Consider the following 57671-nt stretch of genomic DNA (forward strand, 5'->3'; position numbering starts at 1 on the left):
AGGTAGCCGGGGTCACGGGTAGTCACAAGTCGGTGTAGTGCAGATCACGCGAAGGTCACGCGCCTGACTCTCTGTCACTTTTGCCCTTGTTGCTGGTCAGGGCGTTCGGGCGGGAACTCCACCGGCAGCGACCGCAGTCCGCGCATGATGAGCCCGCCACGCCAGCGCAAGGCGTCCGGTTCCACGGCGAGCCGGAGGTCCGGGAGCCGGGTCAGCAGCGTCGTCAGAGCGGCCTGTCCTTCGAGCCGGGCGAGCGGCGCGCCGAGGCAGTAGTGGATGCCGTGCCCGTACCCCAGGTGCTGGTTGTCACGACGGGTCAGATCCAGGACGTCCGGCTCGGCGAAGCGTGCCGGATCGCGGTCGGCGGCGGCCAGCACCACCAGGACCGGGTCGCCCTTCGCGATCCGCTGCCCGCCCAGGGTCAGCTCCTGCGTCGCGAACCGCCAGGTCGCCAGCTCCACGGGGCCGTCGTAACGGAGCAGTTCCTCGATGCCGGTGGTCAGCAGATCGGTGTCGCCCGCCGTGATCGACTTCTGCAGCAGCTCGCGCTGGGCCGGGTGGCGCAGCAGGGCGTAGATCCCGTTGCCGATCAGGTTCACGGTCGTCTCGAAACCGGCGAACAGCAAGATAAAGGCCATCGCGGCGGCCTCGTTCTCGGTGAGGTGTTCGCCGTGGTCGGAGGCCCGGATCAGGCCGGAGATCAGATCCTCGTCCGCCTCCGCGGTGTCCCCCAGCGACTCGCGCTTACGGCGGATCAGCTCGGCGAGATAGCCGCGCATCTTCTTCACGGACCGGGCGACGCCGCCGCGCGGCCCCCCGCCGTGCCGGATCATCATGCCCGCCCAGTCGCGGAAGTCGTCCTGGTCCTCGCGCGGCACCCCCAGCAGATCGCAGATCGCGTAGATGGGCAGCGGGAAGGCGAACTCATGGATGAGGTCGGCCTCGCCCTTCGCCGCGAACCGGTCGATGAGGTGGTCGGTCAGCTCCTGGACGCGCGGGGCGAAGGCGGCCACCCGGCGCGGGGTGAAGGCCTTCGAGACCAGCCGGCGCAGCCGGGTGTGGTCCGGGGGGTCGATGTTGAGCAGATGCGTCATCAGGTTGGCGCTGCGTTCACCGGGGATCCCGACCTTGCCCTTGCCGTGCGCGGCCTCGCTGTGGTGCACCGGGTTCTTCGACAGCCGGCCGTCGGCGAGCGCCTGCCGCGCCTCGGTGTAGCGGGTCACCAGCCAGGCCTCGACGCCACTGGGCAGCTCGGTCCGGTGCACCGGCGCATGCTCCCGCAGCCAGGCGTACGCGGGGTAGGGGTCGGCGGCGAACTCCCAGGTGAACAGGGCGGGGGCGGGCGCGGGGGTGGGGGCGGCGGGGCAGCCTGCAAGGGCGTCGTCGGAGGTGGGAGACGGGCCCGCGGGGGCGTCGGGAGCGGGGCAACCCGCGGAAGCAGGGACATCCGGGGCGGGGTGGCCCGCGGGGTCATCGGAAGCGGGGCAACCCGCGGAAGCAGGGACATCCGGGGCGGGGCGGTCCGCTGGGGCGTCGGGGACGGGCCGGTCCGCGGAGGCGTCGGCATCGGGGGCGTCGGGCTTGTCGTGCACCTTCCGACCGTAACCGTTGGGCACACCGTGGTGCGCCCGCGCGCCGTCCGGCCCCCACCGCACCCCCGCCGCACCCCGCCGCACCCCAGCGCGCTACCCCGGATCCACCCCCAGCCCCGTCAGGAACGCCACGGCCGCCGGCGACGGGCCGAGACCGCTCCACACCACCCGCTCGGTGCGCTCGGGCGCCGGCCGCACCCGCACGATGTGCAGCCCGCCCAGCTCGGCGGCGATGGCCTCCGGCACCATCCCGACGCCCAGGCCCGCCCGCACCAGCTTCGCCAGGAACTCGACGGTGGTCACCTCGAACGCCACCTCCGACGTCAGCCCCGCCGCACGGAACGCCTCATCGCGCTGCCTGCGGGCCGCGGACCCGGCCGTGAAGTCGACGAACGTCTCCCGCGCCATCCGCGACAGCGTGGTCCACTCCCGCTCCGCCAGCGGATGCCCCGGCGGCACCACGGCGACCAGTTCACCGCGCGCCAGCTCCTTCTCCCGTACGCCGACGGTGCGGGCGCCGGGCACCAGCCCGACGAAGGCGACGTCCAGGACGCCCTGCCGCACCTGTTCGAGGAGCCGGTCGCTCATCTCCATCTGCAGACTGATCCGCACCCCGGGACAGCGCGTCCGGAAAGCGCCCAGCTCACGGGCGAGATCCACGGCCGCGACGGTGGAGATCGCACCGACCGCCAGCCGCCCGCGCACCTCCCCGGTCGCCGCCGCCACCTCGGCACGGGCCCGCTCGGCGGCCTCCAGCGCCTGCCGGGCGACCGGCACGAAGGCCTCACCGGCGGCCGTCAGCCGGACCCGGCGGCTGGTCCGGTCGAAGAGCCGGGCCCCGAGCTCCTTCTCCAGCCGGGCGATCTGATGACTGAGCGCGGACTGCACCACATGGCAGCGCTCGGCGGCCCGGGTGAACCCACCGGTCTCGGCCACCGCGACCACATAGCGCATCTGCTGGAGCTCCATGCCACCGATCCTAGGAGCAGCCATCTCCATTCACGATGGATGGGATGACAACAATGCGTTGGACTCATCGATGGGCCGGGCCCAGGCTGGGAGACGCCCGCCGCCACGGTGGCCGTGGGCGCTGCACGGGAGGGCATCTCATGGAGACCGAGCGGATGACCGGGCACATACCGGAGGCGGCCGCCGGGGGCCCGGCGGATCCGCGGCCGGGCCTGGGGCGCGGCACGCTGCTGCTGATGGCGGTCGCCGCCGGACTGTCCGTCGCGGGCAACTACTTCGCCCAGCCGCTGCTGGACGTCGTCGGCCGCGATCTGCAGCTGTCCGCGTCCACCGCCGCGCTGGTCGTCACCGTCGCCCAGGTCGGCTACGGCCTCGGCCTGCTGCTGCTCGTCCCGCTCGGCGATCTGCTGGAGCGGCGCCGGCTCGCCGTCACCCTGACCGCCGCGACCGCGGTCTTCCTCACCGTCACCGCGAGCGCGCCGAACGCCGCCCTTCTGCTGACCGGCACCGCACTGACCGGACTGACCTCGGTCGCCGCCCAGGTCGTGGTGCCGTACGCGGCGACCCTCGCGGCGCCCGCCGAACGCGGCCGGACCGTCGGCACCGTCATGACCGGGCTGCTGCTGGGCATCCTGCTGGCCCGTACGGCCGCCGGTCTCGTGGCCGAGCTGGGCGGCTGGCGCACCGTGTACTGGGTCAACGCGGCGCTGATGCTGCTGATGGCGGTGCTGCTGCGGCTCCGGCTGCCCGCACTGCGCACCCCCGCCGGGCTGCGCTATCCGGCGCTGCTGCGTTCCACGCTGGCGCTGTTCGCCCAGGAGCCGGTGCTGCGGTGGCGCGGCGCGCTGGGCGCGCTGACCTTCGCGGGCTTCAGCGTGCTGTGGACGGCGCTGGCGTTCTTGATGTCCGGCCCGGCCTACGGCTGGCAGGAGTCGGCCATCGGTGCGCTGGGGCTGGTGGGCGCGGCCGGTTCGCTGTCCGCCTCGGTGGCCGGACGGCTGGCGGACCGCGGCCTGGCGCACCGTGTCACCGGCGCCGCGGCCTTCCTGCTCCTGGGGTCCTGGGGCCTGCTCGCGGCCGGCGGGTCGGGCGGCGCCTGGTCGCTGGCGGCACTGCTGGCCGGGGTGATCGTGCTGGACCTGTCCGCACAGGCGGTGCACATCAGCAACCAGAACCTGGTCTACGCGGTCCGCCCCGAGGCCCGCAACCGCCTCAACTCGGCCTATATGACCAGCTACTTCGTCGGCGGGGCGGTCGGTTCGGCGCTGACGTCGGTGGTGTGGGGCATCGGCGGCTGGGGCGGGGTGTGCGCCCTGGGTGCCGCGCTGGCGGTGACGGTCGTGGGGCTCTGGCTGGCCGACCGGCTACGGCGCCGTCGCAGGGCGGCGGGCCGCTCCGCGGAGCGGGAACCGGCGGGCGCCGGAGAAACGGCAGATCCGGTCACGTCGTGACGGGGGCGGCGGCTCCGGCCTGAGACAGTTCCGGCCCGGACGGCCCTGGTCTCAGACGGCCCCAGTCCCAGTCCCGGCCTCGCCCTCGGCAGCCACCACCGCATCCCGGTAGGCCCGTGCCGCCGCGCGCAGTGCCGCCTCCGGGTCGACGCCCTCCGCCTCGGCCCGCATCGCCAGCGCCAGCAGCTCGTACCCGATGCCCTGGCCGGCCGGGGGCGCCACCTCTAGCCCTGCCGTACGGGCGCGCGAGGCGAGCTTCGCCGCCAGCGCCAGACCGGGCTGGGCCAGCGGAACGCCCTCGGTCACCGAGTCGCGCTGCTTCTCCTCCGCCTTCACCCGCAGCCAGTGCGCCCTGACGTCCTCCGGGGTCGCCGCGTCCGCCTCCCCGAAGACATGGGGATGGCGGCGGATCAGCTTCTCGACGATCCCGCCCGCGACATCGTCGAGGGAGAACGGCTCATCGGGGTCGTCCTGGGCGATCCGGGCATGGAAGACGACCTGGAGGAGGACATCGCCCAACTCCTCGCGCAGCGCCTCCCGGTCGTCCTCCTCGATGGCCTCGACCAGCTCGTACGCCTCCTCGATGCCGTACTTGGCGAGGTCGCGGTGCGTACGGATGCTGCTCCAGGGGCAGGCGGCGCGGATCTGGTCCATGACCTGGACGAGGTCGAGCAGCCGGGCGCCGGGCAGGTCGTAGGAGCCGGGCAGCAGCTCCAGGTCCGGCATGGTCTCGCGGCCGGAACCGGCCAGCCGGGCCAGGCCGTCGGTCAGCGCGCTCTCGCCGTCCGCCGAGGTCAGGACGACGGCCGTACGGCCGCCCGGCACGCAGTAGTCGACGAGTTCGCGGGCGGCGGGGGCGGCCGTCTCCACCTCGATGCCGGCTTCCCGCAGATAGGGCAGCTGCGGATGGTCCGGGTCGGCACACAGCACACGGTCCGCCCCGCGCAGGATCTGCCAGGCGGGCCAGGACAGGAGCCCGGGGGCGACCCGGTGGCTGGTGGTGAGCAGGACCAGGCGTCCGGTGCCGGTGCCCTCGGGGTGGGCTCCGGCGCCGGTGTCGGCGGCAGAGGCGTCAGCGTTCACGCCTCGAACGTAACGCACGGCACTGACAACGCCCGGAGCCGGTGGGGCAGCGGTGGGCGGCCGGCGACGGTGCGCGGCGGACGGACCGACCGTCACGGATACGGCCGGCCCCCCTGAGACGGCCGGGCTCAGGCCTGCTGCTTCGCCGGCTCCCTGGTGATCCACGGCTCCTTGGTCTCGCCGAGGATGACCTGCTGGTCGTCCCACTTGCCGAACCGCGGATTGACGTCGATCCCCATGGACCGGGAGGTCTTGGCCAGTGCCTGGGCGAGCTTCTGCTGGCCCTGCGGTTTGCCGCGGTCCGCGCCGAGCCGCTGGGCGACGCCGTCGAGCAGCAGCTGATTGCGGACCATGGCATCGATCTCGTCGGGGGCGATGCCCTGCTGGAGCCACATCTCCTTCAGCCGGCCGGCGCCGCCGGCCTGCTTCTCCGCCGCGGCCCGCCACCGCTGGACGTCGCGCCGGCTGACCGTCACCCCGGCATCGTGCGCGCCGCGGGCCAGCACCTCGTCGAAGATCATGCCGTTGAGGGTGGCCAGGCTCAGCCGGCCGGTGTTCATGACGAGCTGGTCGCCCTGCGGCGACTTGGCCTGCGCGGCACGGACATCCTTCACCTTCGCCTGCAACTGCGAGACGGTGATCCGCTTGCCGTCCACGAGAGCCGCGGCCCCGGGATGGGCACCGCTGCCACAGGCCGCGAGCAACGGGGCCGCGGCCAGCAGGCCGGCGGTGGCGGATACGGAGAGCGCTGTCCTACGGCGGAACACATGGCCTCCCGGCAGATCGTGCGACGGAGTCTCGACCTTGGTGGATCGATGCTATGGAGTCGGCGTGGCCCAGGCCACTGCTTCGGCCAACGATCTGGGGCGGAGACGGTTCCGCTCCCGTGTGCCGGTCCGTTGCCGCCGCCATCAGCGTGCCGTTGGCGGCCCCCGCCGGCTCACCTCGGTGCCTGCTCCGGCCAGGATGCGGCAGGCACGGTGGCCGCGATGGCCGCGGTCTCTGCGGCCTCAGGGGACTTTGCGGTCTCAGGGAGCTTTGCGGTCTCAGGGGACTTCGCGGCCTCAGCGGTCTCAGCAGTGGTGATCGTCTGCCGCAGGATCTTCCGGGCCGTGGCGATCTCGGCCGACCGTTGGTCCAGCGTCCGCAACTGGGTGCGCAGCGCGTCCAAGATCCCGGGGCATGGCAGCACCGTTGCCTCGGGGGTGGTGCAGGGGAGCACCTGACGGATGATCCGGGTCGGCAGTCCCGCCGCGAGCAGGGCCCGGATCCGCTGTACCGCGGCCTCGGTTCCCTCGTCGTAGCTGCGGTATCCGTTGGGCAGGCGCCCGGGTTGCAGCAGGCCTGCCCGCTCGTAATAGCGCAGGAGGCGTTCGCTGGTCCCGGTCCGTTCGGCCAGTTCTCCGATGAGCACCGTCAGCCGCCGACCTCTCCGTAGTTGACCTTCTCACGGTGTCAGGGAGCAACAGTGGGTCGCCCGGTCGCATTCCGGATGACGAACTGCCTCGGAGAAATCGGAGAACCTTGTGATCATCGATGCCCACAGCCATGTCCACGACCCGGTGGAGCAGCACCTCGCCGGCCTTGACGACGCCGGGGTGGATCGCACGGTGCTCTTTGCGACGCGCCCGCACCCGGAACGGGCCGTCGATCTTGCCTCGCTGCGCCGCGAGATGAGCGTCCTCGACAACGCCCTGGCAGGCCGGGGAAACGATGCCGACGGCTACCGCACCGCCTGGCGGGAGCTGGACGAGGCCCTGGCCGCGCACCCGGACCGGTTCATCGGGTTCGGCGCCGTTCCTCTGGATCTGCCCGAGGAGCGCATCGCGGCCGTGGTCGAGCGCGAGGTGGTGGGACGGGGACTGCGCGGGATCGGCGAGCTCACCCCTCCGGCAGGTCAGGCCGCACGGATCGAGCCGGTGCTGCGGGCCGCGCACGACCACGGCGGACTACCGGTCGTGGTGCACGGTTTCGCCCCTACCACCGCCGAGGACCTGCGTACCCTCGCCCGGCTCGCCACCCAATACCGAGCGGTCCCGCTGGTGATCAGTCAACTCGGCGGAGTGCACTGGATGGAGGCCATCGAACTGGTGCGGGACACCCCGAGCATGTACCTGGAACTGTCCACGGCCGGCCTGATCTTCGCGGTGCGAATGGCGGTCCAGGAGATCCCCGAGCGCACGCTGTTCGGCTCGGACGCCCCGTATGGCGATCCCTTGCTCGCCCGTACCACGGTCGAACGGGTCACCTCTCCCGGCGAGGTCCGTGACAGGGTGCTCGGAGGGACCGTGGGACAGCTCCTGGGTATCTGCTGACAGCCGGCCGGCGAAGCGCCCGTGCCCAGGGAGCGGCGGGAGCGACGGGGCACCCCGTCCTGTCCTCCGCTCACCGCCCCGCCCCGCCCCCGGGAACGGACCATCCGGCGCCCGCGTCTGACCCACTGCCACCCTCTTGTCACCCTCTTGTCACCCTCTTGTCGCCCTCTTGCCCATCCCTTGCCGCCCACTGCCACCCCCGCCGTCACGGCCATTACCGTCGCAGCGGTCGCCGGGCCGGCCGGCGCTCCGCTTCGAGTATCTTTTCGACAGTTGAGAGTGAGGATCCGCATGGACACGGCCGCAGTATCGGCTGGGGGCGCCCCCGGACGGATTCTTGGAAAGGACGTCGGCGCGGTGCCGCCGCCCCGGACCGCTGCCCTGGCCGGGTCCGTACCGGCGCCCCGGTCCGCCCCGCAGCCGGCCGGCCACGAGGCCGCGGCCACCGGCGCGCCGCCACCGGACCGGCCCGGCCGGCTGCGGCGCACCGCGCACCGGCTGCGCGCCCGGACCGCCCCCCTGCGCGCCCCTCGCTTCGACCCGTACTGGACGGCGGGGTTCTTCTTCGTCGCCTTCGCGCTGCTGGCCCTCCACCATTTCCGCACCCTGTCCGCGTCCTCCTGGGACCTGGGCATCTTCGAGCAGGCCATACGGGGCTACGCCCACTTCCGGGCGCCGATCGTCGACCTCAAGGGCCCCGGCACCAACATCCTCGGTGACCACTTCAGTCCCGTACTGATCGTGCTCGCCCCGTTCTACCGGCTGTTCCCCTCCCCGCTGACCCTGCTGATCGCACAGGCCGCGCTCTTCGCGCTGTCCGCGATACCGGTCACCCGCGCCGCCGCCCGCACGCTGGGCCGCGTCCCGGGCCTGGCGATCGGCGTCGCCTACGGCACGTCCTGGGGTGTGCAGAAGGCCGTCGACTTCGACTTCCACGAGATCGCCTTCGCGCTGCCGCTGATCGCCTTCGCGCTCGAAGCGGTGCTGCGCGGGCGGTGGACCGCGGTGGTGTGCTGGGCCGCGCCGCTGGTGCTGGTCAAGGAGGACCTGGGGGTGACCGCGGCCGTCATCGGTGCGCTCGCCCTGATCCGTACCCGGCGGGCCAGTCCGCTGGCCATCGGCCTGGTCGCCTTCGGCCTCAGCGCCACCGCCGTGACCCTCGGCGTGCTCATACCGGGGTTCAACGGCTCCGGCTCGTACGACTACTGGAGCAAGTTCGGCGCCGACGGCGGCGGCCTCACCATTCCCCTCGTCACGGCCGTGCGCACCACGCTGTGGGTGCTGCTGCCCACCACCGGCCTGCTCGCGCTGCGTTCGCCGCTGCTGCTGGTCGCGCTGCCCACGCTGGGCTGGCGTTTCCTGTCGCACGAGCCGCATTACTGGGGCATCGACTGGCACTACAACGCCGTCCTGATGCCGGTGGTCTTCCTCGCCCTGATCGACGCCCTGCCCGGGGCCCGGGTCTCCGCCCGGCCCTGGCTGCGCTCGTACGCCCACCATCTGCCGGCCGCCGTGGTGGCCGTGGCCCTCGCGCTGACCACCACGCTTCCGCTGGCCCGCCTCACCGAAGGCGCCACCTACCGCACCCCGCCGGACGTCACCGCCGCCGAGAAGCTGCTCGCGCGGATACCCGACGGTGCGAGCGTGGAGTCCGACATCCGGCCGCTGAGCCGCCTGGCCGGCCGCACCCGGGCCTTCTGGATCGGCGACACCGGCGGTCTGTCACCGGAGTACGTCGCCGTGCAGCTCCGCGACAACCGCACCCCGCGGCAGGCGCTGGCGGATGCCGCCGCCCGCCACCCCAAGTCCACCTACGTCATCCTGGGCGGCGCCGGTGACCTGCTCGTATTTCACCGGACATCCGCCCGCTGAACGCGTACGGTACCGCGATGACCACCGATGTGATCGTCCTGAACGGCGGCTCCAGCGCGGGCACTTCCACCCTCGCCCGGGCCCTGCAGGAGACCCTGCCCCGCCCCTGGCTGACCTTCGGCGTCGACACCTTTATCGCCGCCCTGCCGCCCGCCCTGATGACCTCCCCGGACGGGCTGGTCCTCGCGCCCGACGGCACGGTCTCGGTCGGGCCCGCGTTCCGCGCGCTGCAGACCGGCTGGCTGCACGGCATCGCGGCGATGGCCCGGGCCGGCACCGGCATCATCCTCGACGAGGTCTTCCTCGACGGCGGCGCGGGCCAGGACCGCTGGCACCGCGCGCTGGACGGCCTGTCGGTGCTGTGGGTCGGCGTCCACTGTGATGCCGACACCGCCACCGCCCGCGAACTCGCCCGCGGGGACCGGGTGGTGGGCATGGCCGCCACCCAGGCCGCGCTGGTCCACCGGGGCGTTCGCTACGACGTCGAGGTCGACACCGCCGGCTCGGATGCGGGCGTTTGTGCCAGGGGGATCGCTGCCCACGTTGCCGGGTGATCCGCCGTTTTTCTTTCTGTGGTTCTTTTCCCGCCTTCGGCGGGGGCGGGGTTGGTTGTCGGCTGTGTTTCCGCCTTCGGCGGGGGCGGGGTTGGTTGTGTGGGGTGGGGCCCCGAGGTGAGTGGTGGGTGGCGGGTTCGGGGCCTCCGGGGTGGGTGTTCGGACTGCTTCGCTTTACGTCCGAACACCCACCCCTCCGGCCCCGCCCCCTCCCGTCCGTTGTGGGGCTCCACCCCGGGTGGGGGAGCAGGAGAAAACAAAAGACCAGTAGCTCGGCCCGCATCACGATGCGGGCCGAGCTACTGGTCTTTGAAAACCTTCACCCCACCGGGCGGGGGTCGCCATCCGGGCGGGAGGTGGCGGGCCGGAGGGGCCTGTGTTGTGGACGTAAAGCGAAGCAGTCCACAACACAGGCCCCGGAGGCCCGCCACCCGCACCCACCACGAACAACAAGCGGCCCCCGCCCAACCACCACCCCACCCCGCCGGAGGCGAACGGCGCCGCACCCGACAACGTGGGAAGCAGGGCTACGAGCCCAAACCGGCTACGAGCCCAAACCGCCTACGAGCCCAAAATGGTCGCGAGAAACTCCCCCACCCAAGACAACAGCTCGCGACCGACCAACGGCTTGCCGCCGATCTTGCCGGTGGTCGGGCGTGGCACCAGGATCTGGCGGGTGGCCGGCTTGAGGACCGTACGGGGGTGGAGCCGCTTGAGCCGCAGCTCCTGCGATTCGCGCAACTCCACCGGGCCGAAGCGGATGTTGGAGCCCTGCAGGGTGATGTCCGTGACGCCGCAGGAGCGGGCGAGCATCCGCAGGCCGGCCACCAGCAGCAGGTTCTCGACGGGCTCGGGCAGCTTGCCGTAACGGTCGGTCAGCTCCTCGCGGACGGCCGCGATGTCCTCCTCGGAGGTGGCGGAGGCGATGGCGCGGTAGGCCTGGAGGCGCAGCCGCTCGCCGGGCGCGTAGTCGTGCGGGACGTGCGCGTCGACGGGGAGCTCGATCTTGACTTCGAGCGGGGGCTCCTCCTCCACGCCGCCTTCCAGGGAGGCGCGGTAGTCGGCGACCGCCTCGCCCACCATCCGTACGTAGAGGTCGAAGCCGACGCCGGCGATATGGCCGGACTGCTCGCCGCCCAGGAGGTTGCCCGCGCCACGGATCTCCAGGTCCTTCATGGCGACGTACATGCCCGCGCCCATCTCGGTGTGCTGGGCGATGGTCGCCAGCCGCTCGTGAGCGGTCTCGGTGAGCGGCTTCTCCGGCGGGTAGAGGAAGTAGGAGTAGCCGCGCTCGCGGCCGCGGCCCACCCGGCCGCGCAGCTGGTGGAGCTGGGAGAGGCCGAAGTTGTCGCCGCGCTCGACGATCAGGGTGTTGGCGTTGGAGATGTCGATGCCCGATTCGACGATCGTCGTCGAGACCAGGACATCGAACTTCTTCTCCCAGAAGTCGACGACGACCTGCTCCAGCTGCGTCTCGCCCATCTGCCCGTGGGCGGTCCGGATGCGGGCCTCGGGGACGATCTCGCGGAGCCGGGCGGCGGCGCGGTCGATCGACTCGACGCGGTTGTGGATGTAGAAGACCTGGCCCTCGCGCAGGAGTTCACGGCGGATGGCGGCGCCGATCTGCTTCTGCTCGTAGGGGCCGACGAAGGTGAGGACCGGGTGGCGCTCCTCGGGCGGGGTGGTGATCGTGGACATCTCGCGGATGCCCGTGACCGCCATCTCCAGGGTGCGCGGGATGGGCGTGGCGGACATGGTCAGGACGTCGACGTTGGCGCGGAGCTTCTTCAGCTGCTCCTTGTGCTCGACGCCGAAGCGCTGCTCCTCGTCGACGATGACCAGGCCCAGGTCCTTGAACTTGGTCTCGGAGGAGAACAGCCGGTGGGTGCCGATGACGAGGTCGACGGTGCCGTCGCGCAGCCCTTCGAGGACGGCCTTGGCCTCGCCGTCGGTCTGGAAGCGGGACAGCGCCCGGACGTTGACCGGGAACTGGCCGTAGCGCTCGGTGAAGGTGCCGAGGTGCTGCTGGACGAGGAGGGTGGTCGGGACCAGGACCGCCACCTGCTTGCCGTCCTGGACGGCCTTGAAGGCGGCGCGGACCGCGATCTCGGTCTTGCCGTAGCCGACGTCGCCGCAGATCAGGCGGTCCATGGGGACGGACTTCTCCATGTCCTCCTTGACCTCGGCGATGGTGGAGAGCTGGTCAGGCGTCTCCGCGTACGGGAAGGCGTCCTCCAGCTCGCGCTGCCAGGGGGTGTCCGGGCCGAAGGTGTGGCCGGGCGCCGCCATCCGGGCCGAGTACAGCTTGATCAGGTCGGCGGCGATCTCCTTGACGGCCTTCTTGGCGCGCGCCTTGGTCTTGGTCCAGTCGGCGCCGCCGAGCCGGTGCAGGGTGGGGGCCTCGCCGCCCACGTATTTGGTGACCTGCTCCAGCTGGTCGGTGGGGATGTAGAGGCGGTCGCCGGGCTGGCCGCGCTTGGCGGGCGCGTACTCGACGAGGAGGTATTCGCGGGTGGCGCCCTGGACCGTGCGCTGCACCATCTCGATGTAACGGCCGACACCGTGCTGCTCGTGGACGATGAAGTCGCCGGCTTCCAGGGTCAGCGGGTCGATGGTCTTGCGGCGGCGGGCCGGCATCCGGGCGCCGTCCTTGCCGGCCGCCTTCTGGCCGGAGAGGTCGGTCTCGGTGAGGACCGCGATCCGCAGGTCCGGGTCGATGAAGCCGTTGTCGAGGGTGCTGCAGGAGACATGGACGAGGGAGGGGGAGAGCTCCGCGAGGTCGGCGTCCAGGCGGGCGGGGATGCCCTCGCCGCCCAGGACCTCGACCGTACGGGCCGCCGGGCCGTGTCCCTCGGTGAGGAAGAGTGTGCGCCAGCCGTCGGCCAGCCACTGCTTGGTGTCGGCCAGCGCCCGCTGGGTGTCACCGCGGTAGGTGTCGGGGGCGTGCATGCCCAGCTTGAGGGTGTCGCCGTCGCCCTCCAGCTCCTCGCCGGACGCGAAGGGGCTGACCGACCACCACATCATTCCCAGCTCGCGCGCCCGGTCCCGGACGTCCGCGAGGCCCCACAGGGAGGCCGCGCCCACATCGATCGGCGCCTCTCCGCCGCCGGCGCCGGCCGCCCAGGACGCCTGCAGGAACTCCTGGCTGGTCGCCACCAGGTCGGCGGCCCGGGTACGGACCCGTTCCGGGTCGCACACCAGCGTCATGCTCCCGGCCGGCAGCACGTCCAGCAGCAGCTCCATGTCGTCCACCAAGACCGGGGCCAGCGACTCCATGCCGTCGACGGCGATCCCCTCGGCGATCTTGCCGAGCAGTTCGCCCAGTTCGGGGTGCTTCTCGGCGAGCGCCGCCGCCCGCTCCCTGACCGTGTCGGTCAGCAGCAGCTCACGGCACGGCGGCGCCCACAGCCCGTGCTCGGCGACCTCCAGGGACCGCTGGTCGGCGACCTTGAAGTAGCGGATCTCCTCGACGTCGTCGCCCCAGAACTCCACCCGCAGCGGGTGCTCCTCGGTCGGCGGGAAGACGTCCAGGATCCCGCCGCGGACCGCGAACTCACCGCGCTTCTCGACCAGCTCGACGCGGGCGTACGCGGCCGCCGCCAGGCCGTCGACGATCTCTTCGAGGTCGGCGCTCTGCCCGGTGCGCAGGCTCACGGGCTCCAGGTCGCCCAGGCCCTTGACCTGCGGCTGGAGCACGGAGCGGATGGGCGCGACGACGACGGAGACGGGGCCGGCCGTCGGGTCGTCGGCGCGCGGGTGGGCGAGCCGGCGCAGCACCGCGAGGCGCCGGCCGACGGTGTCGGAGCGCGGCGAGAGCCGTTCGTGCGGCAGCGTCTCCCAGGACGGGAACTCCACGACCGAGTTGTCCTCGCCGGCCGGCATCAGGCTGCGCAGCGTGGCGGCGAGATCCTCCGCCTCCCGGCCGGTGGCGGTCACCGCGAGCACCGGGCGGCCGGCCTGCCGGGCCAGCGCGGCGACCGCGAGCGGGCGGGAGGCGGGCGGCCCCACCAGGTCCAGATGCGGCCGGTTCCCGTCGGCCGCGGCCTGCAGCGCTTCGGCGAGCGCCGGGTCCCGTACGACGGCGTCGAGCAGACCAGTCAGGCTCATCAGAAGATTCCGTCCCAGCGAGGCGAACAACGCAGCAGCCCGACACGTCTCACGGGCCGGGGTTGCCAAGCGTACGCCCGCCCGCGACCCGGGCGGGCCGCAAGCCCGGGAGGGCCCCGGCGCGCCGGACAGCACGCGCCGGGGATGCGCTCCCGGCCGCGGCGCGGGCCGCCGGCCGGGAGCGGCGGAGATCAGCCGGCAACCCTGACCGCGGCGTAGTACTTGTTCGCGGTCTTGAGGCAGGCGGCCTTCATTTTCTTCCGCATCGCCGGGGTGAGCGGGTCGGCCCAGGGCTTGTACTGGCAGGCCTGGCGCATGTCCTGGAGGAATACATCATCGATGCGCTTCTTGTGGTCCCTGCGCCAGGCGGTCTTCCCCACAATTGTTTTGTAGTTGCGGTAACCGAAGTCGTGGCGGTGGCAGGAGTAGGTGAAGTCATAGCCGCCCGGCAGCTTCTCCGGCGAGCTGTTGCAGCCGTTGGTGCTCCAGTTGAACCGGAAGTAGTTCGAGCCCGAGCGGTACAGCCCGAGGTACTTGAACCAGGCGTCCTGGGACGCCTGTCCCTTGCTTGTCAGCGACTTGAGCTTCTTCAGCCGGTACGCCCCGCCGACCGCGGGACCGGCCACGTCCGCCACGGAGACCTGCTGCGCCACCGCGGACGGTCCGGTCGTGACCGCCGCCGTTGCCGGCGCCTCGGCGAGCGCGGGTGCCGCCGTCCCCAGAGCGAGGACACCGGCCAGTACGACACCTCCGAAAGAGGTCCGTATCGTGTTCACTTGTTTCCTTCCCCGTTTTCATGCTGCATGGAAGCCGTATCCGAAATCGGCTTCAGGGAGGAAAATAGCGCGACAGCGGGGCTCTGCAGAGGGAATTAAAGGGAATGCCCGGGCGCTCCCTCAAGGAACCTTGCATTCCGCAAAGCCTGACATGGCGGATGGCGTGGTCATTTGACCGCTACGCCCGGATGTGCGCAATGGACAAAAGCGGTTCCATGCGCACCAATTTCCCACGCACGCACATCGCTGTGATCTGGGACACCCGTCTGCGCCGAGGACGCCAATGCGCCGCGCCCCGGCCCGGCCGGGCGGGGCGGGGCGGGGCGGGCGGTGAGCAGGGCGGCGGCGGGCGGTGCGGTCAGGCGCCCGGGCCGCCGCGCCGCCGGGGCAGCTGCGTCTCCAGGGTGTCGTCCTCGTCGGAGCCGGGACCGGAGCCGGAACCCGCAGCGACGGTGGCGGTGCCGGTGCCGGCGGCTCCGGGCCCTCCGCCACCCTCCGCGCTCCCCTCGCCCTCGTCGCCGCCCTCCCCCACCGGTGCCTTCCCGGTGAGCACCGCCAGGCTGTTGCGGACATGGGTCATATGGACGCGTACCTCTTCGCGCTCCGCGTCGTGTGCGCGCAGGATCCGCTCGGTGGCGCGCTCGGCGCGTTCCGCCTCCGCCCGAGCCCGGTCCAGGAGTCCGGCGGCGCGGTCCTCGCCGTCCTCCTGGCGGTGCCGGGCGGCTTCCTCCGCCTCCGCGTACAGCCGCCGGGCGTCGGCGCGGAGGGCCTTCCCGCGGGCGTCCAGCTCCGCGACGCGCCGGTCCGTCTCCGCCTCCAGCGCCACGAGTTCCCGCCCGGCCGCTTCCCACTCTTCCGTCTGCCGCTTCTCCTGGTCGCCGAGCAACTGCGCGGTGCGCCGGCGCACCTCCGCCAGCTCCTCGGCCGCCTCGCTCCGCAGCCGTTCGGCGTCCTCGGCCGCCACGGCCGCCAGTTCCGTGGCCTCCCCGCGGGCCGCCCGGTCCGTGCGCCGGGCCCGGGTGTCCGCCTCGGCCCGCAGCGCGTAGGCCGCCCGCTCGGCCGCGTCCCGGACGTCGTCCGCATGGGCGGCGGCCTCGCCGCGCATCTGCTCGGCCGCCTGCTCCGCCTCGGCCCGCAGCCGTGCCGCCTCGGACTCCGCGGTCGTCAGGATCAGCCGGGCGTCGCTGCCGAGCGATTCATAGGTCTGCGGCGGCTGCTGCGCCAGATAGGCGCGCAGCTCCGCGAGTTCGGCCTCCATCTGCTTGGACAGGACGGTGAGCCGTGCGGCGCGCTCCCAGCAGGAGTCGCGGTCCACCGAGAGCCCCGTGACCCGGCGGTCCACATCCTCCGGCCGGTAGCCACGCCCTCGTACGGCCTCGAACCCGTGAGGCGAAACCGATGCACTCATCCCTCAAGCCCCTCTCCGCCGCGCACAGCAGTCGCGCGACCCGCAGCGTTCCGCTTCATCTCGCATGATTCCGTGCAGCACCGTGCAGTGACCCGCACTTCCCGCGGATCGCACCGAAAGCCGCACCCTCGCGGCACTCCGTCCAACCCACCCACCAGGATGCGTTATTTATCGCCAGAAGTCGGAATCCGATCATCTGCGCGCAGCGCCTGGAACAACCGCCTCGCCCCGGCTTCGTCCCACTGCAGCACCGACCCGACGCCGCTCACCATCACCCCGGGCCGTACCACCGGAACCGTCGTCGCCGTCCCGCCGCCCCCGGCGATCTGCTTCATCGACCAGCCCATATCCAGCACCCGCGCCATGTCGGCGCCCCGGTCCACGGTCAGCGCCGCCAGCGAGGTGTGCAGCACCCGCTGCAGCCGGGACGGATCGAGCAGGACGTCCGGGGACGCCATCTCGTCGGCAACCGCACCGAGCAATTGCCGCTGGCGCTTCACCCGTCCGAGGTCACCGTCGGGGTCGGTATACCGGGCCCGTACGTACGCCAGCGCCTGGGCGCCGTTCATCCGCCGGCAGCCCGCCGCGAAGTCCGCGCCCGACTTCTCGTCCCGCAGCGGCTTGTCCAGACACAGCCGCACCCCGTCCAGGGCGTCCACGACCTGCACGAACCCCAGGAAGTTCACCTCGGCATAGCGGTCCATCCGCAGCCCGGTCGCCTGCTCCACCGTTCGGGTGAGCAGCTGCGGCCCGCCGTCCGCGTAGGCCTCGTTGATCTTGCGGCTGCCGTGGCCGGGTATCGGGACATAGCTGTCGCGCGGCAGGCTGACCAGCGACGGTCCGTGATCGCCGTAGTGCAGCACCATGATCGTGTCGGTGTTCCGCACGTCGTTGTTGCCGACGTGCAGGTCCCTGCGCTGCTGCGGGGTCAGCGCGCCGCGGCTGTCCGAGCCGACCAGCAGCCAGTTCGTGCCCTTGCCCGCGGGCGGCCGCCCCGGATAGCCGGCCAGCGCGTCCCGGTGCCGCAGCTGCCGGCCCGCCGAGACGTACAGCCAGGCCCCGATCGCGACTACCACCACGGCCAGCACCAGCAGCGTCACCAGGAGCCACACGAGCCACGCCCACCGGCGCCGGGGCGGGCCAGGACCGCGCAGCGACCCGGCCGTCCGCCGCCGGTGCCACCAGCGCGGGCGCCCCGCCCGGTACAGCGTCGCCGGCGTCGGCGACGACGGCTGCGACAACGGGGGTATCGGACGGCCCATATAGGCATGGTCAGGGCACCCGACCCGTCCCGCTCGTCGAACGCCCTGACCATGCCGCTACCGCGGAGCCCGCCGCCCCCGGTAGAGCGCCGCCACCGCCTCTACAACAGCCCGTCCCACATCTGCTCCAGGAGCACCGACCACCAGTTCTCCGGCGAACCCAGCGCCGGCGGGTCCAGCGCGACCAGCTGCGCCTGGAAGTCGACGGTCCAGCGGCCCGCCTGCTCGGGCGTCAGCCCGTACCGCAGCCGCCACATCCGCCCGAGCATCGCCAGACAGCGCGCGAACTCCGGCAGGCCGGAGTTCACGAACTGCGGCGTCGCGGGCGCACCACCGGGACCGGCCTCCATCGGCACCGCCACGATGTGCGCGGTCCCGTACTGCACACACAGCTGACGGCCGAAGTCATTGCCCATCACCAGATACGACCCGGCGTCCGAGGCCGGCTGCACCATCCGCTCCGCCGCCAGCTCCGCCAGCGTCGGCACCGGCCGGTGCGGCTGCGCCTGCGCCCAGAAGAACGGCCCGAAGTCGACCGGCAGCCCGGAGCACACCAGCGTCTGCGCCACCACCTCGGGCACACCGTGCCGGGAAACCGCCCGCTGATCGAAACGGAAGATCCCCTGCGGCCCGAACGCCTGCTCCAGCTCCTGCCCGACCGCCTGCGGCGGCACCGGGGGCACCGGCTGCACCTGCGACGGATGCGGCAACGGCACCCGCACCGGCGCCGGCCGCGCCGGACCGTCCGCGACCTGGTGCAACTCGCCCTGATGCTCGACGAGATGCCGTACGCCCTGCTGGCGCGAGGCGTGGTCCCTGCCGTACGCGGCGGTATGGCTGATCCGCACCTGCGGCCAGGTGTCCCGGATCATCCGGGCGCAGTAGCCACCCGGCAGATCGCAGCACTCCAGCTCCGTGTGCAGCTCCAGCACCTGCTGCGGGGGAACGTTCATCCCGCGCAGCTCGTGCAGCAGCTGCCACTCCGGATGCGGCGTACCGGGCGCCGAACGACGCACGATCTTCTGCTCGGAGCCGTCCGGCGCGCGGTAGCTGAGCACGGCCATATAGCCCGGGCCGACGGTCGGCTGACCGCTGGGCGCCTGCGGATAGCCGTACGCACCGCTGCCGCCGGGGGCCGGGGCACCGGGGCCCTGCTGCGCTCCGGGCGGTCCCTGCGGAGGTCCGGGCTGTCCCTGCGGAGGCGGGGGCGGGGCGGGCTGACCGGGCGGGGCCTGGGGCGGGGCGACGGGGCCGGCCGGCGGTGGCATACCGGGGCCGCCGGTACCGCCGCCGGGCCCGTGGGCACCCGGACCGCCGGCACCCGCGAGGTTGGCCTGCAGGGACGCACCGTCGGCGAGCATCGTCGCCGCCGCATGCACCCCGCCACCACCGGCGCCACCCGCGGCGGGTGGTGCGGCGGGCGGAGGCGGACCGTCCGGGCTGCCGGCACCCCGGCCGCCCGCGGACGCGGTGGGCCTGCCGGGCGGGCCGGGGGGCTTGGGCGCGCCGGGGGGACCGGGCGGCTTGGGCGCACCGGGCGGGCCGGGAGGCGCGGGCGGCGGCACGCCGGGGCCACCGGTACCGCCGCCGGGACCGTGGGCACCCGGACCGCCGGCACTCGCGAAACCGGCCTGCAGGGAGGCGCCGTCGGCGAGCATCGTCGCCGCCGCATGCACCCCACCGCCACCGGTATCACCCGCGGCGGGGGAACCCGTGCCACCGGGGCCGGATCCGGCAGCGCCGGACCCCTCGGGACCACCGGCCGCACTCGCCCCGCCCGGCCCGTCCGTCCCGCCCGGCCCGTCCACCGCACTGAGATCCAGCTCCGCCGCGTCCAGCTGCGAGACCATACGCGTCGGTACGTAGCCACCGGCCGGGGCTCCGGACGCACGGGACGCGCCGGGGCCGGACGCGCCGGGGCCGGACGCCGCGGGCCCGCCAAACGTGCCCGCACCGGCGGGACCCGGCACACCGGGAGGCGGCGGCGGGCCCGCGGCGGCGTTACCCGGCAGCGACGAACCATCGGCCAGCATCGTCGCCGCGGCATGTACCCCGGCATCCCCACCGGCCGCGGGCGGCGCAGGCGGCGTCCCGGAGCCGGACACAGTGGCACCCGGCGGGGGCGGTACATCGGCGACCGGCGGGCCGGACGGCGGCGGCAGATCCGGCAGCCCCGCGGCGGCGGGCGGCGCGGCAGGCATCGGCGGCGGCACGGGGACGCCACCCGCCCCGCCGGCCGGGCGCGCCTGACCGGCTTCCAGACCGGCACCGGGGCCTGCATCGGGCCCCGCACCGGGACCGGCCCCGTCCGGCAGGTCCACCGCGGGCGCCATCTGCGTACGCGGCAACTGACTGCCGCCGTGCAGCAGTTCGGTCTTCGCCTCCGGCCGGGCGCGGGGCACCTGCGGGGTGTCGTCCTCCTCGCCGAAGCCGGCCAGCGGCGGCGCGAAGACCGTCGCGGGCAGCTCCACCGAGCGGTCGTCGCCCCCCGCGCCGCCGGTCGTGTCCGCCCCGGCCCACGGCGTCGGCGCACCGGCAGCACCAGGGGCCCCGGCCGCCTCCTCACCAGCGTGGGCGGCCGCACCCTCGTCGGTGCCGTTGACGTTCACCCCCGCCCAGGCATCCGAGGCCGGCGGCGCGGCAGCGGGTGCGGGCACAGCGGACGGAGGAGCCGCGGACGAAGCCGCCGGGGAAACCGCCGGCGCCGCACCCGCAGTTCCCGCGGCACCCACGCCCCCGGCACCCGTACCCCCGGCACCCGTACTCCCACCACTCGTACTCCCGGCCCCCCGCCGACCCTGCCCGCCGATCGTGTCCGCCACCTCCTGCAGCCACTCCGGCGGCGTCAGCAGAAACGACGTGGCCTCCAGGTCGATCCGCTGCGGCGGCACCTCGGGCGCGCCGTACCCGCCGTCCGCGGGAGCGCCGTACGCCTCCTCGTAACGCCGGATCACCTCACCCACCGGCAGCCCCGGCCACAGCGTCGTCTCCCCGCTGTCCCGCGCGATCACCATCCGGGCCCGGCCGCCGTCCGTCGACGGACCACCCTCCCGGTCCTCGGCCCAGGCCACGAAGCCCAGATCGAACTCCCGCACCCGCACCTCACGGTGCAGCGGCCCCGGGACGTCGCCGTTCACCCACAGCTCGGCGCGCTCCTGCGCCTGCGCGAACGTCACCACCGTGCTCAGCCCCCCACCGCAACCGCGTACGCAAAACCGCCGTCGACCATCAGGTTCGCCACGGTGTCCAGCTCCGGCGGATTGCCCACCAGCCGCTGCAGGAACTCATCGAAATCCGCGCCGCACGGCAACAGCAGCCGCTCCACCCGCTCCTGCACCGTCCAGCCGTCCTGGTCCCGCGCATCGTCGTACGGGCAGAACCACACCGAACCGAGCGCCTCGCCGCGCACCTTCACCGCGACCACACCGCCCTGGACGAACGCCACGCCCAGGTAGTCCTTGGTGAAGTGGTCCCGCAGGCACTTGTTCACATAGATCAGGTCATTGACTGCCGCGTCGTCGCGCACCGTGAAGAACGGCTGGTCGAGCAGCAGCCCCAACTCCGCATCCAGCGCCGCGCCCACCGGAGCGCAGCCGCCCGCGGCCTTCAGGAACGACCGGTAGGCACCCGGCAGCCGATAGCCCAGCGCCTCCTCGGCCTGTGCCACCTGCTCCTCACCCACCGACAGATCACGGTGCGGCAGCCCGAAATGGACCGGCCGGGTCTCCTGCAGCGGCCGGGTACCACGCCGGTCGTGCGCCACCGCGGCCGTCGCCAGCCCGCCGTGATGGCGCAACAGCGCCTTCACCTCGACCGGGATCAGCTCCATCCGCCGGGTACCGGCCACGTGATGCCAGGTCCAGCCGTGCGGCGTCGCCACGGCCGGCACATCTATCCACAGCTCGTGCCCCTGCGCGTGCAGGGCCGCGTTCGCCGACACATAGTCCGTCAGCCGCAGCTCGTCGACGCCGAAACCCTCCGGCGGCTCGGCGATCTCCGCCGCGGCGCGCGCATACGGCGAGAACTCCGGGAAACCGCGGGCGTCCATCCGCACCCCGGCGGGGTACCGCGTGGCGCGGACCGGGTCCGGAAAATGCACGACCTGTCCGGCATAGGCCGCATTCGGTGGGGCGGTACCTCCCACCACCTGGGGGCCGGGGTGTGCCCCCAGCCCTTGCCGACCTGTCGTCATCGCGGTTGCCCCCTGGCTGAAGCTGGCTTTGGGGCACAGCCTATGCCGTACCGCAACACCCGCCCCCGCCCGCCTGCCCCCACACGTCAGCCCCGCGACACACCCGCGTCACCCACCGGCACACCACCCCCGAGCCCCCCGCGCACCACCCCGCCCACCAGCCGCGTTCCACCGCGCCCGACGCCCCGTCAGCTCACCGTGACATCGCCGACAGGCCGCCCGACTACCGCAACGCCCAGCACATTTGGCAGGCTGACCCTCCCCCACCATTGACGGGGAGACCCCCAGCACCACGGGGATTCGGGGAGGGAAAGCACCACCATGAGCACCACTGCACGCCACCACAACTCAGCCGCCGGCGATCCCCGCACCGCCGCCGGCGACCCACGCATCGGCTGGAGCGGCACCACCGACGCCCATCGCGCGCCCGCCCTCCACCACCGCCGCGACGGCATCCTCCCCACCATCGGCGCCGCCTTGTCCGTACGCGGACAAACCCTCACCTGCACCGCGAGCAAGGCCGAACAGCCCCCCGCCCTCCACCCGCTGGTGCAGGACTTCCTCGACACCCTCGCCACCGCACAGCGCGAACGTTTCACCGGACGCTGCCCCGAAGCCGTCCTGCTCTCCCGCCACCTCACGGCCGTCGAGGGCAACCGCGGCAAACGCGCCTCCCGCAAACCCCTCACCAACGGCGAAGCCCGCCGCTCCCTGAAACACTCCAAGATCACCGCACGCCACATCCGCGAGGACGGCGACCCCCAGCACGGCAGCTACGCCCCGCCCTGCCGCTCCTGCGACGCACTCCTCGCCCACTTCGGCGTCATGCCCATCAGCGGCACCACGCCCACAGGAAGCTGACCGCCACCATGCCGCCCACCACCCCCGGCCCCCGCACCCCGGCCCACGACCGCGCCGACTCGACCCGCTTCCCCGCCGCCGTCGACGTCGCCCTCCAGGAAGCCGGCTGGCAACCCGGCCGCTGGGACATACAGCAGGCCGAACACTGGGCCGACACCCTCCGCGGCCACACCTCCCCCGCCGGCCACCGCCACACCGTCTTCCCCGCCGCCGTCGAGGCCTGGGCCGAATTCGGCGACCTGCACATCACCGGCCCCGGCCCGGGGCGCCACATCGCCCCCACCCCGTTCGCCATCAACCCCCTGCACGGGCTCCACCTCGCCCGCACCCTCGGCGACCTCGGCCGCGCACTGGAAACCGACGTGGCCCCCCTCGGCCGCGAAGAACTCACCACCGACGGCACCACGTACGGCCAGGCCACTCTCGCCATCGACACCGAAGGCCGCGTCTACAGCCTCGACCACACCGGCGACTGGTACCTGGGCCCCGACCTCGACAGCGCCCTCGGCACGCTGGTACTGGGCACGAGGCCGAGCCGGCTCGGCTTCACGAGTTACGGCTGACGCCGTAGGTGTCGCCGGTTCTTTTCCCGCCTCCGGCGGGGGTGGGTGGGGTTTGGGCGGGGGCCGCGGGTCGCCTCCGGCGGGGGTGGGGTTTGGGCGGGGGCCGCTTGCGCTGTGTGGTGGGTGCCGGTGGCGGGCCTCCGGGGGTGGGGGTGAAAGTTCTTAAAAACCAGTGGCTCGGCCCGCATCGTGGTGCGGGCCGAGCCACTGGTCTTTTGCTTTCTTCACCCCCACCGGGGTGGGGCCTCAACGGACAGGAGGTGGCGGGGGCGGAGGGGTGTGTTGTCGGACGTAAAGCGAAGCAGTCCGACAACACACCCCGGAGCCCCCGTCACCGGCACCCACCACAAACCCGGGCCCCACCCCAACACACCCCACCCCGCCGAAGGCGGAAACACAGACGACAACCAACCCCGCCCCCGCCGAAGGCGGGAAAGAACAACAGCAACAAAAACGGTGGGTCACCCGGCCACGTGGGAAGTCACCGCTGTGGCGGCACGGCAACGTGGGCGGCAGGAACAATCGCTGACACCCGGAACCCACCCGCCTCCGTCGGCCCCGAGACGAACACGCCGCCGAGTGCCGTCACCCGCTCCCGCATCCCCACCAGGCCGTTGCCGCCGCTCGGCAACCCCGCATCGGCCGCGCCGCCCTCGCAGGGCCCGTTCTCCACCTGGACGGCGAGCTCGCCGTCCCGGTGCGCCAGCCGCACCCGCGCCCGCGCACCCGGCGCATGCTTGTGCACATTCGTGAGCGCTTCCTGCACCACGCGGTACACGGTCCGCTCCACCCCCGCCGCATACCGGCGCCCGGCCACGGCAGACGTCCCCTCCCCCGCAGATCCGTCCTCCGCAAACCCGTCTTCCGCAGTCCCGTCCACCATCAGCTCGACCGCCATCCCGGCCGCCCGGGACTGGCCCACCAGATCCGCCAGCTCCGTCAGACACGGCCCCTCGGAATCCGCGTCCCCCGTGCCGGACACCGGCGACGCCGCCGCCCCGGGACCGGAGTCACCGGCCACCGCGGACGACGCCGGCGCCCCGTCCTCGGACGCCTCGGACATCTGCGCCTGCACCGTCGCCTTCGCCCCCGCCTGCGACGCCACCGCCGCCAGCCGCTCCGGCGCGCCCGACGCCGCAGCGCCACGCCCCGCCGCCCCCTCGGCCGTACGCAACACCCCCAGCATCTCCCGCAGCTCCGTCAGCGCCTGGCGCCCCATGTCGCCGACCAGCGCCGCGTTCTTCGAGGCCTTCTCCGGGTCCTTCAGCGCCACGGCCTGGAGCGCGGCCGCGTGCACCACCATCAGACTCACCCGGTGCGCGACCACGTCGTGCATCTCCCGCGCGATCCGGGTCCGCTCCTCGTTACGGGCCCACTCGGCCCGCTCCTCGGCCCGGTCCGCCAGCAGCGACAGCTCGCGCTCCAGACCGTCCGCCCGCTCCCGCAGGCTCTCCACCAGCCGGCGCCGGGCCGCGATATACATCCCCCACAGCACCGGCGGCGCCGTCAGCACCAGCCCCACCGCCAGCGCTATCAACGGCACGAACCACATCGGCGGATGGAAGTCCTGCTGCGCCGCGACGTCCTCGCGCAGGCTGAGGAACGTCGTCACCAACGTCCCCGTCACCGTCATGCCCGCCAGCAGGGCCGTGATCCGGCGCGGCACATCCGACGCGGCCAGCGTGTACAGCCCCACCACGCTCAGCAGCCCGCCCATCTCCGCGGGCATCACCGCGATCGAGACCAGCACCACCACCACGGGCCAGCGCCGGCGCACCAGCAGCACCGGCCCCGCCAGCAGGCCGAGCACGATCCCCAGCAGCTCGGGCACCTGCGCCTCGTGCGCGAAATCGATGCCCTCCACCGCACACTCCACTGCGGAAGCCACCGCCAAAAACACATCCAGCGCCGCACTCCGCCGCCGGGCCCACCACCACGGCCCCGTTACCGGCGCACCCCGCGCGCCCACACCTTCACTTGCCCCCGTCGCGGTCATACCGCCCAGCCTACGGGCGCCCGCACCCGATTCCCCGCCCCGTTACCGGTCATAGACCAGGCCCATTACCAGCCCTTACCAGTGGTTATCGCTCGAACTGTTGAATCGCCCACATTTTCGCCCCTTATGCCCGCCTGGTCACGGCACCCTGTTCCCATGCCGAACACCCATCGCAGTCACTCCGACTACGAGGCGTTACGCCCCCAGGTCGTCGCCCTGCGCCGCGCCGGCCTCAGCCGCCGCCAGATCCGCGACCGCCTCCACGTCCACAACAACGACATCCTCAACCGCCTCCTCGAAGGCGTCCCCGCCCCCGACTGGACCCGCCGCCCGAACGCCAAGGACGACCTGCGCGCCCGCGCCCGCGAGCTGCGGAAGCAGGGCCGGACCTACGACGAGATCCAGGTCGAACTGGGCTGCTCGAAGAGTTCGATCTCGCTGTGGGTACGGGACCTGCCGAAACCGCCGCCCCGCACCCCCGAAGAGGCCTCGGCCATCGCCCGGCGCGGCTGGGAGGCCACCCTCAAGCGGCGCGAGGAGGAGCGGCAGCGGACGAAACAGGCCGCGACGCGCATCGGCAAGCTCACCGACCGGGAGCTCTTCCTGATCGGCGTCGGCCTGTACTGGTCCGAGGGCAGCAAGAGCAAGCCGTACCGCCTCAGCGAACGCGCCGTCTTCATCAACAGCGACCCCGGCATGATCCGGGTCTACCTCGCATGGCTCCGCCTGCTGGGCGTGGACAGTGAGCGGCTGCGGTTCTACGTACACATCCACGAGTCGGCCGACATCGGGGCCGCGGAGCAGTTCTGGGCCGGCATCACAGACGCCGATCCGTCGGCCTTCGGCAAGACCACGCTCAAGAGACACAACCCCAAAACGGTCCGTAAGAACGTCGGGGAGAACTACCACGGCTGCCTGATGATCCACGTTTCGCAAAGCGCGGAGCTATACCGTCGCATCGAAGGCTGGTGGTACGGCATAGTGTTGGGTGCCGAGCGATCAGCCTGACGGGGTGTCCGGTTTGATCCTCTTTATTATCCCCCGTGGTGTAATGGGCAACACTGTCGGTTTTGGTCCGACCATTAGAGGTTCGAGTCCTCTCGGGGGAGCCCTCTCCCACATGCAGATTTCGGGTCCCGGCTACCAAGTCGGGACCCGCCCGCGTTTCGGCTGCTATACGCACCGGTATCCTTCGGGTGACCACCACCCGAAGTAGCCAAGAAGCCGAAGGGCATCCCCGTGAGCGCCAACCGCCCGGCAGCCGTCGTCGTTCTCGCAGCGGGTGAGGGCACCCGCATGAAGTCGGCGACCCCCAAGGTCCTGCACGCACTCTGCGGCCGCTCCCTCGTCGGACATGTCGTCGCCGCCTCCCGAGAGCTGGATCCCGAGCATCTCGTCGTGGTCGTCGGCCATGCCCGTGAGCAGGTGCAGGCGCATCTGGCCGAGGTCGACCCCGCCGCCCGCACCGCCGTGCAGCACGAGCAGAAGGGCACCGGCCACGCGGTCCGTACCGCCCTGGAAGAGCTGAGCAACGGCGGTGTCGCCCTCGACGGCACCGTCATCGTCGTCTGTGGCGACACCCCGCTGCTGACCGGCGAGACCCTGCGGCTGCTCAGCGACACGCACGCGGCGGACGGCAATGCCGTGACCGTCCTGTCCGCCGAGGTCCCGGACTCCACCGGCTACGGGCGCATCGTGCGCGAGGCGGGCACCGGCGCGGTGACCGCGATCGTCGAGCACAAGGACGCCACCGCGGGCCAGCGCGCGATCCGGGAGATCAACTCGGGCGTCTTCGCCTTTGACGCGCAGCTCCTGGTGGATGCGCTCGGCAAGGTCCGTACGGACAACAGTCAGGGCGAGGAGTACCTGACCGATGTGCTGGGGATCGTGCGGGAGGCCGGGCACCGCGTCGGTGCGGCGGTGTCCGCCGACCACCGGGAGATCCTGGGGATCAACAACCGCGTGCAGCTGGCACAGGCGCGGCGGCTGCTGAACGACCGGCTGCTGGAGCGGGCGATGCTGGCCGGTGTGACGGTGGTGGATCCGGCGTCGACGTGGGTGGATGTGTCGGTGACGTTCGAGCCGGACGCGACGGTCCACCCGGGTACGGAGCTGCGGGGTGCCACGCATCTCGCCACGGGCGCCGAGGTGGGTCCGCACTCCCGGCTGACGGACACGTCGGTGGGTGCGGGCGCGGTGGCGTCGTTCACGGTGGCCGAGGGTGCGCGGATCGGTGAGGGTGCGAGTGTCGGTCCTTACGCGTATCTGCGGCCGGGGACGGATCTGGGTCCGAAGGCGAAGGCCGGCACGTATGTGGAGATGAAGAACGCCTCGATCGGCGAGGGCACGAAGGTGCCGCATCTTTCGTATGTGGGAGATGCCACGATCGGTGACTTCACCAATATCGGTGCGGCGAGTGTCTTTGTGAACTACGACGGTGAGGCGAAACACCACACGACGGTCGGGTCGCATTGCAAGACGGGGTCGGACAACATGTTTGTGGCTCCGGTCACGGTCGGGGACGGCGCTTATACGGCGGCGGGCTCGGTCATCACCAAGGATGTGCCCCCGGGTTCGCTGGCGGTCGCGCGTGGCCAGCAGCGGAATATCGAGGGTTGGGTCGCGCGGAAGCGGCCCGGAAGCGCCGCCGCGCAGGCGGCTTCGGCTGCTCGCCAGGATGCCCAGGGCGAGCGGTGACCGTGCAAGGGGTGCGCCGTGCGGGGCGTACCGTGATGAACGCACGCAAACTGTGATTCGAGGAGATTTGCTGTGACCGGGATCAAGACGACCGGCGAGAAGAAGCTGATGCTCTTCTCCGGCCGCGCCCACCCCGAGCTTGCCGAGGAGGTCGCGCACCAGCTGGGTGTGGGCCTGGTCCCGACCAAGGCATTCGACTTCGCCAATGGTGAGATCTACGTCCGCTATCAGGAGTCGGCACGTGGCGCGGACTGCTTTTTGATTCAGAGCCACACGGCTCCGATCAATAAGTGGATCATGGAACAGCTGATCATGATTGATGCGCTGAAGCGGGCTTCGGCCCGGAGCATCACGGTGGTCGTGCCGTTCTACGGCTATGCGCGGCAGGACAAGAAGCACCGTGGCCGTGAGCCGATTTCGGCGCGGCTGATCGCGGATTTGATGAAGACCGCGGGTGCGCACCGTGTGGTGACCGTGGATCTGCACACGGACCAGATCATGGGCTTCTTCGACGGCCCGGTGGATCACCTTTTCGCGCTGCCGGTCCTTGCGGACTACGTGGGCGCGAAGGTGGACCGCGACAAGCTGACGGTGGTGTCCCCGGACGCCGGCCGGGTGCGGGTCGCGGACCGCTGGTGCGACCGCCTGGGTGCGCCGCTGGCGATCGTCCACAAGCGGCGTGACAAGGACGTGGCGAACCAGGTCACCGTGCACGAGGTCGTCGGCGATGTGAAGGACCGGGTGTGTGTCCTGGTCGACGACATGATCGACACCGGTGGCACGATCTGTGCGGCGGCGGATGCGCTGTTCGCGAATGGTGCCTCGGATGTGATCGTGACGGCGACGCACGGTGTGCTGTCGGGCCCGGCGGCGGACCGGCTGAAGAATTCGAAGGTGAGCGAGTTCGTGTTCACGAATACGCTGCCGACGCCTTCGGAGCTGGAGCTGGACAAGATCACGGTGCTGTCGATGGCGCCGACGATTGCCCGCGCGCTCCGTGAGGTGTTCGAGGACGGCTCGGTGACGAGCCTCTTCGAGGAGCAGTGAACTGACGGTGTCGGGCGGCCTGTGAGGTAGTCCGGGGCTGATCGACTTTGGGGCGGCCTTCCGGCCGGGTAGACTCATCGAGTTGCTCGGCGAGGGAGGCCGCCCTTTTGTGGTGGCTGTCCGTTATCGACGCGCTCTTCGTAGCAGGTCTGTCGTGGGCCGGGTAACGCCCACCAGATGTTTTCTGCGATACGAGGAGTGCCGTTATGGCTGAGGTCAAGCTCGCCGCCCAGGTTCGTACCGACTTCGGTAAGGGTGCCGCGCGTCGTGCGCGCCGCGCCGACCTGGTTCCGGCTGTCATCTACGGTCACGGCGCCGAGCCGCAGCACGTGGCGATCAACAGCCACGCGCTGATGATGGCGCTGAAGACGCCGAACGCCCTGATCCGTCTGGACTTCGAGGGCAAGACCGAGCTGGTCATCCCCAAGGCCGTGCAGCGTGAGGCGATCCGCCAGTTCCTGGTGCACGTGGACTTCCTGGCCGTGAAGAAGGGCGAGAAGGTCTCCGTCGAGATTCCGATCCACGTCGAGGGCGACCTGGCCCCGGGCCAGCTCGTGCTGGAGCACGTGCTGAACACGCTGCCGATCGAGGCCGAGGCCACTCACATTCCGGAGTCGGTCACGATTTCCGTCCAGGGCCTGGACGCGGGCGCTTCGGTGCTCGCCAAGGACGTCACGCTGCCGTCGGGTTCGGCGCTGGCCGTGGACGAGGACGCGGTCGTGCTGCAGGTTGTCGCGGCGCAGGCCGAGGCTCCGGCCGAGGAGGCCGGCGAGGGCGAGGGCGAAGGCGCCGAGGCCTGAGTCGTTTTCCGCTGAGGGATTTTCTCGGCGAGTGGTCCAGCCGCTGCCGCGCGCCTTGGGGCGCGGGGTGGCGGTTGGGCTGTTTCATGGGCAGTTGCGGTCGGGGCCGGTGCGGGGTTGCCGGCGGATGTGGGAGTGGCTGAGATGGCGGACGCTGATCCGTGGCTGGTGGTGGGGCTGGGTAATCCGGGCCCGGAGTATGCGCGTAATCGCCACAATGTGGGTTTCATGGTGGCGGATTTGCTGGCGGAGCGGATGGGGGGCCGTTTCAAGGCGCACAAGGCGCGGGCGCAGGTGGTGGAGGGGCGTTGTGGTGCGCCCGGTCCGTCGAGTCGTCGTGTGGTGGTGGCGAAGCCGTTGTCCTTCATGAATCTGTCGGGTGGGCCGACGACGGCGTTGCGGGATTTCTACAAGGTGCCGGTCGGCAACATCATTGCGATTCATGATGAGTTGGATATCGATTACGGCGCGTTGCGGCTGAAGCTGGGTGGCGGAGACAACGGTCACAACGGTCTGAAGTCGATCACGAAGTCGCTGGGCGCGGAGTATCACCGGGTGCGGTTCGGGATCGGGCGTCCGCCGGGCCGTATGCAGGTCGCGGATTTCGTGCTGAAGGATTTCTCCTCGGCGGAGCGACGCGAGCTGGATTATTTCGTGGACCGTGCCGCGGATGCGGTGGAGACGCTGATCGTGGACGGTCTGGAACGGGCGCAGAGTACGTACAACTCCTGAATGGGACAGCGGGGGTCAGGCTCTGACGAACCGTTGTCGGAGGTTGACCGGCTGCGGGTTATGGCCAAGGATCGCCGCCATGCCCAGAAGCAGTACGCGCACCCGCCCGGTCAGACGCAGTCGTACCCGGCGGGTCGGTGAGAGCGCCTATGGGGCGCTGCTTCTCGCCCGGACCGGTGTGATGGGTCTGCTGGCGTTGCTCCTGCTGGTGGCGGGGGTGTGGACGTCGTGGCACACGGCGCAGTACGCGATGCTCGTCAAGGCGCGGGAGCGCGGAATGATGACGGTGTCGGCGTGTGAGGCCGAGCAGTGCACCGGCTCGTATGTGCCGACCGGGGGCGATGGCCGGCCGCGGTCGAGGGTGACGATCGCGGAGGCGGCGGCGGGCGGCAAGGGCGAGCGGGTCGAGGTGACGGTCGAGCCGGGGACGGCGCGGGCGGTGCGGACCGGGGCGGGCGGGATCCTGCATGCGTGGGTGCCGTTCGCGGGGTCGTTGCTGCTGGCGGCGCTGGTGGTGGCCGGGGGGATGCGGCTGCGGCGTACGGCGTGGGTGATGGGTTTGCTGGGGGCGGTGTTGCTGGGCGCGGCATTCGCTGCGCTGTAGGCGGTACGACGGCGGCCCGCCCTCTCGGTGGAGAGGGCGGGCCGCCGTCGTGTGTCCGGCCGGGTGGTGTCAGCCGGTGTTGCGCAGTCCGGCGGCGACGCCGTTGACGGTGAGCAGCAGGGCCCGGGCGAGGACGGGGTCGGGCTCCTCGCCGCGCTCGGCGGCGGTGCGCTGACGGTCCAGCAGCGAGACCTGGAGGTAGGAGATCGGGTCGAGGTAGGCGTCGCGGATGTGGAAGGTCTGCTGGAGGACCTCGTTGGAGTCGAGGAGCTTCTTCTCGCCGGTGACGCGCAGGACCTCGGCGACGGTGAGCTCGTGTTCGGCCTTGATGACGTCGAAGACGTGCTTGAGCTCGTCGGGCACGAGGGTGTCGACGTAGTGCTGGGCGATCCGCAGGTCGGTCTTGGCCAGCGTCATGGTGACGTTGGCCAGGAAGTTGCGGAAGAAGTGCCAGTGCTCGTGCATCTCGTCGAGGACGCTGTCGAGTCCGGCCTCGCGGGCGGCCTTGAGGCCGGTGCCGACGCCGTACCAGCCGGGGACGATCTGGCGGGACTGGGTCCAGCCGAAGACCCACGGGATGGCGCGCAGTCCGTCGAGGCCGGCGCCGGAGTCGGGGCGGCGCGAGGGACGCGAGCCGAGGTGGAGCTCGGCGAGCTGGTCGACGGGGGTGGAGGCGAAGAAGTACGCGGGCAGGTCGGGGTCCTCGACCAGGCGCCGGTAGGAGCCGTGAGCCGCCTCGGAGACGGTTTCCATGGCGGCGTCCCAGCGGGCCAGGGCCTCGTCGGACTGCCGGGGGGCGGTGTGCAGGGCGGAGGCCTGGAGGGTAGCGGCGACCGTCAGTTCCAGGTTCTCCCGCGCCAGCGACGGCACCAGGTACTTGTCGGAGATGACCTCGCCCTGTTCGGTGACCTTGATTTCGCCTTCGAGGGTGCCGTAGGGCTGGGCGAGGATCGCGTCGTGGGAGGGACCGCCGCCGCGGCCGACGGTGCCGCCGCGGCCGTGGAAGAGGCGCAGCCGCACGCCGTGGCGGTGGGCGACGTCGCGCAGCAGGCGCTGGGCGCGGTGGATCTCCCACTGGGAGGTGGTGATGCCGCCGAACTTGGAGGAGTCGGAGTAGCCGAGCATGACCTCCTGGACGTCGCCCCGCAGGGCGACCAGGCGCCGGTAGGAGGGGTCGGCGAGCATTTCGTCGAGCAGCTGGTCGGCGATCTTCAGCTCATCGGTGGTCTCCAGGAGCGGGACGATGCCGATCTTGGCCCAGCCGGCGTGCAGGTCGATCAGTCCGGCCTCGCGGGCGAGGACGGCGGCCGCGAAGACGTCGTCGGAGCCGGCGCACATGGAGATGATGTAGGACTCGACGACCTCGGGGCCGAAGGTGTCCTTGGCCTTGCCGATGGTGCGGAAGACGCCGAGGGTCTTGGCGCCGGCCTCGTCGAGCGGGGCCGGGGTGGGGGCCAGCGGGCGGCGGGAGCGCAGCTCCTTGGCGAGGAGCTTGCGGCGGTAGTCGCGCGGCATGTCCGCGTAACGCCAGGATTCCTCGCCGAGGCGGTCGAAGAGCTGGCCGAGGGCGTGGTGGTGGGCGTCGGCGTGCTCGCGGACGTCCATGGTGGCGAGCTGCAGGCCGAAGGCGGCGATGGTGCGCAGGGTGCGCTCCAGGCGGCCGTCGGCGACCAGGCCGCCGCGGTGCTCGCGCAGCGAGGTCTGGATGAGGGCCAGGTCGTCGAGGAGTTCCGCGGTGCCGAGGTAGTCGCGGCCGGGGACGTGGGGGGTGTCGCCGGCGAGGCGTTCGCGGGTGTTGACGAGCTTCTGGCGGACGCAGGTCGCCTTGAGGCGGTAGGGCTCCTCGCTGTTCAGCCGCTTGTAGCGGGGGCTGATCTCGGGGAGGAGGTCGAGGTCGTGCCGGAGGGATTCCAGCAGTTCGTCGGTGGCGCCGCAGTTGCGGATGGAGTTGGACAGCGCGCCGCGCAGCTCGTCGACGTGCTCCAGGGCGTCGGTGATGCCGTGCTCGTGCTGGAGGAGCAGGACGTCCCAGGTGACCTGCGGGGTGACGTTGGGGTTGCCGTCGCGGTCGCCGCCGATCCAGGTGCCGAAGGTGAGCGGGCGGGTGCCGGCGGGCAGCTCGGTGCCGGCCCGCTCCAGCTCGGCGGCGAGGTCTTCGAGGACGTCGCCGACGGCGCCGCGGCCCAGCTCGTCGAGGTAGTAGATGGCGTTGCGGGCCTCGTCGGTGGGCTCCGGGCGGGCGACGCGCAGCTCGTCGGTCTGCCAGATGAGGTCGATGTTCTCGGCGAGGCGGAGGTCGGCGCGGCGGCGCTCGGAGTCCGTGCTGTCCAGCAGCTCGGCGACCTTGCGGAGCTTGGTGAGGACGGAGCGGCGGGCGGCCTCGGTGGGGTGCGCAGTGAAGACGGGGCGCACCCCGAGGTTGCGGGCGGTCGCCTTCAGGTGCTCGGGGTCGGCGTCCTTGAGCATGTCGGCGGTGCGGGCGAGGATGCTGCCCTCGGCGGCGCGCTTGGCGCCCAGCTCGCGGCCGCGGTGCACCTGCTCGGTGACGTTGGCGAGGTGGAAGTACGTGGAGAAGGCGCGCACCAGCTTGGCGGCGGTGGCCAGGTCGGTGTCGCCGAGGAGCCGGGCGGCGGCTTCGCCGTCGGAGCGGGTCAGGGCGCGGACCCGCTCGACGAGGTCAAGGAGCTCCTGGCCTTCCTGGCGGACAAGGGTTTCGCCGAGGAGGTCACCGAGGCGGCGGATGTCGGCACGCAGGGCGACGTTGTCGCTCGGGCCGGGTTCCAGGCTCTCGATGGGCGCGATCTCGGCCGGAGTGTTGTCGGCACTGCTCACTGGTGCGGCTCCTTGCAGCGATCAGGGGCGTCGTACCGCGGCTCGTGGGAGAGGTGCCGGCGGGCGACGGGTGGGCAGGTCTGATGCGGGCGGGTTGCGGACCGCGCTGTCCGACGTCCCCAGGATAGGTCTGCCCAGTGTCAGCAGATCACACCGTCCGCTGGGTGGGCAGATGCGTCACAGGGGGTAGGTGTGGCGCCTGTCACGGCCTTGCCCGGGACGGCGGCACTGCCATACTTACGAGACCGTAGGTTACGGTCCCGTAGCCGTAGCCGTGCCCCCGAGCCCCCGACGAGGGACACCATGAACGCTGGTTCCGAAGCCGTAGAAGATCCCCCGATTCCTGCCGGTTCATCCGCCGGTCCGGCCACCGCCGCCGCGGAACCCTCCGCGACGCTGGGTGGCGAGCAGCGCAGGTCGGTCGAGCAGATCTCGTTGCTGCTCTTCATCACCGTTCCGTTCGTGGCGCTGGTCGCCGCGGTTCCGCTGGCCTGGGGCTGGGGGGTGAGCTGGCTGGATCTGGGGCTGATGGTGGCGATGTACTACATCGGCTGCCACGGCATCACGATCGGCTTCCACCGCTACTTCACGCATGGCTCGTTCAAGGCGAAGCGGCCGCTGCGGATCGCGCTGGCGATCATGGGCTCGCTGGCCGTCGAGGGACCGCTGGTGCGCTGGGTGGCGGACCACCGCAAGCACCACAAGTTCTCCGACGCCGAGGGCGACCCGCACTCCCCGTGGCGCTTCGGCGAGACGGTGCCGGCCCTGATGAAGGGCCTGTGGTGGGCGCACATCGGCTGGATGTTCGACGAGGAGCAGACGCCGCAGCAGAAGTACGCACCGGACCTGGTCAAGGACGATGCGATCCGTGCGGTCTCCCGCCAGTTCGTCCTGTGGACGGCGGTGTCGCTGCTGATCCCGCCGCTGGTGGGCGGTCTGGTGACCTGGTCCTGGCAGGGTGCGCTGACGGCGTTCTTCTGGGGTTCCCTGGTCCGCGTCGCGCTGCTGCACCACGTCACCTGGTCGATCAACTCCATCTGCCATGCGGTGGGCAAGCGCCCCTTCAAGTCCCGCGACCGCTCGGGCAACGTCTGGTGGCTGGCCGTCCTGTCCTGCGGTGAGTCCTGGCACAACCTGCACCACGCGGACCCCACCTGTGCCCGGCACGGGGTGATGAAGGGGCAGCTGGACTCCAGCGCCCGGCTGATCCGCTGGTTCGAGAAGGCGGGCTGGGCGTATGACGTCCGGTGGCCGGACGCGTCCCGTATCGATGCCCGACGCGCGGAGCCGGCCGCCGGGGGTACGTCCCGGCGGTAGGCGGGGAAGGCATGATTGACGGGTGGCGATCGACAGCAGCAGCGCGAGCAACAGCAAGGGCAAGCCCTCCCCGGCCGGGGGCACCCGGCGGGCCCGCCGGGTCCGGATGACCGGTGCGGAGCGCCGGGAGCAGCTGCTGGACATCGGTCGCACGCTCTTTGCCGAGCGGGGGTACGAGGGCACCTCGGTGGAGGAGATCGCGGCGAAGGCCGGGGTCTCCAAGCCGGTGGTCTACGAGCACTTCGGAGGCAAGGAAGGCCTGTACGCGGTGGTCGTGGACCGCGAGATGCGGCAGCTGCTGGACATGGTGACCGGCGCACTGACTGCGGGCCACCCCCGCGAACTCCTCGAACAGGCGGCGTTCGCGCTGCTCGACTACATCGAGACCTTCACCGACGGCTTCCGCATCCTGGTCCGGGATTCCCCGGTGGCCCAGTCCACGGGCACTTTCGCGTCCCTCATCAGCGATATCGCCACCCAGGTCGAGGACATCCTTGGCCTGGAGTTCAAGGCCCGCGGCTTCGACCCGAAGCTGGCCCCGCTCTATGCCCAGGCCCTGGTCGGCATGGTCGCGCTGACCGGCCAGTGGTGGGTGGACGCCCGCAAGCCGAAGAAGGCCGAGGTGGCGGCCCATCTGGTGAACCTGGCCTGGCACGGCCTGGGCAATCTGGAGGCGAAGCCGCGGTTGATAGGGCATCGGAAGAACTGAGGGGCGGGGGCGGGCTCGGGGGCAGGGCTCCTCGGGCCGGAGTCACAGGCCGGGAGTCGCAGGCCGGGAGTCGCGGGTCGGGAGTCGCCCGGCGGAGATTCGCGGGACGGAGACTCGCGGGACGGGAGCCGCTGGCCGCGGCGCCCCTGGTGATCATCGTCTGACACACTGGTCGGCCGTCGTCACCTACCGCGCCCCACCCTGAACCATCGGACGGTCATCCGGGTACGCGAGGGCAAGACCTTTGCGGACAAAGCGCGCCGGAGCTGGAGCAGCAAGCCGAATGACCGAAATAACGTTCTGCCTTTCCCGGGCAGAGTTCGCGCAGCAATTCACCGCGCTCCCCGGGCACGAGGCATGGGGGGCTCTCCAGACGGACAATGGGCGGATTGCCGCCGAATCGCCGCTTGCCCGGGTGCATCGCCAGGGCAACAGCGACGACCACGCGTCGGCCTACGCCCTCACCACGGCGGCAGAGCCCGCCCACACCCTGTGCACCGTCGCCCCCGAGACCGGCGCCACCGGCTCGCAGACCACGTATGCGGTGCACGACGGAACCGGCCACCTCATCGGCCGGATCACCCACGAGCGTTCCCCGCTGGGAATTCGCCAGGCGTGGCGCATCGAGGACACGGTCAAGCAGTGCAGCGCGGTCGCCTACAAGGGGAATATCCGCGGCTGGATCGCGTATTGGGCGGTCTCGCCGTTCTGGGTCATTCTGGCGCTGGTCCACCTTCTCAACGGTGACCTGCACCCGAGCCATTCACTGTGGAGCAAGCCCTACCGCGCGCTGGCGCATGGGCACCGGCGGCGGACCGAAGAAGGCCGCCCTCGACTTCAACACCGGCCGGTACCGCGCAGACCCCGGCTCGCTGAATGTCCCTCTCCTCTACGCGCAGGCCGCGCTGTACGGCGCGTAGCAGCGAGACCGGGCACCGCCCTCCATTCCGCGGAGCACCGCCCGAGCCTTTCACGGAGCGTCAGCCTGCAGCCCCCTTCGGGCATTCACCACCTGGCGACATATCCGGCATACCCCACAGTATGTTTCTTAATATGGCTTTGCCATGCCACCTCACGGCACATTACCCCTCCTTTAACCCTGCACTTTCTCCTCGCCGGGCGGTCGCGATACGGTGAGCAAAGGCGTCGATCAGGGATCGTCGCACCCAAGAAATAGCTGAGCGATGGGGGAATCGCGCCGTGGCGACAGACTTCAAAATAGATCTCGAGCGCATCCAGACGATGCTCAAGAAGCTCGCGGATGCGGACGATCGCATGCGGGATGCGCAGCAGCGGCTCAACAAGGTGGGCCCGAAGACTCTGGGCACCGACGGTCTCGACGATGCCTGTGACGAGTTCCAGGATCAGTGGGGTGACGGCATCAAGCGGATCTCGGGTGCCGCGAAGGAAATTCACGAGAAGCTCAAGCTGACGCTGGATGCCTATAAGGCGGGCGAAGAAGAGAACGCCAAGATGATGGGCAAGAAGTAACCACCGGCGCAGCCTGATCGGCTCAACGCGATGCCGAAGAAAAGTCTGAACACACGGGGAGACGCATGTCCTGGCGCAGCATATTCATCGAAGACGACTCGGCCTGGCCCGGCGTCAAGTTCAACCCGGCCAAGGGTGATCTGGACCAGATCCAGGCACTCGCCTCGGATGTGAAGTCCGTCGGCGACCAGCTCGACGAACTCGACCATATGCTCAAGTCGATCGGTAAGAGCGACGGCGCATGGGAAGGTGAAGCGGCGCAGAACTTCGCGAAGAAGCTCGGCGAACTGCCCAAGTACCTTCACCAGGGCAGCGAATCGATGCACGACTGCGCCAAGGCTCTGCGGGGCTGGCACACCCATCTGCAGGGATTCCAGCACAAGGCCGAAAAGATCGAGTCGGAGGCCGCGGCGACCCGCAAGGACGTGACGGCCAACCGAGAGCACTACGACCAGCTGAAAAAGCGGTACGACGACCTCAACCTGATGACGGTGGATGCCGAGGACCCCGGGTTCAAGAAGCTCCTCGCCGACATCGACACGGCCACGCACAAGGTCGACAACTCCCAGGACAAGCTGGACGACCTCGTCCGCGAGGCCGAGCGCATCTACGCCCAGTGGAAGGACCGCGCGGGCGAGGCCGAGCGCGCGATCCTCAAGGCCTCGGAGAACCACCCGCCGGACCTCCACTGGTGGAACAAGGCGATCGACGGCCTGAAGGGCGCGTGGCGGGGGTTCAAGGACTGGCTGGTGGAGCACGCGGACACGCTCTCCACCATCTCCGCCGGTCTCGCGGCCGCCGCCCTGGCGGTCAATGTGATTCCCGTGGTCGGCCAGGCGGCATCCGCTCTCCTGGGTGGTGCCTCCGCCGTCTGTGCGGCCGGCGCCATGGCGGGTCACTGGATGGGCATGGCGCGCGGCAACGGCACGCCGGGCTGGAAGATCGGGCTGGACGCCTTGGGGGTCATCCCCGGGGTCGGTGGCGTGTTCAAGGCGGCGGGAGCGGGCTTCAAAGAGGCCGGCGCCGCGGCAAAGCTGACGACAAAGATCGGTGGTGCCGTCAAGGGCCTCGGCAACGTCAAAGCGATCGCGCGTGAGACACCCGGCGCGATCCGCGAAGGTCTTGCGAAGCCACTCAGCATGAAGTGGATGAACAAGGGTCTGGGGGCAGTCGGAAAGCCGCTCTCGGACGGCACGATTCACGGCATCCAGCTCGCCACGAAGGCAGGCTCGTTCCTCCACGGCACCGCTCAGCACCCCGGTGGCGAGACCCAGGCCGCCTCGGGAAGCAAGTTCCATCAGACACTCGCGGCCTGAGCCACGGAGAATCGCACGAATGTCACCAGCAGAAGAAAGCATCGATGACTCCGCCGTAGCGGAACCGCCACCGGCCCGGCGGTCCGGGCAGTTGCGCATCGGCTGGATCATGCCGGAGTTCATCCGGGAACTTCCGGTGGACGCCACCGATATGGAAGCGGTGGCCGAAAGCCTCTACGCGCTCGCCACCGACCTGATGCCCGAGCACTCCGCGGACGATCAGTTCCGCTTCGCACTCGGGATCGGCGCCCAGTTGGAGGCGATGGCCGACGCCAACGTCATCTACGCCGGTATGTGCTTCCTGGAAGTGGAGGGGCGGCCCACAGCATCCACGATCGTCGTCAGCCAGATCGAGCACGACAGCGAGGACGAGGCGTCCGCGCTGCGCACCACCCGCGAATTGCTGGAGCACAAGCACCCCGACGACGATTTCCAGACGGTGGAGCTTCCATGCGGTCCCGCTCTCACCCGGGTCGGCGGCTCCGGGTTCGTCATGGCGGCGGAGACGTCACCCACGGGACGGGAAGAGCTGATTTCTCAATCCGAGATACAGGTCTTCGTGCCGTTGCCGGACACCGCAGAGATGCTCATCTTTGAACTTGCTTCACCGTCGCCGGAGGGCTGGGAGCTGCATTCCGAGCTCTTTGCCGAGATCCTCAAGACCATCGACTGGGGCACCGACCAGGAGATCGAGGACTACCGCACCATGCGGCAGGGCGCCTCGGCCGCGGTCGAGCCCGAGGACGGGGTAAAGCAGGAGTTGTACTGGCACTCCAGCAGGCTGATGGATGCCGTCGCGCTGCAGGGCAGCATGGGCGGCGGAGACATCGCCTCCCTCACCTGCGCCGAGTGCTGGGCCAAGGGCCTGCGGTCCGCTTGTTCGGCCCGGCACAGCTGGTACATCGGCGAGCTGACGAGCGGCGATCTCACCGGCGCACTGCCGCGGGTGGTCGAGTCCTTCGCGTCGCAAGGATGGCGGACGGACGACGAGATCACCGGAGAACGGGTCGGCCTTCGGGCCGGGGACGAGGCGCCCGAGCGGTCGGTGGGGCATACGCTCACCGCCTCGGTGGACACCGGCGCCGGCCGGTTCACCGCCGAGGTGACCTCGCCGTGCACCCGCGCCTCCGCCCCTGCCGATTCCCTGTTCGGCTGAGAGGACTGAGAACACTTGCGGACCGATCTGGAGCAGAAGACCCCCGCCGTACTGCCCGCGGGCGAGGTCTATCCGGGCGGGTTCACCACGTCGCGCTCGCCAATGGCGAGCGGTACGGGCGGCTGCGAGGTGCCGGACAAGCGACGGCCCGTGATACTGGCCGGCGGCCGGGCCGGCTCCTTGGCCCCGCAATCGTGGAGCCCAGCCCTGTAGTCGTGGCGCCGCGAGGCCGCCGCCCAGGGTTCCGCGCCCCACCGCCCCGAGACAACAACCACCCCCGAAAGGAAGCGCCCCTCCATGGAGCCGGACCTGATGGCAAGCGTTGCCTCCGCGCTGCCCGTGAATGAGCAGTTGGTGGGGGCCTTCGAGGTCGGCCGCGCCATGTCCGACCGCCGGGAGGACGATGCCGATGTGCCGCCCGACCGGCAGCCGAAGGTGCTGGCCGGGCACGGCAGGCCGGGAGACCGGCGGCGCGGGTTCCTGTCCTTTCTTTTTGACACCGCGACGCTCACCGATCCGAAACCCGGGCCGGTCAAGGCCACCGGCGATCCCGCGGCCCGGGTGAAGCGGCAGAAGAAGAACGGGCGTTTCTTCGGCACCTGGGACAGTCTGGCGGGCCAGTGGCTGGCGGCCGGTCAGCCGCAGGCGGAGACCGGCGTCATCACCTTTGTCGCGCTCACCGAAGGTCAGCTGCATTTTGTGTACGTGCAGAACATCCGGCGGTCACAGACCGGCCGCGCGGTCGAGTCGGGCGCCTGTTTTCCCCGTTCCGCCCTGGCCTGGACGCGTCACCGCGCCAGTGGGCGGAAGGAGTTCCAGTTCGGTTTCGCCGACGGCTCCTGGGGGACATTGATGGTCCCTCAGGACGAGGAATTCCTGGCACTGTTTCCCGGAACGCTCACCCACAAGGATCCCCTTCCGTAACCCTCCCCACCGGCTCCAGGAATTCCAGCCGGTTGCCCACCGGGTCGAGAGAGTAGAAGCGACGGTGGCCCGGCAGGTGGGTGTCCCACGTGACGGGGGCTCCGGCGGCGGTCAGGCGGGCGGCGAGGGCGTCGATGTGGTGGACGCGGAGGCCTGGGTGGGCCTTGCGGGCGGGGTGGAAGTCCGTCTCGATGCCCAGGTGGAGCCGGGCCGTACCGGCCTCGAACCAGCATCCTCCGCGGGCCGCGAGCGCCGGCGGCTTGGGGGACTCCGTCATGCCCAGGAGGCCCGCGTAGTAGGCGCGCAGGGCGTCTTCGGTGCCGGGGGGTGCGGCGAGCTGGATGTGGTCGAGGCCGGTGATCACGACGTATGCACCTCTGAGGGGATGAGTCGGAGCGTGACGGACAGGCGGCCGCGGGGGTCAGCGGGTCCGCGGACGGGGCAGCGGGTCCGCGGGGATCAGCAGGTCCGCAAGGGCCAGCGGGGGTCGGCAGCTATCAGCCCGCCGCCGGCTTGCGCGCGACGGCGAAGATGCGGCGGAACGGGAAGATCGTGCCGTGGGGGCCCGTGGGGTAGGCCTTGCGGAGGGCATCGCGGTATTCGGCGAGGAAGGCGTCGCGGGCGGCCGGGTCGTTCTCCAGGGCGGTCAGGACGGGGCGCAGGGCGGTGCCCTTGACCCAGTCGAGGACCGGGTCATCGCCCTTCAGGAGCTGGACGTAGGTGGTTTCCCATGCGTCGGTGGCACAGCCGAGGTCGGTAAGGCGCTCCAGATAGTCGGCCGGTTCGAGGATGTGGACGAAGCGGCGGCCGTGGAGGGTGAGCCGTTCGCGCCACTGCGGGGCGTCGCACAGCTCGCCGAGGAGGGCGTGGCTGGGCGAGGTGAAGTTGCCGGGGACCTGGAAGGCGAACGTGCCGCCGGGGGCGAGGGCATCGATCCAACGGGCGAAGGAATCCGGGTGGTTGGGGACCCACTGCAGTGCCGCGTTGGACACGATCAGGTCGTAGGTCTCCTCGGGGGCCCAGTCGGCGGCGTCGGCGGGGGCGAAGTCGAGGTGGCCGCCGCCCGCGGTGGGGCCGGCGTGGGCCTCGGCTTCCTTCAGCATCTCCGGGGAGTTGTCGTATCCGGTGATGTGGGCGTCGGGCCAGCGTGCGGCAAGCAGGGCGGTGACGTTTCCGGGGCCGCAGCCGAGGTCGGCGATGCGGGCGGGGCGGCCTCGCCGGGGCAGGTCGGGTATCCGGGCGAGGAGGTCGTGGAAGGGGCGGGTACGGTGCCCGGAGTGGCGGAGATATTGCTGCGGATCCCAGATGGGTGCGTCGTGCATGATCGAAACCCCTTTGCCGATGCAGGGCTGATACAAGGCTGGCACGGTCGGATTCGGGCCGTCTCGGCTGGAAACCGAGCCCCCGCCGACGATGCCCCATAGTCCAGCGAAATATATCTCGACGTCAAGAGACTTCATGTCGACAGACCCTTTACACTGATCGTCATGGAGGACGAGGTCGATCGACTGGTCGCAGCATGGCGCCGCGAGCGCCCGGACCTCGACGTGGAACCACTTGAGGTCCTCAGCCGTGTCTCCAGGCTGGCCAGACACCTTGACCGGGCCCGCCGTATCGCCTTCTCCGAGGTGGGCCTGGAGCCCTGGGAATTCGACGTACTCACCGCGCTGCGGCGCGCCGGGGCGCCGTATCAGCTCTCCCCCGGGGCGCTGCTGACCCAGACGCTGGTCACGTCGGGGACGATGACCAACCGCATCGACCGGCTCGCCAAGAAGAACCTGGTCGAGCGCCTGCCCGACCCGAGCGACCGGCGCGGAGTGCTGGTCAGGCTGACGGCCGAGGGCCGCGACAAGGCCGACCAGTCGCTGGCCGGGCTGCTGATACAGGAGCGCGCGATCCTCGCCGAGCTCTCCCGCCAGCAGCGCGGCGAACTGGCCGGTCTGCTGCGGCGGTTGACCGGACCGTTCGACAACATTCCGGGGTAGGGCGGGGCCGGCGCAGGGCTGGTCCCGAGCCAGGCCAGGGCCAGTGCCAGGGCTGGGTCCTGTGGTCAGGGACGAGGCTGGGCGCTGTCGTCAGTGCCGGGGCTGGGTCCTGTCGTCGAGGCCCGGCCGGGCATCCGGAGACCCACGCCCCCCGGGCCGCATACGGAAGCCCACCCGCACGGAGCCCCGCGCACACCGCATTTTTTGCTGACGTGCATGCAACTCACGCGCGCCCCCTGAATCCGCACGCGCCCCTCTGCTCCCCCTCTCCTCCCCCGTCCCCTTGCCCGCCGCTCGTCTCGTGGGCTTGGATCGCGCCATGAGCCAGCAGCGCGCATCGCACCCGGCGAACGGCCCGAACGGCCCGAACGGCAAGCGGTTCGAGGGCCGTACGGTCCTGGTGACCGGTGCCGCCGCCGGGATCGGGGCGGCCACCGCCGACCGGCTGGCGGCCGAGGGGGCCGGCGTGCTGCTGCTGGACATCGACGACGCGCGCGGCGAACACACCGCGCGGCGGATCCGGGCGGCCGGCGGCCATGCCTCGTACGAGCACTGCGATGTGGCGGGCGAGGACGACTGGCGGCGGGCGGTCGAGGCGGCACGGCGGCGCTACGGTCCGGTGGACGGGCTGGTCAGCAATGCCTTCCTGCCGTATGTGGCGGCCGCGGGACAGACCCCGCTCGCGGACTGGGACCGGCAGCTCGCGGTCAATCTCACCGGCTCCTTCCTCGGCGTGCGCGCCGCCCTGGAGGACCTGCGGGCGCGCCATGGCGCGGTGGTGCTGACCTCGTCGGTGCATGCGCTGATCGGGCTGCCGGGGCGGCCCGCGTACGCCGCGGCCAAGGCCGGGCTGACCGGGCTGGGGCGTCAACTGGCCGTCGAATACGGGCCGGAGGTCCGGGTCAACAGCGTGCTGCCGGGCCCCGTACTGACGGCGGCCTGGGACGGCATCGGCGAGGAGGAACGGCGGGCCAGCGCCGCACAGACGGCGGCGCGGCGGCTGGGGCGGCCCGAGGAGGTCGCCGCCGCCATCGCCTTCCTGCTCTCCCCCGAGGCATCCTTCGTCACGGGCGCGAGCCTCGTCGTCGACGGGGGCTGGAGCGTGTACAAGAACTCTTCGTGAGCCGGTCCCGCTGACCGCGCGGCCGCGGCGCCCCGCCCGGGCTTCGATCCGCAGGGGGATCCGTTCGATCCGTAGGGGGATCCATGGGCATCCATTTCGGCGGCGACTACAACCCCGAGCAGTGGCCCGAGGAGGTGTGGGCCGAAGATCTGAAGCTGATGAAGGCGGCCCACGTCACCATGGTCACCGCCGGGATCTTCTCCTGGGCCAAGGTCGAACCCCGGCCCGGGGCCTGGGACTTCGGCTGGTTCGATCGTGTCATGGACGGTCTGGCGGGCGCCGGGATCGACGTCTGCCTGGCCACCATGACCGCCTCGCCCCCGCCGTGGCTCTCCCGTGCACACCCCGAGATCCTGCCCGAGGACGCCGACGGGCGGCGCCGCTGGCCCGGCGGGCGGCAGCACTACTGTCCCTCCAGCCCCGTCTACCGCGCACACGCCGTACGCCTCGTCGAACAGCTCGCCGCCCGCTACGCCGGACACCCGGCGCTGGCCCTCTGGCACGTCGGCAACGAATACGGGTGCCACACCCGCCAGTGCTACTGCGACGTGTCGGCCGACGACTTCCGGCGCTGGCTGCGCGCACGCTACGGGGACATCGACGCGCTCAACGCCGCCTGGTCGACGGCCTTCTGGTCGCAGGCCTACGGCGACTTCGACGAGGTGCTGCCGCCCCGCACCGCGCCCACCTTCCCCAACCCCGCCCAGCAGCTGGACTATCTGCGCTTCGGCGACGCGGCCCTGCGCGCCTGCTATCTGGCCGAAAAGGAGGTGCTGGAGCGCCTGACCCCCCGGATTCCGGTCACCACCAATCTGATGCCGCAGCACAAGCCCGTCGACGCCTTCGCCTGGTCCGCCCATATGGACGCGATGGCGCTGGACTTCTACCAGGACCCGTACGCGCCCGACGACCACATCCGGGCCGGCTATGTCTTCGACCTGATGCGCTCGGCGCGCTCCGGGCAGCCCTGGATGCTGCTGGAACAGGCGCCGGGCGCGGTCAACTGGCGGCCCCGCAACGGCCCCAAGCCGCCCGGCGCGATGCGGCTGTGGAGCTGGCAGGCCGTCGCACAGGGCGCGGACGCGGTGCTGTTCTTCCAGTGGCGGCAGTCGCTGGGCGGCGCGGAGAAGTTCCACTCGGCGATGCTGCCGCACGGCGGGACCGACACCCGTGTCTTCCGCGAAGTGGCGGATCTGGGGCGGGAGCTGGCGTCGCTGCCGGGCATCGAGGGGACCCGGTCACGGGCCTCGGTGGCGCTGCTGGCGGACTGGCACAGCTGGTGGGCTTTGGAGCTGGACTCGAAGCCGTCTACTGCGCTGGACCACTCGCGGATCGCGCTGGATCATTACCGGCCGCTGTTCGAGGCGGGCGTGGCCTGCGATGTGGTCGCGCCGCAGCGTGACCTGTCCGGCTACCGGCTGGTCGTGGCGCCCAATCTGTATCTGCTCACCGCGGACGACGCCGAGCGGCTGACCGCCTATGTGCGCGACGGTGGGCAGCTGGTGGTGTCGTTCTTCTCGGGGATCGTCGACGCGCACGACCGGGTGCACCCGGGCGGGTATCCGGGGCCGCTGCGGGAGCTGCTGGGGCTGCGGGTGGAGGAGTTCTGGCCGCTGGACGAGGGCCGGTCGGTGGGCGTCGGCGAGGGCGGCGCCGTCCTGCCCGGGCGCGGTGGAGAGCTGCGGGGAACGTATACGGGGCGGGCGGATCTGTGGTCGGAGGCCATCGACCTCGAAGGGGCCGAGGTGCTTGCCCGCTTCACGGACGGGGACCTCGCCGGGCGGCCCGCGGTGACCCGGCACGCCTACGGGCGGGGCACGGTCTGGTACGTGGGCACCCGGCTCGAACCGGCGCTGATGCGGGCCCTGCTGGACGACGTACGGGCGGCGGCCGGGGTCACGCCCGTACTGCCGGGGCTGCCGGCGGGCGTCCAGGCCACCGTCCGCGAGGGCGCCGGCGGGCGGTATCTCTTCCTGCTCAACCACGGGGCCGAGGCCGTGGAGGCCGTGCTGCCGGGGCCGATGCGGGAGGCGCTGGCGGCGGTGGACGGGGCGGGCGAGGGTACGGGCGGGGGCACGGGCGGGACGGGCGCGGGCGAGGGCGCGGGCGGGGGCAGGGCGGCCGGTCCCCGGGCCGTCGACCGGGTCATGCTGGGGCCCCGGGGCGTGGCCGTACTGACCGAGCCCGGCGCGTAAGGCAGCGCTTCTGTGCGCGAGCGGCGCTCCGGCAACGCTCGCGCGCCCTCGCGAGGCCTCCCGCCGGTCCTCAGCCCCTCCGGCCCTCAGCCCCTCACGGCACCGGCACCGAGGCCGCCGCGGCCGCCGCCTCCAGTTCGACCGGGCCGACCCCGGCCCGGCGGGCCAGCGCGACGGCCGCGAGGGTGGAGTGCACCCCGAGCTTGCCGAGCACGTTCTGCATATGGGTGCGGACCGTGTGCGGCGAGAGGAACAGCCGCTCGGCGACCGCCTTGCGGCCCAGGCCGGCCACCATGCAGCGCAGCACCTCGCGCTCGCGCGGGGTCAGCGACTCCACCAGCCGTTCGCTCTCGGAGCGGTGCTTGCGGGCCGCCGTCAGCTCCCGCAGCACACCGGTCAGCAGCGCGGGCGGCAGATGCGTCTCGTCGCGGAGCACGCCGCGGATGACGGCGAGCAGCCGGGAGAGCGAGCAGTCCTTGGCGACCCAGCCGGAGGCGCCGGCCTGCAGCGCGGCGGCCGCGCGGCGCGGGTCGTCGCGGTCGGCGAGGACGACGGTGCGCAGATACGGATGGCTGGTGCGCAGGCCGGAGACCAGCGCGATGCCGTCCCGCGGCACGGCGCGCGGCACCGCGTCGCGCGGCGCTCCCTGCGCGGGCACCGCGAGCAGCGGCGCGGCGAGGTCCGCGTCGGCGAGCAGCACGTCGAACCGGCGGCCGTCGGTGACCGCCCGGTCCAGATTGCGCAGCGCCGCGGGGGCGCTGCCCGCGGCCGCTACGTCCACGTCCTGTTCCGCGGCGAGCGCGGCCGCCAGGGATTCGGCGAAGATGCGGTGGTCGTCGACCACCAGAACCCGGATGCGTTGCACAGAGACCCCCTGTCTCGGTGAACGGACCATAGCGGGCACGACGCCCGGATTGAAGATCGCCTCAGCCGCACGGCCGCCGCCGTGCCGACATGACTACCCCACCCCGGGCGCCGTACCCGAACGGTCTCGCCCCCTGATCGGCACCGGCCCCCACCGGTGCAGGGTCCCAGCGTACGGACGGGTTGCGGCAAGGGAAGGTGATTGGCGAAACTGCCCCTCCACCCGGGCCGTTCGGCGCCCGCCCGGTGGCCGCGCGCCGCCCCGCACGCCCTACTCGACGCGGTGTGCTCCCGCGCTCGGGACGGCCCCGAAGATCCGCGGGGCGGCATGGCCTGCCGCCGCGAAGGCCTGGGTGACCGCGGCGCCGACGGCGGGGGCACCGGCCTCCTCGACGAGCACGATCGCCGAGCCGCCGAAGCCGCCGCCGGTCATCCGGGCCCCGAGGGCGCCCGCCGCGTTGGCGGTGTCGACGGCGAGGTCGAGTTCCCGGCAGGAGATCTTGAAGTCGTCGCGCAGCGAGGCGTGCCCGGCCGTCAGCAGCGGGCCGATGGCGCGGGTGCGGCCCGAGTCGAGCAGCGCGACGACCTCTTCGACCCGGTGGTTCTCGGTGACGATGTGCCGGACCAGGGGCCGGGTGACGGGGTCGTCGGCCAGCCTGGCCAGCGCCCCGGGCAGATGCGCGTACGGCACATCGCGCAGGGCTCGCACGCCGAGCGCCCGCGCGCCACGCTCACAACCGGCGCGCCGCTCCGCGTATGCGCCGTCCCCCAGTTCGTGCTTCACCCGGGTGTCCACGACGAGGAGCCGCAGCCCCTCCCCCGCCAGGTCGAAAGGGATCTGACGGCGGGTGAGATCGCGGCTGTCGAGGAAGAGGGCATGGCCGTCGGTGCAGCAGGCCGCGGCGGTCTGGTCCATGATCCCGCAGGGCACGCCGACAAAGGCGTTCTCGGCCCGTTGGGCGAGCTGGGCCAGTCGCTGCGGCTCCTGGCCGAGCGCGTAGAGATCGTTCAGCGCCAGCGCGGTGACGACCTCCAGGGCGGCGGAGGAGGAGAGTCCGGCGCCGGTGGGCACCGTGCTGTCGTAGTGCAGGTCCGCGCCGCCGACCGGCAGGCCGGCCTCCCGCATCGCCCAGACCACACCGGCCGGGTAGGCGGCCCAGCCCGCCTGGGGCGCCGGACGCAGCTCGTCGACGCGCAGTTCGACGATGCCGCCGTCGGCGCCGCCGGAGTGCAGCCGCAGCACCCCGTCGGTGCGGGCCGAGGCGGCGGCGAGGGTGGTGTGCGGAAGGGCGAGCGGCATCACGAAGCCGTCGTTGTAATCGGTGTGTTCACCGATCAGGTTGACCCGGCCGGGCGCCGCCCAGGTGCCCGTGGGGGCGGCGCCGTACACCGCGGCGAATGCCGCCGCGGTGTGCTGAGCGCCGTGCGGGCGCTCGGTGGCCGGGGTGGCGGCTCCGTGAGCGGTCATCAGGTCCCCTGTGGTGAGTTGTGGTGGTCCCGGTCGAGGTTCTGGGCGAACTGCCAGGCGTCGGTGACGATTCCGGCGAGGTCGGCGCGGCTGGGGCGCCAGCCGAGGCGGTCGATGGCGGTCCGGGCGGAGGCCACCAGCACGGCGGGGTCGCCGCCGCGGCGCGGGGCGGCGATCTCGGGGATGGGGTGCCCGGTGACCTTGCGGACGGTCTCGATGACCTCGCGGACGGAGAAGCCGTTGCCGTTGCCGAGGTTGCAGATCAAGTGCTCGCCGGCGGTGGCAGCGTCGAGGGCGAGGAGGTGGGCCTCGGCGAGGTCGGCGACATGGATGTAGTCGCGTACGCAGGTGCCGTCGGGGGTGGGGTAGTCGTCGCCGTAGACGGAGATCGCCTCGCGCTTGCCCTGGGCGACCTGGAGGACGAGCGGGATGAGGTGCGACTCGGGGTCGTGGCGCTCGCCGCAGCTGCCGTAGGCGCCGGCGACGTTGAAGTAGCGCAGCGAGACCGCGGCCAGGCCGTGGGCCGCCGCCTCCCCGCTGATCATGTGGTCGACGGCGAGCTTGCTGGCGCCGTACGGGCTGGTGGGCGCGGTCTCGGCGGACTCGGTGATCGGGGTGGCGGCCGGCTCGCCGTAGGTGGCGGCGGTGGAGGAGAAGACGAGGGTGCGGACACCGGCGTCGCGCATCGCCGCGAGCAGGTCCATGGTGCCGCCGACGTTGTTGCGCCAGTACTTCTCGGGGTCCACGACGGACTCGCCGACCTGGGAGAAGGCGGCGAAGTGGAGCACCGCGTCATACGAGGGGTCGAGCCACTTCGCGGCGTCCTGGATGCGGCCCTCGATGAAGCGGGCGCCGGCGGGGATGCCCTCGCGGTGGCCGGTGGACAGGTCGTCCAGCACGGTCACCTCGTGACCGGCCTGCAGCAGATGCGCCGCAACGACGCTTCCGACATACCCAGCACCGCCCGTGACCAGGTACTTCTTGCTCACTTGCTGGATCGCTCGCTGACTCACTTGCTCGCTACCTCTCGCAGTCGCTCGGCCGCGGCCTCCGGCGGCACATCATTGATGAACACATTCATGCCGGATTCGGAACCCGCGAGAAACTTCAGCTTGCCGGAAGTGCGGCGGATGGTGAAAAGCTCGAGGTGCAGTGCGAAATCCTCCCGGTTCCCGGCGCGCAGCGGCGCCTGGTGCCAGGCGGCGATATACGGCGTGCGGGCGGCGCCGGCCGCCCCGGGCCCCGGGCTCGTCCCCGTGTCGAAGATCCGGTCGAAGCGCCGCAAGACTTCCAGATAGATCTGTGGGAACTCTGTGCGCGCGGCCTCGTCGAGGGCGAGCAGGTCGGGGACCCGGCGCTTGGGGTAGAGGTGCACCTCGTAGGGCCAGTGGGCGGCGTAGGGGACGAACGCCACCCAGTGCTCGCCTTCGAGGACGATCCGGCGGCCGTCGGCGAGCTCGCCCGCGACCACCTCGTCGAAGAGGTTGCCCCCCGCGGTGGCCGTGCGGTGGGCGGCGAGCGAGGTGAGCATGCGCTCGGTGCGCGGGGTGACGAAGGGGTAGGCGTAGATCTGGCCGTGCGGGTGGCCGAGGGTGACACCGATCTCGGCGCCGCGGTTCTCGAAGCAGAAGACCTGCTCCACGCCGGGGAGCTGGGAGAGCTCAGCGGTGCGGTCGGTCCACGCCTCCAGGACCAGGGCGGCCTGCTCCTCGGTGAGGTCGGCGAAGGAGGCGTCGTGGTCGGAGGTGAAGCAGACGACCTCGCAGCGGCCGCTGTCGCCGGCGAGGGAGGGGAAGCGGTTCTCGAAGACGGCGACGTCGTAGTCGGCGGCGGGGATCTCGGAGCAGCGGCCTTCGCGCGAGGGGCACAGCGGGCACTCGTCGGCCGGGGGGTGGTAGGTGCGGGCCTGGCGGTGCGAGGCGATGGCGACATGGTCGCCGAGGAGCCGGTCGTGGCGGATCTCGGAGGCGGTGGCCACGGGGTCGAGGGGACGCCGGTCGACCGCGTCGCGTACGACGTCGTCGCGCGCGTCGTAGTAGATGAGCTCCCTGCCGTCCGCGAGCCGGGTCGACGTCTTCTTCACGGGAGCTCTCCTCACCCTCCGAGCAAACACAAACAAACACAATGAAGCACAACTAAACAGCCGCGTCAACGCCGGGCGCGCGGGCGCTTGCAGGGCGGCATACGGGGCGACGTGCGGGCAGACATTCCCGGCATTCCACTCACCCCGATCACGAAAGCGCAACTGAACCAAACAAAAGTATTCAGTTTCCCGAGGTCCGCGCGTAGCTTTTTGTGCGTTCCGATCGCACAAAGATGTGTCCGCCGGGGGCCGTGCTCCCGGACCCCCGCGAAATGAGTCGCCCATGATCACTCTGGCCGAGGGGCTACGGCTCCCCACAAACGGGCTCGATTACACGATCCTGGCCATCTACTTCGTCGTCGTCCTCGGCATCGGATTCGCGGCCAAACGCAGCGTGAAGACGAGCCTGGACTTCTTCCTCTCCGGGCGGTCGCTGCCTGCCTGGGTCACCGGCCTCGCCTTCGTCGCCGCCAACCTCGGCGCCACCGAGATCCTCGGCATGGCCGCCAACGGTGCGCAGTACGGGGCCTACACCGTGCACTGGTACTGGATCGGCGCCATCCCGGCGATGGTCTTCCTGGGTCTGGTGATGATGCCGTTCTACTACGGCTCCAAGGTCCGCTCGGTGCCCGAATTCCTGCTGCACCGCTTCGGGCCCTCCTCCCATCTCCTCTCCTCGGTCATCTTCGCCATCTCCTCCGTGCTGATCGCCGGCGTGAACCTCTACGCCATGGCGATCGTGCTGCAGGCGCTGCTCGGCTGGCCGCAGTGGGTCGCGATCGTCATCGCCGGCGTCTTCGTCCTGGCGTACATCACCATCGGCGGCCTGTCCTCGGCGATCTACAACGAGGTGCTGCAGTTCTTCGTCATCCTCGCCGCTCTGATACCGCTGACCATCGTCGGCCTCAAGCGTGTCGGCGGCTGGGACGGCCTGACCAGCTCCCTCAACTCCTCACACGGCGACGCCTTCCTGACCGCCTGGAAGGGCACCGGCATCGGCGAGGCCAACCCGCTCGGCGCGAACTGGCTCACCATCGTCCTCGGCCTCGGCTTCGTGATGAGCTTCGGCTACTGGACCACCAACTTCGCCGAGGTGCAGCGCGCACTGTCCGCGAAGAACCTCTCCGCCGCCAAGCGCACCCCGCTGATCGCCGCCTTCCCCAAGATCTTCATCCCGCTGGTGGTGGTCGTCCCCGGTCTGATCGCGCTGGTCATGGAGCCGACGCTGGGCAAGTCCAAGGACGGGCTGCAGTACAACGACGCGATCCCGGTGCTGATGCGGGACCTGCTGCCCAACGGCGTACTGGGCATCGCGGTCACCGGTCTGCTGGCGGCGTTCATGGCGGGCATGGCCGCCAACGTCTCGTCCTTCAACACGGTCTTCACCAACGACATCTGGGCGGCGTACCTCAAGAAGGGCCGCGAGGACCGCTACTACCTCAAGACCGGACGCGTGGTCACCGCGGTCGGCGTGCTGATCGGCATGGGCACGGCCTTCATCGCCTCGTCCTTCAGCAACATCATGAACTACCTCCAGACGCTGTTCTCCTTCTTCAACGTGCCCCTGTTCGTCGTCTTCATCATCGGCATGTTCTGGAAGCGGACCAGCGCAGCGGCCGGCTTCTGGGGCCTGCTCTCCGGCACGGTCGCCGCGATGGTCAACTACTTCTGGCTCTACAAGCAGGGCATCATCGCGATCCCCTCCGAGCAGGGCGCCAACTTCGTCTCCTCGATCGTGGCGTTCGTGGTCGGCGCGCTGGTGATGGTGCTCGTCACCCTGATCACCAAGCCCAAGCCGGCCGCGTCGCTGGCCGGCCTGGTCTACGGCTCACGGTCTCCCGGCATGGAGGAACTGCCGGCCGAGGGCGACGACGCGTGGTACCGCAAGCCGGCCCTGCTGGGCTGGGGCGCGGTCGCCCTCGCCGCCGTCTGCTACATCCCGTTCTCCTTCTGAACCTGCCTGAACCAGCGGAGTTGACGCACCATGAGTGACTACCAGCACGAGGTCGAGGAGCTGGAGCGCGAGTCGGCGACCGCCGCGCGGCTCTTCGACGTACGGCGCATCATCGGCGGCCTGTTCGTCGTCTACGGGGTGATCGTCACCATCGCCGGCCTGACGGCCTCGGACGCGGACCTCAAGAAGGCCCAGGACATCAACATCAACCTGTGGACGGGCCTGGGCATGCTCGCCCTCGGCCTCTTCTTCCTCATCTGGCTGAAGCTGCGACCGGCCGTCCCGCCGACGGCGGAGGAACTGCAGGCGGGAATCGAGGAGGGGCCCGCGGAGGGCTGAACCGGGTGTTGTGACTGCGGGGACGGGGCCGGATCGTCCTGAACCGGGCGTTGTTACTGCGGGGACGGGGCCGGATCGTCCTGATCCGGCCCCACCGTGGCCCCCTCCGCTGTCCCCGTCCCCGTCCCCGCCACCGAGGCACGCGCGGCGCGTCCGCCCGCCGCCCGGTCCAGCAGCCCGGTGCGCGCCGCCAGGGCCGCAGCCTCCAGCCGTGACCCCACCTCCAGCTTCATCAGCACCCGCTGCACATGCGTACGCGCCGTACTCGGCGCAATGTCCATCCCCGCCGCGATCAGCCGCGTGTCCTCGCCGTCCGCGACCCGCATCAAGACCTCGACCTCGCGCGGGGTGAGCAGTTCCAGCAGCCGCGCCCCCTCGTCGTCCGGCTGCGCCGCGGGGTGCAGCAACTCCTCGAAGGCCTGCTGCAACAACTGCGGCGCCACCGCCGCCTCCCCCGCCCGCGCCTTCATCATGGCGCGCTCCACACCCTCGATCCGCTCATCGTTACGGACGTACCCGGAGGCCCCGGCCGCGAAGGCGGCGGCGATCCCGCGCGGGCTGGGGACCGGCCCCAGCACCACCACAGCGACCTGCGGCCGCTCCTTCTTGATCCGTACGACCGGGTCGAAGGCGCCGGGACGGGCCGGTGCGGCAGTCCCCAGCAGGCACACCTCGGGCGCCCGGCTCACCACCAGCTCCGCGGCCCCGGCGCTCGGCGCGGCCGCCGCCAGGACGCGGTGCCCGCGCAGCTTCAGCGCCGAGGCGAGCGCCTCCGCGAGCAGACGATGATCGTCCACCACCATGAGCCGCACGCCCATCGAGCAACCCCCTCCACCCCGGCGGGCCCGGCGCGACCCCTACCGGGCCGCTCGTCCCCGGGAAGCTACACGCTCGGCTGCAATACCGCGCCCCCTACCGGGAAGAAGCCCCCGGAATGCTGGAATCCCGGCCAATCTGGGCCGGTTGCTGCTGTTGGGGGCGGGGGCGGGCCGTCGGTTCGACTCACCGGGCGGGGCAGGCGGGGGCACTTGGCCCGGGTGCAAGACACTCAACCTTGTTGAAGCCACAAAGAACCAGTGGCCGGTTTCCACCGAAGTGCCTTTGCCGGCACCGTCACTGTCATTGCCGTATGCGAAAGTGGGTTCGGTAGTTGAGCGGAAATCGGGGGAGGAGAGCTCCGTCATGTCATTGACCGACGAAGTAGCGGCGGCTCACGCAGGACATCCGAATCCGGCCGCCCTGGTGGGTGAGTTGCGGCGGACATCGGTATTGGTGCCGCTTGTCAATGACTCTCTCATGTCGGCCGAGTTGACCGGTATTCGTTGGTTGTATGCCTTCTCCGACGAGGAGGAACTGGCCCACTTCGCCGCGTCGCGGGGCGCCGGCCCCGAGACCGAGCTGCCCTACGTCCGCACGGTCGGTGCGCGTCTCCTGGATGTCGTCATCCCCGCCATCGAGGGCCCTGCGGGCGTGGTGCTGGACGCGGGCAGCGAGCAGGTGATGGTATTTCCGCCGGTCAGCGGCATCGTCCCGGACTCCGTGGCGGTCGATCTCGCCGAGCCGGGCCCAGTCGAAAGCGGACTAGGTACGCCCCTGGCCGGGGGTGCGGCATGACATCCGTGGAGGGCTACGAGCTCGATCCGGCCGCCCTGAAGCAGGTCACCAAGGGCATCCATGATGCGATCGCGGAACTGAAGGAACTGGGCTTCGACACCAGCGCCCAACTCGGGCAGGGATTCGACAAGCTGGCTCTCTCCGGTATGGAGAGCGGACACGCCGGTGTGAGCTCCGTATTCGATTCGTACTGTGAGCGCTGGGGCTGGGGCGTTCGCCTGCTCATCCATGAGGCCAACGAATTCGCGCGCCGTCTTGATCTGACGGCCGGGCTTTATCACGAGCAGGAGCAGTACGTTTCGACGACCCTGAAGGTCGGGGCGAATGCCTTGCTGATGGGGGACCCGACGATGACGGAGGAACGGCTGAAGCACCGGACGTGGGAGCAGGTCCGCGACGACAACGCCATCACCCAGTTCGACGACGCGGACTGGGACCCCACCTCGGCCAGGTCCCTCAAGGCGTTTCAGGAAGTCAAGCAAGCGGCGCACCAGACGGGCGAGGACTTCAGAACGTCCAAGTGGGCCGGCGACGCGGACCACAACTGGGCCATGCGGCCGCTGAAATGGTCCCGCGACAGCCAGGCGCAGGCCAACGACCACGACGGATCCTGAATCTCCGTCGCACAACCACTACTGCACATCGACCACTGCACGTTGGTCATCGCACGTTGACTGCTGCACATCCGCTGCTGCACAGCACCACTGGGGGTAAGAACCGATGGGCCTCGGCGACATTCTCGGGGACGTCAAGGACGGCATCAATTCCACTGCCGACAAGATCGGCAATGCCGTCGATGGCGCAAAGGAGGCGGCCGGCGAGGCCGTCGACTACACCACGGACAAGACCGCCGACGTTCTCGACGCCTTCGGTGCGGAGGGCGCGGCCAAGTCCGTCCGCTCGGCCGGTGACGATGTCGCGGATGCGCTGGGCGCGCAGGTCGCTGAGCGGCAGCTGGGCGAGAGTGACGATCCCAAGGAACTGGTCCACGGCGACGTCGCGAAGATCAATGAATCCGCCGCGCACCTGAAGGACTTCTACGCGGCCTTCGAACGCGTCGGCCAGGGGATCCGCAAACTGGACGCCGGATCCTGGAAGGGGAAGGCCGCCGACAGCTTCCACGAGAAGTTCGACGCGCACCCCAAGCAGTGGATGCGCACCGCGGATGCCTGTGAGTCGGCGTGGAAGGCCCTCGATTCGTACGCGGAGACGGTCTCCTGGGCGCAGAAGAAGGCGCAGTCGGCCATCGACGCGTGGGAGGCGGCCGAGGCCAAGAGCAAGAAGGCGTACGACGCCCACCGCCACAAGGTCGATACGTACAAGGCGAAGGCCAAGGCCTATAACGCCGCGGTGGACCAGGGCTCCGACCCTGGGCCCAAGCCCGACGATCCCGGCGACTTCGTCGACCCCGGTGACCATGGCCGCGAGGCAGCCATGGAAATGCTCAAGAACGCCCGCAGCCAGCGCAACGAGGCGGCCGCGAAGGCACAGCACGCCCTCAAGGGCGCCCTGGAGCACGCTCCACAGGCACCGAAGTTCACCACTGAGGCATCCCTCGACACCGTCGACGGCCTCGCGGCCGGCAGCATGAACCTGATGCATGTCGTCGGTGGTATCGGCAAGGGCTTCGTCGAAACAGTCAATCTGGCCCGCACGCTGAACCCGGCGGAGCCGTACAACCTCGCCCACCCCCATGTGTACCTGGCCAACGTCGCCAAAACCGGCCTCGGCCTGGCCAGTTCCGCCGCCCACCCCGGCCGCATGGTCAAGGGGATGCTCGGCGACGGCTGGGGCAGCGACCCATGGGATTCAACCGGGACAGTCATCGCCAACGTCATCGGGGGCAAGGGCGTCGGCGCCATCGGCAAGGGCATGGTGAAGGGGGGAGCCAAGAGCGCGGTCAAGGGGGCCGCACGGACAGCCGTCAAGGACGGTGGCAAGCGCACCGTCCTTGACCGGGCTCGTACCGCCTGGTGCAAGACCTTCGGCAACGACCCCATCGACATGGCCACCGGCCGGATGATCCTGCCGCAGACCGACATCACCCTCCCCGGCAGCCTCCCCCTCACCTTCACCCGCACCTTCGAGTCGTCCTACCGCACCGGCCGCTGGTTCGGCCCGACGTGGATGAGCACCGTCGACCAGCGGCTGGAGATCGACGCCGAGGGGGTCATCCTCATCGGCGAGGAGGGCAACTTCCTCCTCTACCCGCACCCGGCCGTAGGCGTGGCCACCCTCCCCACCGAGGGCGACGGCCACCCCCTGGAGCGCACCCCGGACGGCGACTACCTCCTCACCGACCCGGTCACCGGCACACGCCGCTACTTCACCACCTACACCGAAGACCTCGCCGTCCTCGACGAGATATCTGACCGCCACGGCAACCACCACACCTTCGACTACACCGAAGACGGCACCCCCGCCGCCATCACCCACAGCGCCGGCTACCGCCTCCTGCTCACCACCGACGAAGGCCGCGTCACCGCCCTCCACCTCGCCGGCGCAGCCCCCGACGGCTCCGACCAGCTCCTTATGACGTACGGCTATGACGACGCCGGCACCCTCATCACCACCACAAACTCCACCGGCCTCCCCGTTCACTTCACCTACGACGAGCACGGCCGCATCACGTCCTGGACCGACACCAACAGCAGCAGCTACACCTACGTCTACGACGACCAGGATCGTTGCACGTCACAGGGCGGAATCGAAGGCCACCTGCGCGCCCACTTCACCTGGGGCGACCCCAACCCTGAAACAGGCCTGCGCACCAACCTGCTCCACAACTCCCAGGGCGACGTCACCCGCTACGAGGTCAACGAACGACACCAGATCGTCGCGGAGACCGACCCCACCGGCTCCACCACCCGCACGGTCCGCGATACCAAGCACCGAGTCCTATCCACCACCGACCCGTTGGGCCGTACCACCCGCTTCACCTACGACGACGAGAGCCGCCCCACCGCGGTCATCCTCCCTGACGGCGCCACCTCCACCACCACCTACGACGCCAACGGCAACCCGATCAGCACCACCGGTCCCGACGGCGCCACCTGGACCCACACCTACGACGCCAACGGCAACCGCAGCTCCACCACTGACCCGGCTGGCGCCACCACCACCTACACCCACGACGCACTAGGCAGCATCGCCTCCATCACGGATGCTCTCGACAACACAACGCGCCTCTACTGCGACGGGGCGGGCCTCCCCCTCTCCGTCACGGACCCACTCGGCGCCACCACCCACTACCGCCGTGACGCGTTCGGCCGCGTCACCTCCATCACTGACCCCCTGGGCGAGACCACCCACATGGTGTGGACCGTCGAGGGAAAACTCGCGGCCCGCATCGATGCGTCCGGCGCCACCGAGGAGTGGACGTACGACGGTGAGGGCAACCGCCTCACCCACACCGACACC

Annotated in this window: 48 protein-coding genes and 1 tRNA gene (1 of these 49 only partly in view); 29 read left to right on the forward strand and 20 right to left on the reverse strand. The window is 71.1% G+C overall.

All coding sequences use genetic code 11. The annotated features are described in order from the left end of the window. Positions 1-74: 74 nt before the first annotated feature. Together ABR737_RS18885 and ABR737_RS18890 are read right to left on the reverse strand one after the other, a co-directional pair. Positions 75-1331 (reverse strand): cytochrome P450 family protein, encoded by a 1257-nt coding sequence (locus ABR737_RS18885; RefSeq protein WP_350256840.1) that lies wholly within the window; start codon positions 1329-1331, stop codon positions 75-77. Positions 1332-1685: 354 nt separating this feature from the next. Next, positions 1686-2561 (reverse strand): LysR family transcriptional regulator, encoded by an 876-nt coding sequence (locus tag ABR737_RS18890; RefSeq protein WP_350251335.1) that lies wholly within the window; start codon positions 2559-2561, stop codon positions 1686-1688. 140 nt (positions 2562-2701) lie between these two features. Here ABR737_RS18890 and ABR737_RS18895 point away from each other — a divergent pair, with 140 nt between their 5' ends. Continuing rightward, positions 2702-4012: an MFS transporter gene (locus tag ABR737_RS18895; RefSeq protein ID WP_502964344.1), complete on the forward strand. Its 1311-nt coding sequence runs from the start codon at positions 2702-2704 to the stop codon at positions 4010-4012. A 51-nt stretch (positions 4013-4063) separates the two neighbouring features. Here the strand turns inward: ABR737_RS18895 and ABR737_RS18900 are convergent, their stop codons facing one another. From ABR737_RS18900 to ABR737_RS18910, 3 genes are all read right to left on the reverse strand, one after another. Further along, positions 4064-5095, reverse strand: coding sequence for a nucleoside triphosphate pyrophosphohydrolase (locus ABR737_RS18900; protein ID WP_350251336.1), 1032 nt, complete (start codon positions 5093-5095; stop codon positions 4064-4066). Between the two features lie 128 nt (positions 5096-5223). Beyond that, positions 5224-5862, reverse strand: a complete 639-nt coding sequence (locus ABR737_RS18905) for a SurA N-terminal domain-containing protein (protein ID WP_350251337.1) — start codon at positions 5860-5862, stop codon at positions 5224-5226. A 173-nt stretch (positions 5863-6035) separates the two neighbouring features. After that, a complete protein-coding gene (locus ABR737_RS18910; RefSeq protein WP_350251338.1) occupies positions 6036-6509 on the reverse strand; it encodes a MerR family transcriptional regulator in 474 nt (157 codons plus the stop codon). A gap of 112 nt (positions 6510-6621) precedes the next feature. Between ABR737_RS18910 and ABR737_RS18915 the strand changes: the two genes are divergently transcribed. From ABR737_RS18915 to cpt, 3 genes are all read left to right on the forward strand, one after another. Continuing rightward, the gene (locus ABR737_RS18915; protein ID WP_350251340.1) at positions 6622-7410 is read left to right on the forward strand and encodes an amidohydrolase family protein; all 789 of its coding nucleotides are present in this window, start codon (positions 6622-6624) and stop codon (positions 7408-7410) included. Positions 7411-7701: 291 nt separating this feature from the next. Beyond that, positions 7702-9282 (forward strand): DUF2079 domain-containing protein, encoded by a 1581-nt coding sequence (locus tag ABR737_RS18920; protein WP_350251341.1) that lies wholly within the window; start codon positions 7702-7704, stop codon positions 9280-9282. Between the two features lie 17 nt (positions 9283-9299). Further along, positions 9300-9836 carry a chloramphenicol phosphotransferase CPT gene (cpt, locus tag ABR737_RS18925; protein ID WP_350251342.1) on the forward strand — a complete coding sequence of 179 codons (537 nt, stop codon included), beginning with the start codon at positions 9300-9302 and terminating at the stop codon, positions 9834-9836. A 561-nt stretch (positions 9837-10397) separates the two neighbouring features. On the opposite strand, the gene mfd is transcribed toward cpt, so the two are convergent. From mfd to ABR737_RS18955, 6 genes are all read right to left on the reverse strand, one after another. Further along, the gene (gene mfd / locus ABR737_RS18930; protein ID WP_350251343.1) at positions 10398-13943 is read right to left on the reverse strand and encodes a transcription-repair coupling factor; all 3546 of its coding nucleotides are present in this window, start codon (positions 13941-13943) and stop codon (positions 10398-10400) included. 191 nt (positions 13944-14134) lie between these two features. Then, positions 14135-14719, reverse strand: coding sequence for a phospholipase A2 (locus ABR737_RS18935; protein WP_350251344.1), 585 nt, complete (start codon positions 14717-14719; stop codon positions 14135-14137). Between the two features lie 358 nt (positions 14720-15077). Further along, positions 15078-16127, reverse strand: coding sequence for a cellulose-binding protein (locus ABR737_RS18940; protein WP_350251345.1), 1050 nt, complete (start codon positions 16125-16127; stop codon positions 15078-15080). Positions 16128-16291: 164 nt separating this feature from the next. Continuing rightward, positions 16292-17227: an LCP family protein gene (locus ABR737_RS18945; RefSeq protein ID WP_350256842.1), complete on the reverse strand. Its 936-nt coding sequence runs from the start codon at positions 17225-17227 to the stop codon at positions 16292-16294. A 263-nt stretch (positions 17228-17490) separates the two neighbouring features. Continuing rightward, positions 17491-20568 (reverse strand): SUKH-4 family immunity protein, encoded by a 3078-nt coding sequence (locus ABR737_RS18950; RefSeq protein WP_350251346.1) that lies wholly within the window; start codon positions 20566-20568, stop codon positions 17491-17493. Between the two features lie 5 nt (positions 20569-20573). After that, positions 20574-21581 (reverse strand): SMI1/KNR4 family protein, encoded by a 1008-nt coding sequence (locus tag ABR737_RS18955; protein ID WP_350251347.1) that lies wholly within the window; start codon positions 21579-21581, stop codon positions 20574-20576. Positions 21582-21902: 321 nt separating this feature from the next. Between ABR737_RS18955 and ABR737_RS18960 the strand changes: the two genes are divergently transcribed. Further along, the gene (locus ABR737_RS18960) at positions 21903-22442 is read left to right on the forward strand and encodes a YwqJ-related putative deaminase (protein WP_350251348.1); all 540 of its coding nucleotides are present in this window, start codon (positions 21903-21905) and stop codon (positions 22440-22442) included. Positions 22443-22450: 8 nt separating this feature from the next. Further along, a complete protein-coding gene (locus tag ABR737_RS18965; RefSeq protein WP_350251349.1) occupies positions 22451-23005 on the forward strand; it encodes an SUKH-3 domain-containing protein in 555 nt (184 codons plus the stop codon). Positions 23006-23486: 481 nt separating this feature from the next. Here ABR737_RS18965 and ABR737_RS18970 read toward each other — a convergent pair whose 3' ends face one another. Next, positions 23487-25001: a sensor histidine kinase gene (locus ABR737_RS18970; protein ID WP_350251350.1), complete on the reverse strand. Its 1515-nt coding sequence runs from the start codon at positions 24999-25001 to the stop codon at positions 23487-23489. A gap of 156 nt (positions 25002-25157) precedes the next feature. On the opposite strand from ABR737_RS18970, the gene ABR737_RS18975 reads away from it, so the two are divergent. The 7 genes from ABR737_RS18975 to ABR737_RS19005 all read left to right on the forward strand — a co-directional run bounded on the left by ABR737_RS18975 (position 25158) and on the right by ABR737_RS19005 (position 30881). Beyond that, positions 25158-26009, forward strand: coding sequence for a hypothetical protein (locus ABR737_RS18975; protein WP_350251351.1), 852 nt, complete (start codon positions 25158-25160; stop codon positions 26007-26009). Between the two features lie 29 nt (positions 26010-26038). Next, positions 26039-26110, forward strand: a tRNA-Gln gene (locus tag ABR737_RS18980). A 130-nt stretch (positions 26111-26240) separates the two neighbouring features. After that, positions 26241-27698 carry a bifunctional UDP-N-acetylglucosamine diphosphorylase/glucosamine-1-phosphate N-acetyltransferase GlmU gene (glmU, locus tag ABR737_RS18985; RefSeq protein WP_350251352.1) on the forward strand — a complete coding sequence of 486 codons (1458 nt, stop codon included), beginning with the start codon at positions 26241-26243 and terminating at the stop codon, positions 27696-27698. Between the two features lie 72 nt (positions 27699-27770). Beyond that, positions 27771-28745, forward strand: a complete 975-nt coding sequence (locus ABR737_RS18990) for a ribose-phosphate diphosphokinase (protein WP_350251353.1) — start codon at positions 27771-27773, stop codon at positions 28743-28745. Positions 28746-28951: 206 nt separating this feature from the next. Then, entirely contained in the window at positions 28952-29545 is a 594-nt protein-coding gene (locus ABR737_RS18995) for a 50S ribosomal protein L25/general stress protein Ctc (RefSeq protein WP_350251354.1), read from the forward strand. Positions 29546-29689: 144 nt separating this feature from the next. Continuing rightward, complete coding sequence (gene pth, locus ABR737_RS19000) at positions 29690-30277, forward strand: aminoacyl-tRNA hydrolase (protein WP_159481256.1); 588 nt, start codon at positions 29690-29692, stop codon at positions 30275-30277. A 79-nt stretch (positions 30278-30356) separates the two neighbouring features. Further along, positions 30357-30881 (forward strand): hypothetical protein, encoded by a 525-nt coding sequence (locus ABR737_RS19005; protein WP_350251355.1) that lies wholly within the window; start codon positions 30357-30359, stop codon positions 30879-30881. A 69-nt stretch (positions 30882-30950) separates the two neighbouring features. On the opposite strand, the gene ppc is transcribed toward ABR737_RS19005, so the two are convergent. Next, the gene (ppc, locus tag ABR737_RS19010; protein ID WP_350256843.1) at positions 30951-33674 is read right to left on the reverse strand and encodes a phosphoenolpyruvate carboxylase; all 2724 of its coding nucleotides are present in this window, start codon (positions 33672-33674) and stop codon (positions 30951-30953) included. A 342-nt stretch (positions 33675-34016) separates the two neighbouring features. Here ppc and ABR737_RS19015 point away from each other — a divergent pair, with 342 nt between their 5' ends. From ABR737_RS19015 to ABR737_RS19050, 8 genes are all read left to right on the forward strand, one after another. Beyond that, the gene (locus ABR737_RS19015; RefSeq protein WP_350251356.1) at positions 34017-35030 is read left to right on the forward strand and encodes an acyl-CoA desaturase; all 1014 of its coding nucleotides are present in this window, start codon (positions 34017-34019) and stop codon (positions 35028-35030) included. 22 nt (positions 35031-35052) lie between these two features. Continuing rightward, entirely contained in the window at positions 35053-35739 is a 687-nt protein-coding gene (locus ABR737_RS19020; RefSeq protein ID WP_350251357.1) for a TetR family transcriptional regulator, read from the forward strand. A 283-nt stretch (positions 35740-36022) separates the two neighbouring features. After that, entirely contained in the window at positions 36023-36916 is an 894-nt protein-coding gene (locus ABR737_RS19025) for a hypothetical protein (protein WP_350251358.1), read from the forward strand. A 23-nt stretch (positions 36917-36939) separates the two neighbouring features. After that, on the forward strand, positions 36940-37230 hold the full coding sequence (locus ABR737_RS19030; RefSeq protein WP_350251359.1) for a WXG100 family type VII secretion target: 291 nt from the start codon (positions 36940-36942) through the stop codon (positions 37228-37230). Between the two features lie 65 nt (positions 37231-37295). After that, the gene (locus ABR737_RS19035; RefSeq protein ID WP_350251360.1) at positions 37296-38546 is read left to right on the forward strand and encodes a putative T7SS-secreted protein; all 1251 of its coding nucleotides are present in this window, start codon (positions 37296-37298) and stop codon (positions 38544-38546) included. A 19-nt stretch (positions 38547-38565) separates the two neighbouring features. After that, entirely contained in the window at positions 38566-39702 is a 1137-nt protein-coding gene (locus ABR737_RS19040; RefSeq protein WP_350251362.1) for a hypothetical protein, read from the forward strand. A 15-nt stretch (positions 39703-39717) separates the two neighbouring features. Continuing rightward, positions 39718-39915 (forward strand): hypothetical protein, encoded by a 198-nt coding sequence (locus tag ABR737_RS19045; RefSeq protein WP_350251363.1) that lies wholly within the window; start codon positions 39718-39720, stop codon positions 39913-39915. Positions 39916-39999: 84 nt separating this feature from the next. Continuing rightward, positions 40000-40626 carry a hypothetical protein gene (locus ABR737_RS19050; RefSeq protein WP_350251364.1) on the forward strand — a complete coding sequence of 209 codons (627 nt, stop codon included), beginning with the start codon at positions 40000-40002 and terminating at the stop codon, positions 40624-40626. Here the strand turns inward: ABR737_RS19050 and ABR737_RS19055 are convergent. Both ABR737_RS19055 and ABR737_RS19060 read right to left on the reverse strand, forming a co-directional pair. After that, positions 40601-40990 carry a VOC family protein gene (locus ABR737_RS19055; RefSeq protein ID WP_350251365.1) on the reverse strand — a complete coding sequence of 130 codons (390 nt, stop codon included), beginning with the start codon at positions 40988-40990 and terminating at the stop codon, positions 40601-40603. The genes ABR737_RS19050 and ABR737_RS19055 overlap by 26 nt on opposite strands. A gap of 133 nt (positions 40991-41123) precedes the next feature. Continuing rightward, positions 41124-41948 carry a trans-aconitate 2-methyltransferase gene (locus ABR737_RS19060; protein WP_350251366.1) on the reverse strand — a complete coding sequence of 275 codons (825 nt, stop codon included), beginning with the start codon at positions 41946-41948 and terminating at the stop codon, positions 41124-41126. 165 nt (positions 41949-42113) lie between these two features. On the opposite strand from ABR737_RS19060, the gene ABR737_RS19065 reads away from it, so the two are divergent. From ABR737_RS19065 to ABR737_RS19075, 3 genes are all read left to right on the forward strand, one after another. Further along, positions 42114-42611 carry a MarR family winged helix-turn-helix transcriptional regulator gene (locus ABR737_RS19065; protein WP_088798071.1) on the forward strand — a complete coding sequence of 166 codons (498 nt, stop codon included), beginning with the start codon at positions 42114-42116 and terminating at the stop codon, positions 42609-42611. Positions 42612-42930: 319 nt separating this feature from the next. Beyond that, entirely contained in the window at positions 42931-43734 is an 804-nt protein-coding gene (locus ABR737_RS19070; protein WP_350251367.1) for an SDR family NAD(P)-dependent oxidoreductase, read from the forward strand. 83 nt (positions 43735-43817) lie between these two features. Further along, a complete protein-coding gene (locus tag ABR737_RS19075; RefSeq protein WP_350251368.1) occupies positions 43818-45929 on the forward strand; it encodes a beta-galactosidase in 2112 nt (703 codons plus the stop codon). Between the two features lie 94 nt (positions 45930-46023). Here ABR737_RS19075 and ABR737_RS19080 read toward each other — a convergent pair whose 3' ends face one another. From ABR737_RS19080 to galT, 4 genes are all read right to left on the reverse strand, one after another. Next, positions 46024-46794, reverse strand: a complete 771-nt coding sequence (locus tag ABR737_RS19080; protein WP_336054058.1) for a LuxR C-terminal-related transcriptional regulator — start codon at positions 46792-46794, stop codon at positions 46024-46026. 270 nt (positions 46795-47064) lie between these two features. Then, a complete protein-coding gene (galK, locus tag ABR737_RS19085) occupies positions 47065-48261 on the reverse strand; it encodes a galactokinase (RefSeq protein ID WP_350251369.1) in 1197 nt (398 codons plus the stop codon). Further along, positions 48261-49250 carry a UDP-glucose 4-epimerase GalE gene (gene galE / locus ABR737_RS19090; protein ID WP_502964488.1) on the reverse strand — a complete coding sequence of 330 codons (990 nt, stop codon included), beginning with the start codon at positions 49248-49250 and terminating at the stop codon, positions 48261-48263. Before galE ends, galK begins: the two co-directional genes overlap by 1 nt. Before the next feature lie 20 nt (positions 49251-49270). Further along, a complete protein-coding gene (gene galT, locus ABR737_RS19095) occupies positions 49271-50344 on the reverse strand; it encodes a galactose-1-phosphate uridylyltransferase (protein WP_350251370.1) in 1074 nt (357 codons plus the stop codon). A 283-nt stretch (positions 50345-50627) separates the two neighbouring features. On the opposite strand from galT, the gene ABR737_RS19100 reads away from it, so the two are divergent. Continuing rightward, a complete protein-coding gene (locus tag ABR737_RS19100) occupies positions 50628-52298 on the forward strand; it encodes a sodium:solute symporter family protein (protein WP_350251371.1) in 1671 nt (556 codons plus the stop codon). Positions 52299-52328: 30 nt separating this feature from the next. Continuing rightward, positions 52329-52637, forward strand: coding sequence for a hypothetical protein (locus tag ABR737_RS19105; RefSeq protein WP_350251372.1), 309 nt, complete (start codon positions 52329-52331; stop codon positions 52635-52637). Between the two features lie 53 nt (positions 52638-52690). Here the strand turns inward: ABR737_RS19105 and ABR737_RS19110 are convergent, their stop codons facing one another. Continuing rightward, a complete protein-coding gene (locus tag ABR737_RS19110; RefSeq protein WP_350251373.1) occupies positions 52691-53455 on the reverse strand; it encodes a response regulator transcription factor in 765 nt (254 codons plus the stop codon). 364 nt (positions 53456-53819) lie between these two features. Here ABR737_RS19110 and ABR737_RS19115 point away from each other — a divergent pair, with 364 nt between their 5' ends. The 3 genes from ABR737_RS19115 to ABR737_RS19125 form a co-directional block, all read left to right on the forward strand. Beyond that, positions 53820-54251, forward strand: coding sequence for an SseB family protein (locus ABR737_RS19115; RefSeq protein WP_350251374.1), 432 nt, complete (start codon positions 53820-53822; stop codon positions 54249-54251). Continuing rightward, positions 54248-54865, forward strand: coding sequence for a hypothetical protein (locus tag ABR737_RS19120; RefSeq protein WP_350251375.1), 618 nt, complete (start codon positions 54248-54250; stop codon positions 54863-54865). Before ABR737_RS19115 ends, ABR737_RS19120 begins: the two co-directional genes overlap by 4 nt. Before the next feature lie 106 nt (positions 54866-54971). After that, positions 54972-57671, forward strand: partial view of a putative T7SS-secreted protein gene (locus ABR737_RS19125; RefSeq protein WP_350251376.1) — the 5' portion only. Its footprint extends 2055 nt past the window's final position; the window shows 2700 of its 4755 coding nt (coding positions 1-2700); it begins with the start codon at positions 54972-54974; its stop codon lies off the right edge, out of view.

It is taken from the genome of Streptomyces sp. Edi2, from assembly GCF_040253635.1.
Lineage (GTDB): Bacteria > Actinomycetota > Actinomycetes > Streptomycetales > Streptomycetaceae > Streptomyces.

Coding starts and splice junctions, on each gene's coding strand:
- ABR737_RS19120 (WP_350251375.1), top strand. CDS start 54,248: ATGACATCCGTGGAGGGCTACGAGCTCGATCCGGCCGCCCTGAAGCAG.
- ABR737_RS19015 (WP_350251356.1), top strand. CDS start 34,017: ATGAACGCTGGTTCCGAAGCCGTAGAAGATCCCCCGATTCCTGCCGGT.
- ABR737_RS19070 (WP_350251367.1), top strand. CDS start 42,931: ATGAGCCAGCAGCGCGCATCGCACCCGGCGAACGGCCCGAACGGCCCG.
- ABR737_RS19115 (WP_350251374.1), top strand. CDS start 53,820: ATGTCATTGACCGACGAAGTAGCGGCGGCTCACGCAGGACATCCGAAT.
- ABR737_RS19005 (WP_350251355.1), top strand. CDS start 30,357: ATGCCCAGAAGCAGTACGCGCACCCGCCCGGTCAGACGCAGTCGTACC.
- ABR737_RS18965 (WP_350251349.1), top strand. CDS start 22,451: ATGCCGCCCACCACCCCCGGCCCCCGCACCCCGGCCCACGACCGCGCC.
- ABR737_RS19105 (WP_350251372.1), top strand. CDS start 52,329: ATGAGTGACTACCAGCACGAGGTCGAGGAGCTGGAGCGCGAGTCGGCG.
- ABR737_RS18960 (WP_350251348.1), top strand. CDS start 21,903: ATGAGCACCACTGCACGCCACCACAACTCAGCCGCCGGCGATCCCCGC.
- ABR737_RS18975 (WP_350251351.1), top strand. CDS start 25,158: ATGCCGAACACCCATCGCAGTCACTCCGACTACGAGGCGTTACGCCCC.
- ABR737_RS19075 (WP_350251368.1), top strand. CDS start 43,818: ATGGGCATCCATTTCGGCGGCGACTACAACCCCGAGCAGTGGCCCGAG.
- ABR737_RS19050 (WP_350251364.1), top strand. CDS start 40,000: ATGGAGCCGGACCTGATGGCAAGCGTTGCCTCCGCGCTGCCCGTGAAT.
- ABR737_RS18955 (WP_350251347.1), bottom strand. CDS start 21,581: ATGACGACAGGTCGGCAAGGGCTGGGGGCACACCCCGGCCCCCAGGTG.
- ABR737_RS18895 (WP_502964344.1), top strand. CDS start 2,702: ATGGAGACCGAGCGGATGACCGGGCACATACCGGAGGCGGCCGCCGGG.
- ABR737_RS19025 (WP_350251358.1), top strand. CDS start 36,023: ATGACCGAAATAACGTTCTGCCTTTCCCGGGCAGAGTTCGCGCAGCAA.
- pth (WP_159481256.1), top strand. CDS start 29,690: ATGGCGGACGCTGATCCGTGGCTGGTGGTGGGGCTGGGTAATCCGGGC.
- ABR737_RS19040 (WP_350251362.1), top strand. CDS start 38,566: ATGTCACCAGCAGAAGAAAGCATCGATGACTCCGCCGTAGCGGAACCG.
- ABR737_RS18970 (WP_350251350.1), bottom strand. CDS start 25,001: ATGACCGCGACGGGGGCAAGTGAAGGTGTGGGCGCGCGGGGTGCGCCG.
- ABR737_RS19035 (WP_350251360.1), top strand. CDS start 37,296: ATGTCCTGGCGCAGCATATTCATCGAAGACGACTCGGCCTGGCCCGGC.
- ABR737_RS19060 (WP_350251366.1), bottom strand. CDS start 41,948: ATGCACGACGCACCCATCTGGGATCCGCAGCAATATCTCCGCCACTCC.
- mfd (WP_350251343.1), bottom strand. CDS start 13,943: ATGAGCCTGACTGGTCTGCTCGACGCCGTCGTACGGGACCCGGCGCTC.
- ABR737_RS18920 (WP_350251341.1), top strand. CDS start 7,702: ATGGACACGGCCGCAGTATCGGCTGGGGGCGCCCCCGGACGGATTCTT.
- ABR737_RS18940 (WP_350251345.1), bottom strand. CDS start 16,127: ATGAGTGCATCGGTTTCGCCTCACGGGTTCGAGGCCGTACGAGGGCGT.
- ABR737_RS19110 (WP_350251373.1), bottom strand. CDS start 53,455: ATGGGCGTGCGGCTCATGGTGGTGGACGATCATCGTCTGCTCGCGGAG.
- galK (WP_350251369.1), bottom strand. CDS start 48,261: ATGACCGCTCACGGAGCCGCCACCCCGGCCACCGAGCGCCCGCACGGC.
- ABR737_RS18890 (WP_350251335.1), bottom strand. CDS start 2,561: ATGGAGCTCCAGCAGATGCGCTATGTGGTCGCGGTGGCCGAGACCGGT.
- ABR737_RS19065 (WP_088798071.1), top strand. CDS start 42,114: ATGGAGGACGAGGTCGATCGACTGGTCGCAGCATGGCGCCGCGAGCGC.
- ABR737_RS19100 (WP_350251371.1), top strand. CDS start 50,628: ATGATCACTCTGGCCGAGGGGCTACGGCTCCCCACAAACGGGCTCGAT.
- ABR737_RS18995 (WP_350251354.1), top strand. CDS start 28,952: ATGGCTGAGGTCAAGCTCGCCGCCCAGGTTCGTACCGACTTCGGTAAG.
- cpt (WP_350251342.1), top strand. CDS start 9,300: ATGACCACCGATGTGATCGTCCTGAACGGCGGCTCCAGCGCGGGCACT.